A 46,013-nucleotide genomic window follows, 5' to 3' on the forward strand; every position below is an offset into this window, starting at 1 on the left:
GAAATTCGGTGTGGCCGGGATGGCGGAAGCCGGCCCGGCCACACCGAATTTCTCGCGGAACTCGCCGCGCGCGACGGCCGCGTTCCGCAGCCGGTGATGATGCTGTGGTCGCCCGCGCTCGCCGTGGTGCCCGTGACGATCCACCTGTCTTTGCGCGATGCGCTGGCGCAATTGTCGTCCGAGCTGATCGTCTCGACGGTGCGCATCGTCGCGGCCGAGCTGCGCGCGCATTTTGGCATCGCAAGACCGCGCGTCGCGATCTCCGGTCTCAATCCGCATGCCGGCGAGGACGGCTCGCTCGGCCATGAGGAGCAGACAATCGTGGCGCCCGCGATCAGGCTGCTGCGCGGCGAAGGCATCGATGCCCGCGGCCCGCTGCCCGCCGACACCATGTTCCACGACGCCGCGCGAAAAACCTATGACTGCGCGGTCTGCATGTATCACGATCAGGCGCTGATCCCCATCAAGACGCTGGCCTTCGACGAAGCCGTCAACGTCACGCTCGGGCTGCCCTTCATCCGGACCTCGCCGGATCACGGCACCGCCTTCGACATCGCCGGCACCGGAAAGGCCAATCCCGCGAGCCTCGTCGCCGCGCTGGAGCTAGCCAGCCGTATGGCCGGCACAAAACCCGCATGAGCGCGATCGACGACCTCCCGCCGCTGCGCGAGATCATCCGTCAGCATGCTTTGTCGGCGCGCAAATCGCTGGGCCAGAATTTTCTGCTCGATCTCAATCTGACCGCGCGCATCGCGCGCGCGGCGGCTCCGCTCGAAGACGCGACCATCATCGAGATCGGACCCGGTCCGGGCGGCCTGACCCGCGCGCTGCTCGCACTGGGCGCGGGGCGCGTCATCGCCATCGAGCATGACGAGCGCGCGATCCCGGCGTTGCAGGATATTTCCGCGCGCTATCCGGGTCGGCTGGACATCGTGCATGGCGACGCCATGACGTTTGATCCGCGCCCGCTGCTCGGCGGCGCACGCGCAAAAATCGTCGCCAACCTGCCCTACAACATCGGAACGCAGCTCCTGATCGGCTGGCTCACTCTCGAGCCCTGGCCGCCCTGGTACGAGATGATGGTGCTGATGTTCCAGCGCGAGGTCGCCGAGCGCATCGTGGCGCGTGAGAATGACGAGGCCTATGGCCGCCTCGGCGTGCTCGCCAATTGGCGTGCCGAGACGAAAATCCTGTTCGACATCTCGCCGTCCGCGTTCGTGCCACCGCCGAAGGTAACATCATCAGTCGTGCGCCTCGTGCCGCGCGCCGCGCCCGAACCTTGCGATCGCCGGCTGCTCGAACAGGTCGCCGCCGCAGCCTTCGGCCAACGCAGAAAGATGCTGCGGCAGAGCCTCAAATCGCTGCAGGCCGATCCGGCGCGATTGGCGCAAGCCGCCGGCGTCGATGCGACGCGGCGCGCCGAGACCATTCCGGTCTCCGGCTTTGTTGCCATGGCGCGTGAATTGGCGGATATACGGCGCGAAGGCTAAAACAAGCCACACGAAGTAATTCCGGAGGAAGAAAAAATGGCGATGATGCGTCGGCAGTCCCTGGTGAAGTTCGATGCGCCGCTGTGCGAGACCATCGTCGACACACCGAAGCCGGTAGGCGCCGAGGTGCTGGTGCGCATCGAGCGCTGTGGCCTCTGCCACTCCGACCTGCACATCCAGGACGGCTATGCCGATCTCGGCGGCGGCAAGAAGCTCGACACCACGCGCGGCATGACGCTGCCCTTCACGCTCGGCCACGAGATCGCCGGCGTCGTGGAAGAGGTAGGCTCCGACATTGAGGCCGGCCTCGTCGGCGCCAAGCGCGCGGTGTTTCCCTGGATCGGCTGCGGCAAATGCCGGGACTGCGCAAATGGCGACGAGAATCTTTGCGCCAAGCAGCGCTTCCTCGGCGTCTCCATCGACGGCGGCTTTGCCACCCATGTGCTGGTGCCCGACGCAAAGTACCTGCTCGAATACGATCCCCTGCCCGTCAATCAGGCCGCGACCCTGATGTGCTCGGGCGTCACCGCCTATGGCGCGCTCAAGCGCCTGGTCGACCGTCCGCGCCAGCGCAATCTGCTGCTGATCGGGCTCGGTGGCGTCGGCATGATGGGCCTGTCGTTCGCGCAGGCCATGTTCAAGCAGCCGATCACGGTCGCCGATCTCAGCCCGGCCGCGCGCGAGACGGCGCTGAAGAACGGCGCTGCCAACGCCTACGATCCGACCGAGCCCGAAGTGATCCGCCGCATCCTGAAGGAGACCGACGGCGGCTTCGACGAGGTCGTCGATTTCGCCGGCAACGAGAAGTCGATGGCCTTCGCAGTCGCGGTCGCCGCCCGCGGCGGCAAGGTCGTGGTGTCGGGCCTGATGGGCGGCCAGTTCACGCTGCCGATGGTGCAATGGATCTACAAGCGCCTCACCGTCGAAGGTTTTATGGTCGGCACGCTCACGGAGGCCCACGAGCTGATGGGCCTCGCGCGCGCCGGCAAGATCAAGCCGACCCCGATGCGCGAGGAGCCGATGGCCGACGTCCAGAAATGGATCGAGGAGCTGCGCGCCGGCAAGGTCGTCGGGCGCATCGTGCTGAAGAACTGAGGCGAGGCTGCATCCGCAGTTTGTAGCCCGGATGGAGCGCAAGCGAAATCCGGGATCATGCCACAAGCGACCTGAGACCCGGATTGCGCTGCGCTCCATCCGGGCTACGTAAACCCAGGCTATTTCAAGCTGACGAACCGCGACGGCCCTGGCACCACGGTCTTCGCGAGGTCCGCGACAAGCGGTGCGGCGTCAGGCAACGCGAGATCGGCGCCACCAGCCGCGAGCAGGCGCATGATCTCCCAATCCTGCCGCGCCAGCACGTTGCGCACCGGCGCGACGCGCTCCGCGTAGAACTGCAGGAACAGCGGCCGCGGCGCCCGATCCGCGGGCCGGCGCCCCTGCACGGCCGCATTGACGTCGATCAGGCCGGCCGCAAGCGCCCTGCGCATAAGCTCGAGGGCCTGCGCGCTGGGAGGATTGGCTCCCTGGTCCCGATAACCGGCACTGGCGATGCAATCGACAAACGACCAGGCTTGCGCGGGTTCGAGCGGCTGTGCCATGGCCGTGCGCCTGTCGATTTCAGCGGTCCACTGCGCGAGCTCGCGCGCGAATGCGTCTTCCCGCTGCTGATGTTCGACCTCGCGCGTGGCATGCTCCCCGGCCCTGATGCGGGATTCGATCATCCCGGGCGCGACACCGGAGAGAGCCGTCAACCCGATCAGCACGAGCGCAAGTCCCGCACGCGGCAGAGATAGGGCCGTCACGCGCCAGCAGAGAACGAGCACGGCGGCCGTCGATAGGGCAGCCCCGGCCAGCCCTGCGAGGGCCAGACGGTCAAACTCCGCCCCCCTCTCGACCAGGAGGTTGTCGAGCCGGAAACGGATCACGTTGAACACGCTCGCGGAGGCGACGAGGAGCTGCAAGACAAGAATGGGCAGACGCATGCCGGTTTGGTCGGCGGAAACCACGTCCCGGTTCAGCCGCGCTCAATGCGCGGCGCCGCCGGCGTCCCTCAGCTTCGACAGTTCGCGGGCTGTCTCCAGGATCATGTCGATCCGCTGCTGGAGACGCAGCTGGAGATCAGGAATGTTGACCTTGTCGGTCACCCGATAGGCATTGCCGATGCGTTCGACATAGCCCTGCTTGATCATCTCCTCCAGCCGCCGCAACACGGTTGCGCGCGGGATCCTCAGGCCCTGCGCAATCGTGGTCGCGCGCACCGGCGAGCACATGGCGGTGCGCAGGAAAAGATAGATGCCGATGGTGCGGAACGTGGCGCTGTCGTTCTGCTTGACGAACTCCGCGCCATAGTCGTCGTTGATACTGCGGATCAGGCCGAGGTAGAGCCGGCTCAGCAGCATGCGCTCGCGCGCCATCTCGATGCGGGCTGGCGGCTGAACGGTGTCGAGAAGAACGAACTCGTCGCCAGCCGCGGTCCAGGTCGATGCTTCGGCGGAAGTGGAGGCGTCGGGATGATTTTGGAGAGGCATGGCCATGCTCCGTCAAAACGACATCATAGCGGGGAGTTTACAACGATTGCGCGAACTCCGCATAGGCAATTCGCGCCACGGGACACGCGGCCGATGGTTCCACTTTGCGTTGCCAGCTGGGCTTGCTTGCTACTTTTGCCCGTACCCTGCGTGACCGCGTGCACTGTTTCCGTAAGGCAGATTAGCGAAATCGTGGCGCGCCATTATGCAGTCACCGATCCACCCTACCTGCTTCAACTTTTGGTTGAGGACCCTTGCAACAACCAACTGGCGGCTTGCTCGGACATCGATGGCCGCCGATACTGTGCGTGCCTCATTTCGATTGATGGGACGGCACGCTATGGAACCGCATGTCGAGCCTTCGGATACATTGACCGTCAAGATAGCCCGAAAGTTTTTTTGGTGGGTTGATATCGTCAAGCGCTATCGGGTCATTCTCGTTGTCGCCGTGGCGGGACTGGCGGCGCGATACTGTGAATCTCTTTCTCCCTGGTTCGTTCTCGTCAACACGGCGTCGCTGGTAGCCGTCGTGCTCTGGCTCTTCCTGAAGCTGAGACGAGACTTTCGTTTCTTTGTCGCGCCCCTTCTGGCCGCAGTCATATTCCTTGGACTGATGCTGTCCGACCAAGGCGTTGAAGCCATGCGTTCGATCATACAGGAGGACACGTTTCCGCAGCTCGGAGACATGTTTCTCCTTGCGGTCTTCATATTCTTTTTCAATTCGACGCTGTTGGGAAAAGCATTCGTGGCGATAAATCCAGAGTCGCAATCAGATTTGACCGGACCGCAAAAATTTCTGTTTACACTTCTGACGATTTTACCGCTGGGAGCCGTGATGTGCGCCTGGTCATTGGCTGGTGACGTGTCCCGCACGCCTCGATTTGGTGGCTATCTCGATCTTCCGGGATATTTTGTCAGCGTGGCGTTCTTCGTCTGCCTGGTCAAACTGAAGGACGGGTTCAAAGCCATCGCGACGCGAGCGCCGCTACCGGACTACTTTCTGCCGGATACCGGGTGGAGTCCTGAAACGAGGTATATCGTTTTCGGGTTTTTATTGTTCTACTTCCCGCTACTTGTCGGGATCATCATGATCGTCGGCATGTATGAAGTTTCCTGGGATGTGATACCCAGCGTACTCGTCGCAGGCTGGCTTGGCTTTCTGGTTGCGCTTGCGCAGGCATTTCAGCTGCTGCAAAAAAGATGGACCTCCGTTCCGATCGTCGCCATTCTACTGATCGTCGCTCTGCTGCTGTCCGTCCTGGATCTCAACGACAATCACGAACTGCCGTTCGCGCGCTCGCGCGACGCGCCGCCAGCGGCGTCGGAGGCCTTCGCCGACTGGCTGAAAAGGTTTGACGCGGTTCATGCGACGGCGGTTGTCGTCGTCAGCGAAGGAGGCGGCGCGCGCGCCGCGTACATGACGGCTGTCGCACTGGAGGCCCTTCGCAGCCGATGCCCGGCCTTCGCGCACCGTCACTTCGCGACCATCGGCGTCTCGGGCGGCAGCCTCGGGGCGGCGCTGTCGAGCGCGAATCCCGCCGGTGTGCCAGCGGACAACAGCTGCGAAGGTATCGAAGGCTTTGACGACCAGAGCTCGGCACCTATTTTCGCGGCCGGCACCGATTTGCTGCGACCGGTCGTCAGAGGACTCCTGATCGCCGATTTGCCGATGCGGCTCTGGCCGAGCAGTTTTTGGCTCACGAACGGTGAAGGCAAGCTGGACGAACTACAGAGGCCCTGGGTCTCGGCCACCGACCGTGCTTCATATCTCGGATGGCGGCTGGACCTGGCGTGGCGATCGATGCGTCCCGATGATGCGACGCGCCTTCGTGACATGATGTTTTCGAAGTCCTGGCCCGGCCCGACGGGAGATCGGCCCGCGCTCATCCTGCTGAGCACGGACGTCACCAGCGGCCGCAGGGTCGCCGTGAGCCATCTCCGCTTCGGGCTGCAAGCCGACGTCACACAAGCAGGTTGTCTTTCGCCACTCGATCTCGAAACGCAATCCGTCGCCGAGCGCAATCGACTGCTGACCATGAGCGATATCGCTCCGGGGCGAGATCCCACGCTGCTTGGCGCTGCGCTCGCCAGTGCGCGATTTCCGATCATCACGCCCGCCGCGACGTTGCCGTGTCCGGGCCCAAAATGGCGTCTGGTCGACGGAGGTTACTTCGAGAACTCCGGCCTCTCGACGGCGTTGGACCTGGTCGAACACATGGCGCGCGGCGCCAAATCAGTGCACAAGGCCGTACGCGTGGTGCTGGTCCGCATCGAGAACGGCGCCGCAACCACGAACTATGACACCGTCGAGGGGTCCAGGCCGAAGCCCCCGTCCCAGTGGCTGGGAGAGATCATGTCTCCGATCCGCGCGTTTATCGGAACGCGCGAAGCACGTGCGGATCAGGCGCGTCTGGCGACGGATCGGGCTGTCGCCGGCCACCGGTACGGCCTGGGCTGCCGCAACGGCGGGCCGGACGGTTGTGTCAAGATTGATCAAATCCGCCTCGAGCTGAGGCCGTGCAAGGTCAAGATCCCGCTCGGGTGGTCACTCTCTCCCGGCGCTCGGGAGGAAATTCGCAAGCAGCTCGGCGTCGAAGGCTCGGAAGGGGATTCCGATTGCGTTCGTTCGGCCGCAGCCGCGAACCTTGCCGAGATCAAGCGATTGACCGCGATGGTAGGAGGAATGCGATAAGGTGTGCGCTGGACGAGGCGGCCAAGCGTAAGGCCTCGCGATGGCGCGGCTTTCTCGACCAAAGCAGTCGTCTCGGCCAACGCCGAGACGCGGCCCGATCCTACTGTGCATGGGGTTGTTTTCTACGCCGGCCTCGATTTCGTAAAAAGAGAAATTTCTTGCATTGCCGGCAAATCGGATGTATGGTTCGCATCGTCCCGCCCACTGAGCCGGCGTATTGCGATTGCCGCGCGGACCGGGACGGTGGGTCGCTGACGCGGTGTGACCGACAGCACAGTTTGTCGCACTGCTTTTCGCCAAGCTCCCTGCTGCTATATTGGCCGTTGTCGGTTTCGGGGGATTCGATGCGCAAGGGGCTGTTGGGCCGCATCGTGACGTGGGCGGCGCTTGCGCTCGCCGCGATCACTTCGTCTGCCCTGCCCGCCGCCGCCGAAAAGCGCGTTGCGCTCGTGGTCGGCAACTCCGCCTACAAGAACATCACCCCGCTCGACAATCCGAGCAAGGACGCTGCGCTGATGGCGGAGACGCTGTCCGCCCTCGGCTTCACGCTGGTCGGCGGACGCGCGCAGCTCGATCTCGACAAGGGCGCGATGGACGGCGCGGTGCAGAGCTTTGGCCGGCAAGTCCAGGGCGCCGACGTCGCGCTGTTCTTCTATGCCGGCCATGGCGTGCAGGTCGCGGGCTCGAACTATCTGGTGCCGGTCGGCGCCAATCCGACGCGCGAGGCCGACGTCGACTTCCAGATGACCGACGTCAATCTGGTGCTGCGGCAGATGCAGGGCTCGGGCACGCGGCTCAACCTCGTGATCCTCGATGCCTGCCGCAACAACCCGTTTGGCGCGCGCGGCCTGCGCGCCTCCGACGGCGGGCTGGCGCAGATGCGCGCGCCCGAGGGCACGCTGATCTCCTATGCCACGCAGCCCGGCAACGTCGCGCAGGACGGCATGGACGGCCACAGCCCCTATACCAAGGCGCTGGCGACCACGATCAAGCAGTCCGGCCTCGACATTTTCCAGACCTTCAACCAGGTCGGGCTCGCGGTGAAGCGGGCGACATCGGGCGCGCAGCAGCCCTGGGTGTCGTCCTCGCCGATCGACGGCACGTTCTATTTCGTGCCGCCGGCAGCACAGGGCACGGGCCCGCAGGTCGCGGCCGTCGCACAGCCTGCTACGGGCCTGCGGCCCGATCCGGATCGCGCCCCCCTGAAGGATCCCGCGCTGCTTAGCGAGCTCAGCGATCGGCTCTACGAGCTCAATTTCGACCCCGAGACGCCTGACGGCCGCAGCGACCTGACGCGCGCGATCACAAAGCTTCAGGAGAAAATCGCGATGGCGCCGACCGGTGAAGCCACCGAGGGCCTCTTGATGCGCATGCGCAAGATGGACGATCTCAAGCCCTGGGGCTCGATCGTCTACGGGCCCGACAACGACAAATGGGGCATGTCCTGGAATCACGCCTCGCGGCGCGCGGCGGTGGCGGATGCGCGCGGCAATTGCGGCAGCGCCAAATGTCCGATCGAGCTCTCCTTCTATGGCGGCCGCTGCGGCGCGTTCGCCATCTCAGACAAGTCCTGGTCGCTGGTTGCGCGCGACACGGTGCAGCGGGCCAAGGAGGTCGCGCTTGACGAGTGCAACAAGGCCGGGAAATCTTGCCGCATTATCGGGGCCGTCTGCGCCGACGGTTCCGGCCGCTGATCGTTGATTGTTGGAATTTCATCGCTGGATATCTTCATGCCCCTTCGTCGCGCTATTGCCGTGTCCTCCCTCGTGCTCTCCACCTGCCTTGCACCGAACCTTGGGTTGGCCCAATCCGGCAGCGCCGGCGGCTCGATCGGCAACGAGGACAAGGCCATGTCCGGCTCGCGCCAGGACCGCTCGGCCGATCCCGCGCCCTCCTCCTCGTCACGCAAAAGCAAGCCAGCCGCAGATGACCGGCGCTCGTCGTCGCGGCAAAGCAGCGGCGGCGGAGGCGGCGGCGGTTTTGACGGCGCATGGGTCGTCGTCAGCATGGGTTGCGGCGGCACCGTGAGCGGTGCAGTCGTCGTCTCCTCGGGCAAGCTGATCGCTGAAGGCGTGACCGGCACCGTCAGCCCGAGCGGGAGCGTAAGCACGTTTGGCCGGGGCGATGGCGTCACCTTCACGAGCTCCGGCCGGCTGTCTGGCCGCACCGGTTCCGGAACCTTCAAGCGATCCGACGGCTGCCCGGGAACCTGGACCGCGACCAAGCAATAATCGCGCGCGAAAATTTTGCAGCTTTCGCGGCGGAACTATCGGAGGGCAGGCCTGATTTAAGCCTCATCCTTTCCGGATTTGGGGCTCATTGCCACCCAAGTCTTTGACGAGATTGGCTCCCGTAACGTGTTGCGTAAGGCGTAACCGGGAGACCAGGATGGGCAACCGCACCGCAAAGTTCATATCCGCACTTTTCGCCAGCCTGCTGGCGGGCGTGCCGCTGTCCGCGGTGTCGCAGAACGCGCCGAGCGCACCGGCCGCATCGAGTTCGGCGCCAAGTGCAGCCAGTGCCGCCGACGATTGCCTTGCGTCGCCGAAGAAGACGGCGCCCGAGGGCCAGCATTGGTACTATCGCATCGAGCGTGGCACCAAGCGGCAGTGCTGGTATTTGCGCGCGGAGGGCGCGAAGACGGTGCAGAGCGCGCAGTCGACAGCTCCTTCGCAGAAGGACGATGCGCCCACCTCGCGCGCGGTGCAGGATGCACGCGCCGAGTGGCCGACGCCGCAAGGCACCGCCGCACCGGACACCACGGCATCGATCGCCGCGCCGACTGCGACCGCATCCCAGCCCGTCGTCAATCCGCGCGCGAGCGCTCCGGCCGGCAGCGCGGACCAGTCCGCGCTCAGCGCGCGCTGGCCCGATGCCACCGCCGCAGCGGCCCCCGCCGCCCAGCCCGCGGCCCCCGCGACTAAAACCGCTGACACGCGCCCTGTGCCAAAGCCCGCGACCGCGCCCGCTGCTACGGCGCCTGTGACGCTGGCAGCGGCCGAAGCGCCGACGGCCGACAAGCCGACCGGCTCGCTGCAGACGCTGCTGCTCGTGATCGGCGGCGCGCTCGCACTCGCCGGCATTCTCGGCAGCGCGGTCTATCGCTTCTCCGGCTCGCGCGTCCGCGTTCAGCCACATGACGGCACGCGCCGCCGCATCAATTGGGACAATTGGGAAGCGCCGGCCGACAACGCCCGCGCGCCGTGGGCCGAAGCAGCTTTGGCCGCTGCCCCGCGCCCGCAACGCCCGCAACCGCAGCCGCTCGATTTCTCCTTCGCGCTCCCCGAACGGAAGCGCGATGTCGCGCCCGTCGCCGAGGTGACCGACACTCACATGCTGGATGAGATCCACCCTGCCGAAAGCGACCTGCTCGCGATGGACAAGATGGAGACGGCGGTGCTCGCGCGCGACGAAGCGCAACCGGAGCCCGAAACTCAGCCGGAGACCGACGTCGAGACGGCCGACGCGCAGACCGAGCCGGAAGAAACCGATGCCGATGCAGTCGACATCGACATCATCACCGAAATCCTGGAACGGCTGGCAAAGGAAGGACCGCGGCTCCGCACGCCCGATCCCGAGCCCGTCAACCTCGAGCCTAGCCTTGAGCCTAGCTTTGCAACTGGCTCTGAAGGTTTCGCACGAAGCCAACCAGTCCAACGCGCCGCTCGCGCTTGAGGCGCTCGGCCTTCAGGATCGATTGCACCTCGGCGAAGGCCTGGTCGACGTCGTGGTTGATCACGATGTAGTCGTACTCGGCCCAGTGGCTCATCTCGTGGCTGGCGCGGCTCATCCGCTTGCGGATGACCTCGTCGGAATCCTGCGCCCGCGAATGCAGCCGCTTCTCGAGATCGGCGGCTGACGGCGGCAGGATGAAGACGCGAACCACGTCGACGCTCGCCTTCTGGTGCAGTTGCTGCGTGCCCTGCCAGTCGATGTCGAACAGCACGTCCTGCCCGGCCGACAGGGCCGCCTCCACCGGCGCACGCGGGGTCCCGTAGAGATTGTCGAACACGGTGGCCCATTCGAGCAGTTCGCCCTGCTCCACCATCGACTCGAACCTGCTCTTGATGACGAAGAAATAGTCGCGCCCTTCGACCTCTCCCGGTCGCATCTGGCGCGTGGTCGCCGACACCGACATCTTCAGGCCGGGCTCCCGCTCGAGCAGCATCCGCGACAGCGTTGTCTTGCCCGCGCCTGAAGGCGACGACAGCACGAACATCAATCCGCGCCGCTCGACCCCGTCAAATCCGTGACCGCCTGCCGTCATCGATCACTCCAGGTTCTGGACCTGCTCGCGGAACTGCTCGACCACGTTCTTCATGGCAAGCCCCGTGTTGGTCAGCTCGATGTCGTTCGACTTCGAGCAGCAGGTGTTGACCTCGCGATGAAACTCCTGCGCCAGGAAATCGAGCTTGCGGCCGATCGGACCACCCTTGCCGATCAGTTCGCGCGCTTGGGCTACGTGCGAGGCGATGCGATCGAGCTCCTCGCGGATATCGGCCTTGGTCGCCATCATCAGCGCTTCCTGGGTGATGCGGTCGGCGTCGAAGCGATCGGAGGCATCGAGCAGCGTTGCGATCTGCTCTGCGAGGCGCGCCCGGATCGCCTCCGGCTTGCGGCCCGGCGAGGCCTCAGCCTGCTTGGCCAGTCCCTCGATCTCGCTGACGCGCTGGGTGAGGATTTGCCCGAGCGAGGTGCCCTCGCGCTTGCGCATCTCGACGAGCTCGGCGAGCGCCGTGTCGAAGGCATCGGCGACGGCGGCGCGCGCCGCCTTGTCCTCGTCCTCGTTGCTCTCGGGCTCGGCCACCTCGATCACACCCTTGATCGACAACAGGCCGTCGATGCTCGGCGCCACCGCGTCGATCTTGCCGGAGAGCTGGGTCGCGACCTTGAGCACGGCGTTGAGCACGTCCTCGTTGATGCGCACGGTCGCGGCCGCATTGGCGCGCTTGACGTTGAGATTGGCGTAGACGGTGCCGCGCGACAGCACTTCGCCGGCGCGCTTCTTGGCGTGGGCCTCGACCTCGTCAAAGCCCTGCGGCAGCCGCACGCGCAGGTCAAAACCCTTGGCGTTGACCGACTTCAACTCCCATTCGAACGTGTAAGGCCCGCTCGCACCGTGGCTTCGGGCAAAGCCGGTCATGGACGACAACGCCATCGGGTGAGCTTCTCCGGACAGATGAGATTCGCGGGGCCATCAGGCCACGTGAAACTTAAGACTATTTTGCAGGAAAGTGGAATCCGCGAAAACCCGCGGGCCGCCACGCATTTCCGGCTCTTGCGGATCTAGAGTGCCGTTCCGATGAAATCGGAACGCAGCTCTAGATTCTTGTTTTTGACGCGTTTTCTTGTCGCGAACCGGTTTCCACTTCGCTGGAAAACGCTCTAGCGCTGGACCACCGGCGGCGTGGTTTGCACGGCGCCCTGGCGGGCCGCCGGCGCGGGTGGATTGGTGGCGGGCCGCGCCGCTGGCGGCTTCTTCTGCTGGGTCGGCTTGGTCGTCGCCGTGGGCGCATTGTCCGCCGGGGCTGCTGCGGCGGGTGCCTGCGCGTCGTCGGCGGGCTCCACGGTGTCGTTCTGGATCTGCTTCTCCATCGCGCGCAGCTTGGCGACGTTCTTCTGGTGCGCGTCGTAGGTTTCCGTAAACGAATGGCCGCCGGTGCCGTCGGCGACGAAATACAGGTCGCGGGTGCGGGCCGGGTTGGCGGCGGCTTCCAGCGAGGCGCGGCCGGGATTGGAGATCGGACCCGGCGGCAGGCCCTCGATCACATAGGTGTTGTATGGCGACGGCTGGGTGATCTCGCTGCGCTTGATCGGACGTCCGAGCGTCCCCTTGCCGCCGACCAGGCCGTAGATGATGGTCGGATCGGACTGCAGCTTGATTTTCTGCTTCAACCGGTTGGTGAAGACGGCGGCGACGCGGCTGCGCTCGTCGGGCTTGCCGGTCTCCTTCTCGACGATCGAGGCGAGCGTGACCAACTGCTCAGGCGACTTGATCGGGATATCCTGGCTGCGGCGCTCCCAGATTTCGGTGAGCACGCGCTTGTGCGTCTGCTGCATGCGCTGGATCACCTGCTCGCGCGTCGTTCCACGCGGGAACTTGTAGGTCTCCGGCAACAGCGTGCCCTCGCGCGGCACTTCACGGACGCTGCCGGTGAAGATGTCGTTGTCGGTCAGCCGCGCCACGATCTGCTCGGAGGTCAGGCCTTCCGGAATCGTGACCGCATGCTGCACCACCTTGCCCTCGACGATGGTGGCGACGACGTCGCGCAAGGATGCATGCTTCTGGAACGAATATTCGCCCGGCTTGAGGTCCGAGCTCGCCTTCAGCGCAAACACGGCGGCGATGAACACCCAGGGATTGACGTCGGTAACGCCTTCCTTGTTCAGGGTGTCGGCGATGTCGCGTTTTCCCGCGCGCGAGGGAATGTTGACGATCTTGTCTTCCTGCAGCGGGCCTGCCGTCTCCAGGATCTGCCGGCCGTAATAATAGGTGGCGCCGGCACCCAGCATCGCAATCAGCAGAATCGTGATGATGGCGTTGCCGACCACGACAAAGGGATTGCGCGCGCGGTCCGACCGCTTCGGCGGCGGGGGCACCTGCTCGGGCTCCAGCGCAGCACGCGGACTCCGGGGCGAAATGGGCGGCCTTTCACTCATCGAAGCAACCTGAATCCTGCCGGTTCAATTGCGGCCTGACAATTACCTGCCCTGCCAAATGCACGCCCACGACTATGACTATCGCCGAATAAGGCAAAACGGTGGATTCGTTGCAAGCGCAAGCTAGTTGGCCAGGCGCCGGACGATCACCGAAGCATTGGTACCGCCAAATCCGAAAGAATTCGACAACGCCACGTTGACCTCGCGCTTCTTGGCCGCGTGCGGCACGAGATCGATCGCCGTTTCGACCGATGGATTGTCCAGGTTGATGGTCGGCGGCACGATGTTATCGCGAATCGCAAGAATCGCGAAAATCGCCTCGATCGCGCCGGCCGCACCCAGCAAGTGCCCGGTCGAGGATTTGGTCGAGGACATCGCGACCTTGGAGGCCGCATTGCCGAGCAGCCGCTCCACCGCGCCGAGCTCGATCTCGTCGCCGAGCGGCGTCGAGGTGCCGTGCGCGTTGATGTAGTCGAGATCGGACGCCGTCAGGCCCGCACGCTTGAGCGCGGCCGACATGCTGCGGAAGCCGCCGTCGCCGTCGGGCGACGGTGAGGTGATGTGATAGGCATCGCCCGACAGGCCGTAGCCGATCACCTCGGCGTAGATCTTGGCGCCGCGGCGCCTGGCGTGATCGAGCTCCTCGAGCACCACGACACCGGCGCCCTCGCCCATCACAAAACCGTCGCGGTCCTTGTCGTAGGGACGCGAGGCCTTCTCGGGCGTCTCGTTGAAACCGGTCGACAGCGCGCGCGCAGCGTTGAAGCCGGCAATGCCGATGCGGCTGATCGGCGATTCCGCGCCGCCCGCCACCATCACGTCGGCATCGCCGAGCGCGATCAGACGAGCCGCGTCACCGATCGCATGCGCGCCGGTCGAACAGGCCGTCACCACCGAATGGTTCGGCCCTTTCAGCCCGTGCTCGATCGAGACGTAGCCGGAGGCAAGATTGATCAGACGGCCCGGAATGAAGAACGGCGAGACGCGACGCGGTCCGCGTTCCTTGAGCAGGATCGCGGTCTCCGCGATGCCGTTGAGGCCGCCGATGCCGGACCCGATCAGGGTGCCGGTCGCGCATTTGTCCTCTTCGCTTTCAGGGTGCCAGTTGGCGTCGTTGAGCGCCTGCGTCGCGGCGCCCATCGCGTAGATGATGAAGTCGTCGACCTTGCGCTGGTCCTTCGGCTCCATCCACTGATCGGCGTTGAATGTATCGTTGGAACCGTCGCCGCGCGGCACGTTGCAGGCGATCTTGGTCTGCAGATCGGAAACGTCGAACGTCTCGATCTTGCGTGCACCGCTCTCGCCATTGAGGATGCGCTTCCAGGTCGGCTCGACGCCGCATGCAAGCGGCGACACCATGCCGAGGCCCGTGACGACAACACGCCTCATACCTCAACTCCGGTTCAAAAATTCGCGGCAGAATAACAAGAAACCGGTGGACCGCGTTCCTGCGGTCCGTCCGGTTTCCATGTTGTGCCGCGAAATGAGAGCCTTAGCTCTTCGCGTTCTTCTCGAGAAACTTCGTGGCGTCGCCGACGGTGAGAATCGTCTCCGCCGCGTCGTCCGGAATCTCGCAACCGAATTCCTCTTCGAACGCCATCACCAGTTCGACGGTGTCCAGACTGTCGGCGCCGAGGTCGTCGATGAAGCTCGCAGCGTCGACAACCTTCTCGGGCTCAACACCAAGGTGTTCGACCACGATCTTCTTAACCCGCTCGCCAATGTCACTCATCGCTTAACCTCGTGTTGTTCCCTTGACCCGACCCCCCGGGACGATACGAGCCGTCGAGGTCGTTAAACTGCCTTTGCGTACGAACTTTGATTTGGCCCCATCCTAGCCGATGCGGGGCCCGGCGAACGACGGCCAAGGCTCCGCACCGCCAATATACAGGGTTTCCAAAACCTGCAATGGCGTTCTTTGCCCATCCGTTGCAGGTCCGGTTATCACACTTCAACTGCCTTGACTACACGCCTCAATTCGCTCCGGAAACGGCTGTTTGCCGCATCCGGCCCGCCCCCGGCGGGACGGTTCAGATCATCGCCATTCCGCCGTTCACGTGAATCGTCTGTCCCGTGACATAGGCTGCTTCGTTCGAGCTCAGATAGACGGCCGCAGCCGCAATATCCTCCGGGGTCCCCAGCCGGGCGGCCGGAACCTTGGTCAGGATCGTCTCGCGCTGCTTGTCGTTGAGCGCATCGGTCATCGGCGTCTTGATGAAGCCGGGCGCGATGCAGTTCGCGGTGACGCCGCGCTTGGCGTATTCGGCACCCAGCGTCTTGATCATGCCGATCAAGCCTGCCTTCGACGCGGTATAGTTGCCCTGCCCCGGGTTACCGGTAACGCCGACCACCGAGGTGATGGCGATGATGCGGCCGAAGCGCTTGCGCATCATCAGTTTTGTCGCGGCGCGCGCCAGGCGGAAGGTCGATGTCAGGTTGACGTTGATGACTTCTTCCCAGTCCTCGTCGCGCAGCTGCACAAAGAGATTGTCGCGGGTGATGCCGGCATTGGCGATGAGGATGTCGACCTGGCCCATCGCGGCTTCGGCTGATGGCACCAGCGCCTCGACCTCATCGGCCTTGGACAGGTTGCAGGGCAGCACGTGCACGCGCTCGCCAAGCTTACCGGCGAGCTCGTCCAGGACTTCCTTGCGCGTGCCGGAAATCGAAACCGTGGCGCCCTGCGCGTGCAAGGCAGACGCGATCGCGCCGCCGATGCCGCCGGTCGCGCCGGTGACGAGCGCCTTCTTGCCAGTCAGATCGAACATTGAAAACTCCTTCAGGCCTTCGAAGCGGCCAATGCATCCTTTGCGGCGGCAATATCGTTCGGACCGCCGACGGCAACACCGACGGCGCCGTCAGCGATGCGCTTGACGAGGCCCGTGAGCACCTTGCCCGCGCCGATCTCCAGGAAGCGCGTCACGCCCTGCCCGGCCATATAGGCAACCGACTCCCGCCAACGCACGGTGCCCGTGACCTGTTCGACCAGACGGCGGCGGATCTCGTCAGGATCATTGATCGCGCTCGCCAGCACGTTCGACACCAGCGGCGATGCGGGCGCCTTGATCGTGACCTTCGCCAGCGCCTCCGCCATCGCGTCGGCGGCCGGCTGCATCAGCTTGCAATGGAACGGTGCGGACACCGGCAGCAGCATCGCGCGCTTGGCGCCCTTGGTCTTGGCGATTTCGACGGCGCGATCAACCGCGTCCTTGTCGCCGGAGACGACCACCTGGCCACCGCCATTGTCATTGGCCGCCTGGCAAACCTGGCCTTGGGCTGCTTCCCGGGCGACGTCCATCGCCGCCTCGTAGTCGAGGCCGAGCAGTGCGGCCATGGCGCCGGCACCGACCGGCACCGCCTTCTGCATCGCAAGGCCGCGGGTGCGTAAGAGGCGCGCGGTATCTGATATGGTCAGGCTGCCGGCCGCAGCCAGCGCCGAATACTCGCCAAGCGAGTGTCCGGCAACGAACGCCGCATCCCGCCCCACGGAAAAACCGGCCTCGGTCTCGAGCACGCGCAGGGTTGCGAGCGAGACCGCCATCAGCGCCGGCTGGGCGTTCTGGGTGAGCTGGAGGGTCTCGGCCGGGCCGTCCCAGATCACAGCCGTCAGCTTCTCACCGAGCGCCGAATCGACCTCATCGAACACCGCACGCGCAGCGGGAAATGCGTCGGCCAGGGCCTTGCCCATGCCGACGGCCTGGGACCCCTGCCCCGGAAATGTGAATGCTGCCGTCATCGGCGCTCCCTGGCTTGGTTGAGCTGAACCGGTCTCGAAACCCGCCAGCCGCTTTTACGCCCGGCGCGAGCCCTGGTTCCACAAAATGCTCTTGAGGGGGCCGTAAGACACTGACCGGGGCCGGGATGTCAAGCCGCGGCCCTTACCTGGATGGGGTTCGGAAGCGGCTGGTGTGGACTAAAACCCGCCCGCCTTTTGGTCGGCACCGACCTGAACTCCCGCCCGCGCGCGACGGGCGCTGCTTGCCAACTGGCCGGGACGGTCGTCCTGGTTCGGCTTGGCGGTCGCAAGCCGCAGCACGGCCAGATAGTTCGGCTGCACCTCCATCCGCCCCGCATGTGTCCTTGAGAGAATGCGGTGCACGCGCGGCAGGTTGTAACAGGGGATGTAGAACAGCAGATGATGCTCGAGATGGTAGTTCACGTAGTAAGGCGCGATGAACAGCCGCTCGAGAAAGTTGGCGTGCGTGGTCCGGGTGTTGCGCAGGGGATCGTGGCTATCAGGCACGACGGCGTGCTCGGCGATGTTGCGGATGCGCGTGATCACCATATGCCAGGTCAGCAGCGGCACCAGCCAGAGCAGCGGATAAGCCCACCACACGCCGGCCGCCGCCAGCGCGGCGAACAGAATCGCGTTGACGACGCATTGCGGTCCGAGCTTCTGCCAGAAATGCACGGCACGTTGCGCCAGCGGCCAATCCTTCGGCCCGAGCGCGTTGAGCAGTTGCGCCTTGCGCTGCTGATAGCCGGTCTGACCGGTGAGATCGCGAATGAATTTGCGGCGATAGCTCAACTGGGTGATCGGGAACGGCGCCGACAGAATGAGGTCGGGATCGTCCTCCTGCTGCGTGCGCGCGTGGTGCTGCAGATGATAGCGGCGATAGGCGCGCGTCTCTGCAAACACCGGGTAGGCGCAGAACCACTGGCTCAAGGTGAGATTGGTGTTCTCGTTCGCTGACAGGCAGCCATGCGCGCCGTCATGCATGAGGATCGCAAGGCCGAGTTGGCGCGAGCCGATGATCCCGACCGCGAGCAGATAGGTCAGCGGATTGGGCCACCACGCCACCAGCGCAATCGCGCCTGCTATCAGCGCCCAGGCATGGACGATCAGGGCGATACCCTTCCAGGTCACGCGCTCGCGCACGGTGACGAGTTCGTCCTCGCTCAGGAAATCGCGGGCTCGCATGCGAAGCGCGGTCATGGCTCAGCTCTCCCCGTCCGATGGCGTTGATGTCGATGCAAGACGAAGCCGCGCGCCGTCAGTGTCGGCTCGGGCCTGGTCACCCAGCACGCGCAGCATCTCGCCGCATAATTGCTCGCCCGACCGGCCCATGGCGTAGCCTTCGAGGATGACGCCGATCGCCACCGCCCAGAACCGCCGCGAGCTCTCGTCGGGCGCGCGCAGGGATCGCCAGCCGTGGCGCTCGACCTGGCTCGCATAGGCGCGCGCGCCTTCGCTGTGCAGCCGCTCGATGGTGCGCTCGACCAGCGGCGCGAGATCGGGCCGTCGCCGTGTCAGCGTGAGGGCCTCGGCGAAGAAGGCCACAGAATCGGTTGCCGTCACGGTTTCCGCAAGCGCGTGGGTGTAGTCACGCGGCGTGTGCGCCTTCAGCGCTGCCTGCTCCGTCGTGCGGGCGAGATAGAGAAGGTCACGGCAGGCGCATTCGACGAACAGCGCCTCCTTGGTGCGGAAGTAATAGGTGATCTGGCTCGGGAACGCGTCGGCCGCGGTCGCGATGTCGGAAATCGAGGTCCCGGCGAGACCCCTCTCCTTGAACATCGGGCTGGCAGCATCGAGCAGCAAGGAACGCATTTTGCGCCCGGCCGAGCGCGTGGCGCGGGCCGCGTGCTTGGGATCGCCGGCCTGCCCTTCCAACGGGACCTGGATCGTCTTGGCCGCCATGGGGCCCTCCCTTGCGCTATTTGTATGTCATACAAACAAATAGCGCAAGATGGTACTTTCCGACCGTTGGCCGGGTCTGGAGCGCCCCGGAGACACCCGGGTCAAAATCCGGCCCCGAAACCTTGCCAACCCAGCCAAAATCCGTATAAGGCGCCCATCCGCAGATCCCGGCCGGGAGCTGAACGGACGGTCTCAGCAAATTCACTCGTTTGATTTTGATGTGGCAGGGCCAGTCGGCCCGTCGTCCCGTGCTTCCGCCTTCTGAGCTTAGTCCGAGTCCTTTCCGAAGGCCTCGAAGGGCTTGACGCCGGGTGATGCGCTAACACTAGGAAAGGACCATCATGCCTCTTTATGAGCATGTCTTCCTCGCGCGCCAGGACGCGAGCCCGCAGCAGGTCGAAGAGCTGACTGCGCAGATGACCGGTATCGTCGAAGGTCTCGGCGGCAAGGTCACCAAGACCGAGAATTGGGGCGTTCGCTCCCTCACCTACCGCATGAACAAGAACCGCAAGGCGCACTTCGTGCTGCTCAATATCGACGCGCCGTCCGCGGCGATCGCCGAGATCGAGCGCCAGGAGCGCATCAGCGAAGACGTGATCCGCTATCTCAGCACCCGCGTCGAGGAGCTCGAGGAAGGCCCGTCGGCGATGATGCGCAAGTCGGATCGCGATCGCGAGCGTGACGATCGCGGCGGCGGCTTCCGCGGCGAGCGTGAGGGCGGCTTCCGCGGCGACCGCGAAGGCGGCTTCCGTGGCGACCGCGGTGATCGCGGCCCGCGCCGTCCCCGCGAAGATGCTGAAACCCCTGCGGACCAGGAGTAAGAACAATGGCTGAAGCTGGCGCCCGCCGTCCGTTTTTCCGTCGTCGCAAGAGCTGCCCGTTCACGGGCGCGAATGCTCCGAAGATCGACTACAAGGATTCCAAGCTGCTGATGCGTTACGTCTCCGAGCGCGGCAAGATCGTGCCGAGCCGCATCACGGCCGTCTCCGCCAAGAAGCAGCGTGAGCTCGCCCGCGCCATCAAGCGCGCGCGCTTCCTGGGCCTCCTGCCCTACGTGATCCGCTGATACGAATCCCGATCGGCGGCGTTTGCGCCGCCGATCGAACTCTCGAACGAACTTGAACTCATAAGGCTTCCGGGTCGTCCGGTCGCCGATGGTTGGGGCTAAAGAGCCTCTAACCGCTCGAAGGGAGCGGGACAGCTGATGATGGTATTTGGACTCATAGCCCTGATCGCCGGCGCTGCGTCGGCCCTGATGTTCGCCTCGATCGTGTCGGGCGCGCTGATCTCGCTCGTCCTGTTCTATCTCGCACCGCTGCCGCTGATGGTGGCTGCGATCGGCTGGGGCCCGCTCGTCGCTAGTTTCGGTGGTATTGCCGCCGCGATCGGCCTGGGTCTGCTGTTCGGCCTGCCCTATTGCATCGCCTTTGCCGTGACCATCGCGCTGCCGGCCTGGTGGCTCGGTCATCTCGTGCTGCTCGGCCGTCCCGTGGACGCGCCGGCCAACGGCAATGCGTCTGCCGAGCCCGCGATCGAATGGTATCCGCTCGGCCGCATCCTGCTCTGGATCGCCGGCTTTGCCACGCTGACGACGATGGCCGCGCTGCTGACGCTCGGCACCGACGCGGACAGCATCATCGGCACCTTGCGTCGCGGCCTCCTGCGCATCCTCAGGGCCAGCGAGTCCCCGATCACCGGCGAGACCGATCAGTTCATCGACGCGCTGGTGAAGATCGCGCCGGCCGCGGCCACGATCGTGTCGATGATGACGCTGACGCTCAATCTCTGGCTCAGCGCCAAGGTGACGGCGACCTCGGGCAAGCTGCGCCGCCCGTGGCCCGACATGATGCGGGCCGAGCTGCCGCCGATGACGCTGGCGGTGCTGTGCGTCGCCATCGCCCTCTGCTTCACCAGCGGCCTCGTCGCGATGGTCGCGCAGATACTCACGACCGCGCTGATGCTGGCCTATGCGTTGACCGGCTTCGCCGTGCTGCACACGCTGACGCTGGCGCTCAAAAGCCGCACGTTCTGGCTCGGCTCGACCTACGCGATGGTCGCCGTGTTCGGCTGGCCGGTGCTGGCGATGGTGATCCTCGGTCTTGCCGATGCCGTGTTCGGCTTCCGCGAACGCTTCTTGCGCAACCGGTCGCAACCGCCGCCGCTGCCGACCCCTTAAGTCCAACTTCGAAAACCAACCAACTCACATCACATCAAAAAGGAGAACGATTATGGAAGTCATTTTGCTGGAACGCGTGTCCAAGCTCGGCCAGATGGGCGAAGTCGTGAAGGTTCGCGACGGCTTTGCCCGCAACTTCCTGCTCAAGCGCGGCAAGGCGCTGCGCGCCACCGCCGACAACCGCGCCAAGTATGACGGCATGAAGGCCGAGCTCGAGGCCCGCAACCTCGCGTCCAAGGGCGAGGCCTCCAAGGTCGCCGAGAAGATCGAGGGCAAGAACATCATCGTGATCCGCCAGGCCTCGGAAGCCGGCCAGCTCTTCGGCTCGGTCACCGTGCGCGACGTGGTCGTTGCGTTCGAAGCCGACGGCGTCTCGCTGTCCCGCCCGCAGGTGCAGCTCGACGCGCCGATCAAGACCATCGGCAAGCACAGCATCACGGTCGCGGTTCACCCCGAGGTCGAGGTCGAGGTCACCGTCACGGTCGCGCGCAGCCAGGACGAGGCCGAGCGCATCAACCGCGGCGAGGACATCTCGACCCGCAACGAGGACCGCGACGCGGCCGCCGAAGCGATTGCGGCTGCCGGCGAGTTCTTCGATCCGGAAGCCCAGCACGACGACGTGCAGCCGGCCCCGGCCGCGGAAGCGACCGAGAAGTAACGCTCTCGTCCATAAGCTAGAGGAAGGCCCGGCCGTTCACGCGGCCGGGCTTTTCGTTGTCGCAGCCACATCCTCGTTCAGCATCGCGATCGAGGCGAGCGCCGTCGCCGTATGCTTCTCGACGCCGTCAGTCACGCAAAACACGTCGGCCGCGACGACCGAGACCTGACGTCCCGGCTTGATCACCCGCGCCCGGCAGATCAGTTTGTCGCCGACCGCGGGCGACAACAGATTGAGCTTGTACTCCGCCGTCAGCGCCGGCTGGCCGCGCGAGGTGGCCGCCGCGATCGTGGTCGCGTTGTCGACCAGGAAGGCGGTGACGCCGCCATGGAAGAAGCCGTGCTGCTGCAACAGATCCGGCCTACGCGCGACGGCGATCGTGCATTCGCCGCGCGCGAGTTTCGACAGCTCCGCGCCGACCAGATTCATAAAACCCTGCCGGCCGACATTGCTGTGAATGCGCTCGGCGATCTCGGTAAAGCCGGGATCGGTGTCCGTGCTCATGATGCCACTCCTTTTTTGGTGTTGGCCGGCACCAGCGCGCGGATGGCGCAGACAATCAGCGTGTCGGCTTCGCTGCGCGGGTCGGTGCGGTCGCGGCCCGACAGATAGGCGCGGCAAAACACCTGCGCCGGCCCGATGATCTGGCTGATGAACATGACAGGTGTCATCGGCAACAGGTCTCCGCGCGCGATCAGCGGCGCGCGCCAGCGCTCGATGGCCTCGCCAAGCCGCGCATTCTGCGCACGCTGGGCATCCCTGACATCGTCGGCCCATTCGTTGCGCGAGATCTCGAACAGATAGCGCGCCTCGCGGCGACTGGTCACGACCCAGCCGAGATGTGCGCGGATCAGGCGGCCGATGCCCTCCTCCGCGCTCGGTGCCGGTTCGAGCGCAGCCAGGATCGCAGCGTGATAGTGGCCGAGCACCTCGATGAAGAGCGCACCCGCGAGCTCCTGCTTCGATGCGAAGACGTGGAAGAAGCTGCCATTGGAGGCACGCGCCCGCTCCCGGATCGCAGCCACGGTGGCACCCTCGAAACCGACGCGATCGAAGATCGCGAGCCCCGCCGCCAGCAGATCGTCACGCACGGTCGCCGACATCGGCACCTCCTGGAGTATTACTCTAGAGCAATACTCTAAACGCAGTCAAGAAGCGAAAAGGCCGCGTTGCCGCGGCCTTCGTTCCCTTGCGGAAGCCTATTGCGAGATCGGCGGGGCCGGCGGGCCGGCTGGAGCCGCGGGCGGGGCCGGAGGCGCAGTGGCGGTGACGGCAGGCGGCGCCTCCTGCGGCTTTGCCGGGGCTGGTTCGGAGCTGCCTGCACTCGTGGCGGGCGTCTCGGCCGGCTTTGCGGCTGCTGGTGCGGCCGGCGTCACCTGCGGGACCGGATCGGGCCGCGTTCCATTGTTGGCCGGCTCGGTCTTGGTCGGTTCGGATTTGGCCGATTGCGACGGCGCAGCCTCTGGCTTGCTGTCGGGCTTGCTGTCCGGCTTGGCAGCAGTGTCGGGCTTGCTCTCCTGCGCCGCCGGCTTCTCGCCGGACGATTTGTCGCCGGAGGACTTTTCGCCGGAGCCGTCGACCTTCGCGGTCTCGCTCTTCGGTTCGGTCTTGGGATCGGTCTTGGGCTCGTCCTTCTTGTCAGCCGACACCGGCTCGGTCGTGGCCGGAGTGTCCTTCACGGTGTCAGGCTTTGCCGTATCGACCTTCGGCGCCTCGTCGGCGTCAGGCTTGCCGCGCTTGCTCATCTTCTTCTTGCGACCGTCGGGCCCACGCTCATTGGCTGCCTGGCCCTCGGCGGGCTTGGCGCCGTCCTTCGCGCCGTCCTCGGCGGGTCGCGCCGCACGCTTCTGACCGGCAGCAGCGCCCTCACCTTCAGGCTTTGCAGCTTCCTGGCCCGGACGTTGGCGGCGCCCGGCGTGCTCGGGTGACTGCTGGGTCGCGCTGGAATTGGCTTCCTTCTCCTTGTCCTTGGCACCCTTGCTCGCGTCCTTGGCATCCTTCGCCTGGTAGCGGGTGTCGGTCGCGCCGTTGGAGACGAGGTAAGAGGACAGCACGCCGGCCATGTCGGAGCTCGTCGTGTAGTGCTGGCGCAGAAAGCCCGGCAGCGAGCCCGGTGCTACCGTCTTCAACAGGCCGCGCGGGCTCTTGTGGCAGGCATTGCAGGTCTGGGCGAAGATCTGGGAGGGGGACTTGCCGGCCTCGAGGTTTTGCGCCTGCGCCAGCGAGGTATCGACCGCGCCGAAGCCGATCAGAAGCAACACCGTTGCGAGGCTGAGCGCTCGGCTCGACATTCCCGTCATCTCCACTGAATTTCCGTTCACGCGGCCCGCGCGTCGGGGCGGCGGCGGGTCACCTTTTAGCCGATTATGCTGTGAATGGAAGCGCGCTCATGACGCAAGCCTGTGATCGGCGGTTTGCGAATATCCGCTTTGAACACAGCGCAATAGCAGGGCCTGAACAGGTTGTCGCACCCGCCGGAACGCACCGCGCACCCGAGTCCGAACCAGCGATGTGTGATTGTGCCGCAACCAGCGCAACGCGCCGGGCCCGCGCCCCGAATTCTAGTGGCGAAGGCCGGAGCCGGAGACTTGGTAGAGGCCGTGCGAGGCCGGAAGGGCAAGCTGCGCCCGGAACCGGGCCATGGTGTCGGCGGAAACCGCTTGGCGGCGGATTTCGGGCCGGGCGGTGTCCTCCATGGCAGCGATCAGCGCCGACAGCCATAGGCGGCTGCCTGCGTCGCTTTGCCATGTCCGGAGTTCCTGCCGCATTGCCGTCTCTGCCCTGTCTCGCCTCTTGGCGGTTTGCCGGGAGCAACCCCCGGCACGCCATGTCTGTTCCTGCCGAAAAGAAACCCAAAGAAAACTGACGTCTGTGATCTGCTTCACATTAGGCCGGTCGTCTTTGTCCTAGACCTCTGCCCATGACCAAGAAGACCCAAACCTCCTTCGATGTGCAGGACGACCTCCGCACCGACTACGCCCTGATCCTCAGCGGCGTCGGCGCTGCCCTGGTTGCGCTGGTCTACCTTCTGCTCATCTGAAATCCGGAGCCGAAGGCCGGCCTGCGATCGTAGCGGCGCGCCTTCAAATGGGTCTGAGCGCCCACATATTAGGTTCACGATATCCGGATTTTTCCGTGGCGCCGCCTGAGCGGGATCAAGGCAGGCGGTGAATTCCGCAAAATTCCGTCAAGCATTGCGCGTGCTGCAAGCGCTAATCATCCACCATTTTAATGAGCGGTTGATAGCGGCGAGCTTTCACTTTCGCTTTGCAGGCAAGCGGCGCTTTATCCCCGCCCCGCATAACGCCACAAAAGTTGCTAAGCACTGCAGACCATGGCCCTGACCGATTCGAACGTCCTGAAACTCGCGCCCGAAGCGGGAACCCCCGCCTACCGGAGCGCGCCGCACAATATCGAAGCGGAACAGAGCCTTTTAGGTGCCATCCTCGTCAATAACGACGCCTTCTACCGCGTCTCGGACTTCCTCGAGCCGAAACACTATTTCGAGCCGCTGCACCAGACCATCTATGAGACCGCTTCCAGCCTGATCCGGATGGGCAAGATCGCGACCCCGGTCACGCTGAAGACGTTCCTGCCCGCCGATACCGACGTCGGCGGCATGACCATCGGGCAATATCTTGCGCGTCTCGCCGCAGAAGCCACCACCATCATCAACGCCCAGGATTATGGGCGCACCATCTACGATCTGTCATTGCGCCGTGATCTCATCGGCATCGGCGAAGACATGGTCAATGTCGCCTATGACGCGCCGGTGGATTTTGCGCCACGGGCGCAGATCGAGGACGCCGAGCGCAAGCTCTACGAGCTCGCCGAATCCGGCCGCTATGACGGCGGCTTCCAAAAATTCTCGCAGGCGCTGACGGTTGCCGTCGATCTCGCAGCCAAGGCGTTCCAGCGCGACGGAAAACTGTCGGGCATTTCAACGGGCCTGCGCGACCTCGACACCAAGATGGGCGGCCTGCAGCATTCCGACCTGATCATCGTCGCCGGACGCCCGGGCATGGGCAAGACCTCGCTTGCGACCAACATCGCCTACAACGTTGCCCAAGCCTATGTTCCCGAATTGCAGGCCGACGGCACCTCGAAAGCGATCAATGGCGGAGTGGTCGGGTTCTTCTCCTGCGAAATGTCGGCCGACCAGCTCGCCACGCGTATCGTCGCCGAGCGCACCGGAATCCCCTCCTCGAGCATCCGCCGCGGCGGCATCTCCGAGGCCGACTTCGAAAAGATCCGCGAAGTCTCGATCGAGCTGCAGTCGCTGCCGTTCTATGTCGACGAGACCGGCGGTCTCTCCATCGCGCAGCTCATGGCCCGCGCGCGGCGGCTGAAGCGGCAAAAGGGCCTCGACCTCATCGTCATCGACTACATCCAGCTTCTGTCCGGCTCCGGCAAGCGCGCCAGCGACAGCCGCGTGCAGGAAATCACCGAGATCACCACGAGCCTGAAGGCGCTCGCCAAGGAGCTCAGCGTTCCCATCATCGCGCTGTCGCAGCTCTCGCGTCAGGTCGAGTCCCGCGACGACAAGCGGCCGCAGCTTTCGGACCTGCGTGAGTCCGGCTCGATCGAGCAGGACGCCGACGTCGTGCTGTTCGTGTTCCGCGAGGAGTACTACCTCGCCATGAAGGAGCCGCGCCCCGGCACCGAAGAGCACACCAAGTGGCAGACCGACATGGAGCGCGCGCTCGGCAAGGCCGAAGTCATCATCGGCAAGCAGCGCCACGGCCCGACCGGCACGGTCGAGCTGCACTTCGACGCCTCGGTCACCCGCTTCGGCGACCTCAGCCACGACGGTCATGTGCCGGATCGCAGCTACTGAGCTCTTTCCAGCGGGTTGAACGCCGCCGTTCCGGCGCGTAAAACGGCCGCATGAACATCGCGTCCGACCCGAAAACCATCCCGCAGGCCGGCCTTTTGTCGGCAGAGGCCAATCAGGCGGCCGCGCTCGCAGCCTATGGCGGCGTGCTCACCATCGATCTCGACGCTGTGATCGCCAACTGGCGCAAGCTGGAGAAGACCGCGGTGCCGGCCGAATGCGCCGCCGTGATCAAGGCCGACGCCTATGGCTGCGGCATTGCGCCGGTCGCACGCGCGCTGAACAAGGCCGGCTGCAAGACCTTCTTCGTCGCCAATATCGAGGAAGCCCGCGCCGCGCGCGCCGCCGTGCCGACGGCGACCATCTACGTGCTCGGCGGCTACTTCCAGAACACCGGCGAGCACTATGCCAAGATCGATTGCCGTCCCGTGATCGGCGACCTCAACGAGCTCGCCGAATGGGACGTGTTCTGCCGCCGCACCGGCTGGTCCGGCGGCGCGGCCATCCACATCGACACCGGCATGAACCGGCTGGGGCTGACGCTGCAGGAGGCGCAGGCGATCATCCCGCGCATCAATGCCGGCGACCACGGCATCACGCTGGTGATGAGCCATCTCGTTGCGGCCGAGCAACTCAACAACACCGTGAACGGAAAGCAGCTCGGCGCCTTCCGCGGCATCGCCAGCGAATTCACGGGCGTGCCGGCCTCGCTCGCCAATTCCTCCGGTGTGTTCCTGGGTGCGACCTTCCAGTTCGACATGGTGCGGCCGGGTGCGGCGCTCTACGGCGTCAATCCGACGCCGGAAGCCGACAATCCGATGCAGCCGGTGGTCGATCTCAAGGTCCGCATCGTCCAGATCCGCAATGTCGAGCGCGGCGAGACCGTCGGCTATGGCGGCACCTGGACCGCGCGCCGCCCGACCAAGCTCGCGATCATCGCCTCGGGCTATGCCGACGGCTATTTTCGCGCGGCCAGCGCCAATGACGGCACGCGCGGCGCGGAGGTCGTCGTCGCCGGCAAGCGCTGCCCGGTCGCCGGCCGCGTCTCGATGGACCTGACCGCGATCGACATCACCGATCTGCCGCCGAATGCCGCGCGCCGCGGCCACATGGTGACGCTGCTCGGCGAAGGCATCACCGTCGACGAGCTCGCGCACCACTTCGGCACCATCGGCTACGAGGTGCTGACGAGCCTCGGCCGCCGCTTCGCGCGCGTCTACAAGGGCGGCAATGCGGAGCCGCTCGATCATCCCGCCATCGTGCCGCCGCCCGCAGCCGCCGAGCCGCAACCACCTTCGCCACCGCCTGCGCCCGTGCCCCCGGCTGCACCGCCGCCGGTGGAGCAGCCCCCGGCCCCGCCGCCGTTGCCGACCGGCTAGAGTCTCGTGCCCCGGACGCAGCACAGTGCGCCGCTCTTGCGGCGTAGTGCGCTGCAGAGCCGGGGCCCATCGTTTACGGCAAGAATGGGTCCCGGTTCTGCGTCGCATCGCTCTCGCGCTGCGCCGCGCCCGGGACACGAGAGACTACTTCTTCATCCCGTCAACCACGTTCCTGCAGGCTGGCGCGAGCGATGCGCATCCCATGAAGGTCGCAACATTCAACATCAACAACATCAATCGCCGCCTGCCCAATTTGCTGCGTTGGCTGCGCGCCGCAAAACCTGACGTCGTCGCACTGCAGGAATTGAAGGCGAGCGACGCCGAATTCCCGATCGCCGCGATCGAGAAAGCCGGTTACGGCGCAGTGTGGCGCGGCCAGAAGACGTGGAACGGCGTCGCCATCCTGGCGCGCAATGCCGAGCCGGTGCTGACACGCACCGAGCTGCCCGGCGACCGCGACGATCACGAGGCGCGCTACATCGAGGCGGCCGTGCGCGGCGTCATCGTCACCAGCATCTATCTGCCGAACGGCAATCCGCAGCCGGGACCGAAATTCGACTACAAGCTGGCCTGGTTCGCGCGGCTGAAACGTCACGCCAACACGTTCATCAAGCAGGACCTGCCCGTCGTGCTCGCCGGCGACTACAACGTCGCGCCGACGCCGCTCGACATCTACCCGACCAAATCATGGGACAAGGATGCGCTGATCCAGCCGAAGAGCCGCGCCGCCTTCGCCTCGCTCGTCGCGCAAGGCTGGTGCGACGCGATCCGCGAGGCGCATCCGGAGGAACGCATCTACACGTTCTGGGATTACAAGCGAAACCGCTGGCCGCGCGATGCGGGCCTGCGGCTCGATCACCTTCTCCTCAGCCCTGCCCTTGCCCCGCGCCTCGCCAAGGCCGGCGTCGACAAGAAAATCCGCGGCGAGGACGGCGCCAGCGATCACGCGCCGGCGTGGGTGGTGTTGAAATAGCGCGAGATCGTAGGGTGGGCAAAAGCGCGCTTGCGCTGTGCCCACCATCTTTCATCGACGCAAGAAGTGGTGGGCACGCTTCGCTCTGCCCACCCTACGGAGCCTTGCAAGCGGCTCCACCTCACCACAAATTCTTGCCGTCGATCATGTTCACCGGCACCGCGTCGAGATCGAAATCGTCGAACAATCGCGCGTTCACGGCAACCTTCGGATTGTCGAAGTCGGGCTTGCCCGTCGACCAGTCCGGCGACTCCGAATAGGTGCCGCAGCCGCACGCCGCGCAGAAGTGATGCTTTACGGTGCGACTGCCCCAGAGGTAGGTTTTGACGTTCTCCGGCGGCGACAGCAGGCGAAACTGGGCCGGCTTGTAGTAGGCCCACAAGGCGCCCCGCTTGGCGCACAGCGAGCAGGTGCAGCGCGTCACGCCCTCAGGCGCCTCGCTGACCTCGAACACCGTTTCCCCGCAATGGCAGCTTCCCTCGATCGGCATGACGCCCACTCCTGAACAATTGGCAGGAGATGGTCATAGCCGAGGCCTGCTGCCAACATGCTGTCAGCAGTGCCGCAGGGGGTGTTTCGGGAGGTTTAGCTCGCCGACAGCCGCCCGGCATTGCCGGCGACATGGGCGCGGTAGTGGTTGAGGATGGCAGGCGGCGTCGTCCCCGACAGCCAGCTCGCAGCGGCCCCGAACACGAAGGCGATCGCTTCGCCGACCGTCAGCCCATCGTCACGGCGCGATTTTTCGACCTCGGCGATATCGCAAGCCTCGGTGCCGAACATCGCGCCGGCGTACCAGGGAAATCCGTTGTCGGAGCCGCCAAGGGCCGCGTGACGGTCGAGCGCGGAAAAGGAATTGTGGTCCAGCATCGCATCCTCAAAGTCTTTGCAGCGAACGCTGCAATCAATACGCCTCAAAATCTAAGGATAAGGCGCTGGGATGGGTTGGATTGCCGGACCGGGCGATACTGGGCCTTAACCAACGCACGTCTCGTGCCCCGGACGCAGCGCAGCGCTTCTTCGGCGGTGCGCTGCTGAGCCGGGGCCCATCGTGCCGCTACATGCCGTGTGGCCGCATGGGCGCAGCAACGCTTGCGCGTTGCAGCGCGTCCGGGACACGATAGGCCGATTCCCGGAGCTCTTCCTCTTGGCCTTCCTCTTCGTCCTCACCGTCGGCCTGATCGCGGGCACGATCTCCGGGATCGTCGGGACCGGCTCGTCGATCATGCTGATGCCGGTGCTGATCTACGCGTTCGGCCCGAAAGAGGCCGTGCCGATCATGGCGGTGGCCGCCGTGATGGCCAACCTGTCGCGCATCCTGGCCTGGTGGCGCGAGGTCGACTGGAAGGCCTGCGCGGCCTATTCGGTCACGGGCATCCCGGCCGCGGCGCTGGGTGCGCGCACCCTGCTCGCGCTGCCGTCGCGCGCGGTCGATCTCGCGATCGGGATTTTTCTCATCGCCATGGTGCCGGTGCGGCACTGGCTCGCGCGCCACAATCTGAAGGCCAATCTCTGGCATCTCGCGATCGGCGGCGCCATCATCGGCTATCTCACCGGCATCGTGGTCTCGACCGGCCCGCTCAGCGTGCCGCTGTTCCTGTTTCACGGCCTGACCAAGGGTGCGTTCCTCGCCACCGAAGCCGCCGCCTCGCTCGGGCTCTACTTCTCGAAATCGGTGACCTTCGAGCGCTTCGGCGCGCTGACGGCCGACGTCTTCGTCAAGGGCCTGATCGCGGGCTCATCGCTGATGTTCGGCGCCTTCATCGCAAAACGCTTCGTGCTGCATCTGAAGCCGGACGCGTTCCGCCTGGTGATGGACGGCATCATGCTGGCGGCGGGCCTGTTCTTGCTGTGGTCTGCGACATCTTCGTGAATCGTCGAACCAGGGCGACTGCCGCTCAGACAGATGTCGCATGCGCCTGCGTCTCGCGATCTCCTGTCTCGTCCTCGCCGTCGGCATGCTGTCCGCCTCGCACGCCGCCCCGCCCTTCGACGGGCTCTGGGCGCGAAGCCAGAAGGATTGCCGCAATGAGGAAGGCCCGGACAGCAAGACGTTCGTCGACCTCGACAATGTCATCAAGGGCAAGCCGGCGCCGATCGTCGATCAGTACGAGAACCATTGCCGGATCGATCGCAAGACTCCGGCCGGCAACGGCCTGGTGCTGACCGCGACGTGTTTCGAGTTCTGGGACGACTACAAGAAGGGCGTCGATGGCCGGAAGGTGACGATCAAGCTCGCACCGGGTGCAAACGGCGCGCTCAATATCGACGGTAAACCCTATCAGCGCTGCGCGATGAAGAAAGACAACGCCGGCCGCTGACGGCGCGGGTTATCACTCGGCCAGTTCAGGCACCCACAATTCCGGCACCAGGGACGGGCTCACCGCGAGCATCCGCGCTCCGCCCGCAACCGCCTGCTCGTCCGCCAGCAGTTCGAGCACGGCATCGAGCGGCTGCGGCCGCTGATAGAAATAGCCCTGCCCGTAGCGCACGCCCATCTCGGTCATCGCACGGGCCTGCTCGCCCCGTTCGATGCCTTCGGCCACCAACGTCAGATCGAGCGTGCCGGCGAGCGAGGCGATGACGCCGACGATCGCCTTGTCCTCGGCACTGTCGGGGATGTCGCTGATGAAGGCCTTGTCGATCTTGACCTTGTCGAGCGGGAAACGCCGCAGATGCGCCAGCGAACTGTAGCCGGTGCCGAAATCGTCGAGCGCAATCGTCGCGCCCATCGCGCGCAGCCGCCGCAGCGTCTCGGAGGCGCTGGCGATGTTGTTGATCAGCGAGCCCTCGGTGATCTCCAGCTCGAGGGATGACGCAGCGACGCCAAGGCGCGCACAGGTCTCCTGCATCTGGTCGGCAAAGGACTGGTCCGCGAGCTCCGACGGCGGCAGGTTGATGGCGATACGGATCTCGGACCGGCCTGCGGCCGCAAGGCGCTTCAGCGCGTGGCAGGCGTCGGTCAGCACGTAATTGGTCAGCCGCGAAGCGTTACCGCTGCGTTCGATCAGCGGCAAAAATTCTGCCGGCGAGATGATGCCATGGTCGGGATGACGCCAGCGGATCAACGCCTCGAGGCTCACGACCTCGTTGGTGACGAGATCGACCTGGCTCTGGTACCAGACCTCGAATTCGCGCTCGGCAAAGCCCGAGGGGATCGCGAGCTCGAGCTCGCGGCGGCGGCGATAGTCGCGCTGCAGCTCCTCGTTGAGAACGGCGATGGTGCCGGGTGCCTTGCTCTTGGCGTGGTAGAGCGCGATGTCGGCAAGCGCCGGCAGGTGCGACAATTCGGGATCGTCGGCGCGGCGCACCGCAAGCCCGATCGAGGCACGCGGCACCACCTGCTTGTCGTGAAGCCGGATCGGCTCGGAAATGGCCTCCAGCAGGCACGCGGCAAAGGCCTGTGCAGCCTGCTCGTCGGCGACGTCGGGGCGGATCACGACGAACTCGTCGCCGCCGAGTCGCGCCACCCAGTCGTCCTCACTCACAGCCCCGCGCAACAGGCCTGCGATGTGCACCAGAAAGCGGTCGCCGGCGTCGTGGCCAAAGGTGTCGTTGATGCCCTTGAAGTCGTCGAGGTCGATGAAGCAGAAGGCGATCAGCGCGTCGGGCGTGCGCGCGGTCCGGCTCAAAATCGTCAGCCGCTCGGTCAAGGACCTGCGATTGGGCAACCCCGTGAGCGGATCGTGCCAGGCGAGATGACGAAGCTGCTCCAGCGCGTCCGAGGTCGTGTGCTGCATGGCGTTGAACGCCTGCGCCAATTGCCCGAATTCGTTGCCTGAGGAAATGTCGGCCTGATAGGCCCGCCCGTCGCGCTTGCTGCGCTGGATCGCGGACATCATCACCGAGAGCGGCTTGCCGATGAAGGTGTTGGCGGAAATCCGCAGCGCGAGGAGCGTGACGAGCGTCGCCAGCAGCCCGGCGACGAACAACCGCGCCAGCGCCTTGCCGGTCTCCGCATAGATCGCACCGTAGGAATAGGCGATCGCGATGCGGCCGGCCTGAACCGTGATGTTGCCGTTGCTGTAGTTGATCGGCCGCGACACTTCGGCGCCGCCAAGTGCAGCCGGCTGCGCCGGCACGCGGGCAACGACGGCGCCGGTATCGTCATAGACGATGGCCGCCAGAATCGCCTCGTCGTGGAGGATCTCGCCGAGCACGGCAGTGACCTGCGCATAGCGCAGCTTCCAGAGCGGCTCTGCGATGAGATGGGCGCGGCTTTCGGCGGCCCGCACGACGCGCGCGTCGAGCTGGCGCATCTGCGACACGAAGCTGGAGACCTCGATGCCGGCGGAGGCGAGCAACTGCACCAGTAGCAGCACCGGCACGGTTGCCCAGATCATCGAACGGATGACCGAGCGCGGCGCCGCGGTAGCAGCGCGCACAGGACGTTCAGTACCGCTCGTGGCCCCGTCCTGCATCATTCGCTCGACGCGCTCGACGGCATGGATGCGATCAATGCAGCAATGGAGAAATCATACTGCCCGCACGCGCCGGCCTTGGCCCTGAAGCGCGCAAAATCGATCTGGTCGAAGGCGCGGGTCTTGATCAGCGTGCTGACCGAGGAGAGATTGTCGCGCGTGATCGCCGACGTCTTGAGCTGCACATGCGGCGAGACCGTGCCGAAATCGCAGCCATCGGCATAGTCGCGGAGCAGCACCATCGACCAGCCGCCGAGCAGGAAGTGGCCGCCGTCGCTCAGAAGCAGCCGTCCCGCCTCGATCTCGCGCAGCGCGGGCTCCGACCAGTTCAGGCCGACGATCTGGAGGTCCTTGCCCGGCTCGAGACCGGCCGCCACGACAGCCTTGATGGCGCCGAGCGCCATCGGATCGTTGCCGGCCCACACGCCCGCGGGACGAATGCCCTTGCGCGCGGCCCAGCTCAGATAGTTGGCCGTGACCACCTCGGCCTCGGATTGCGTCCAGTTGGCGAACAGCATGCGGTCGACCACGACGTCTTGTGCCGCGCCCACTGCAAGGTCGAGCCCGACGTTGCGGGCGATCGAGGCCGGCGTGATCTCGTCGCCGCCGATGCCGAGGATGTGGATCTTGCCGTCCGGGCTCTGCCATTTCTCGGTCCGCGCGGCTGTGATCAGCGCATTGGCCATGCGCGTGCCCGCGGTCTGCAGGTCGGTCGTGATGTCGCCGAGCCACGTCTTCAGCTTTTCGCGCGGCGCACCCAGGCGGGCTGCATCCGCGCCGATCAGCGTGTTCGACAGGAACAGCGTCTTGATCCCGGCGGTCTCAGCCGCTTCGAGGACCGGCACGGCTGCGGATTCCTCGTTCGACAGGATCAGAAAGTCAGGCTTGTCCGCACGGGCGACGACGCCAAGGCCGAGCTCCTGCATGGTGCGGAAATTGCGCTCGGCGACGAGCACCTCGACATTCATGTCGAGCTTGCGGCCGGCGGCCTTCATGGTCTCGGAGACCATGTCCCAATAGACCTCGCCGGTCTTGCCGGGATTGACGAAGACGACATTGAGCCTGGCACCGCCGGCGATCGCCCAATTGGGCGACGCGAGCAGACCGCAGGCGAGCCCTGCGGCAATCAAAACTCTTGGAAACCACGACATTTTTTGGCGCCCACCCCGAATTGTTCCGAGGGTGGACCCGCGTCCGCTAACATTTGGCAAAGCTGAAACGGCCGAGCCGACTCAGGGCTAACAATCGGTGTATCCGTGCTATCAGCAGGCCTGAACAAAACGCGACTCGCCGACATAGCTCCCGATGGCCAAAAGCACCCTCTCCTTCGTCTGCCAAAACTGCGGCGCGGCCTATAACCGCTGGCAGGGCAAGTGCGAGTCCTGCGGCGAGTGGAATACGCTCGCCGAGGAGGACACCAGCGGCAGCGTGCCGGTCTCGATCCGCTCGAAGCGCAAGGGCCGGACGTTCGCGCTGGAGAGCCTCTCCGGCAAGAGCCCGGATGCCCCGCGCCTGTCCTCTGGCATGACCGAGCTCGACCGTGTCACCGGCGGCGGTTTTGTGCGCGGCTCTGTGCTGCTGGTCGGCGGTGATCCCGGCATCGGCAAATCGACGCTGCTGACGCAGGCGACCAGCCTGCTGGCACGTGCGGGCCATCGCATCGTCTACATCTCCGGCGAAGAGGCGATCGCGCAGGTGCGGCTGCGCGCCGAGCGCCTCGGCCTGTCGGATGCGCCGGTGCAGCTCGCGGCCGAAACATCGGTCGAGGACATCATCTCCACACTGTCCGAAGGCGCGGTCCCGCGGCTGATCGTGATCGACTCCATCCAGACCATGTGGACCGACACGGTGGAATCGGCGCCCGGCACGGTGACGCAGGTGCGCGCCTCGGCGCAGGCGCTGATCAGGTTCGCCAAGAAGACCGGTGCGGCCATCATCCTGGTCGGACACGTCACCAAGGACGGCCAGATCGCGGGCCCCCGCGTCGTCGAGCACATGGTGGATGCGGTGATGTCGTTCGAGGGCGAAGGCTCGCAGCAATTCCGCATCCTGCGCGCGGTGAAGAACCGCTTTGGCCCGACCGACGAGATCGGCGTGTTCGAGATGACGGGCCTCGGATTGCGCGAGGTCACCAACCCCTCCGAGCTGTTCTTGTCCGAGCGCGACCTCGGCACCCCCGGCACGGCCGTGTTCGCCGGCATCGAGGGCACGCGGCCGGTGCTGGTGGAGTTGCAGGCGCTGGTGGCGCCGACCTCGCTCGGCACCCCGCGCCGCGCCGTGGTGGGCTGGGACCCGAGCCGGCTGTCGATGGTGCTGGCGGTGCTGGAGGCCCATTGCGGGGTCAAGCTGTCCGGCCACGACGTCTATCTCAACGTCGCCGGCGGCCTGCGCATCCATGAGCCGGCGGCGGATCTGGCCGCCGCCGCCGCGCTGGTCTCATCCTTGGTAAACGCGCCGTTACCGACCGATGCCGTCTATTTCGGCGAGATTTCGCTGTCCGGCGTGGTGCGGCCGGTGGCCCAGACCGCGGCACGGCTGAAGGAGGCGGCAAAGCTCGGCTTCGGCCGCGCCATCCTGCCCGAATCGGCCCGGGGCGAGGCCAGCGGCGACGCCGGGCTGTCGCTGAACGCCGTCAACAGCCTGACCACCCTGGTGGCCGAGATCGCCGCCCGCGGCTCCCGCAGGGGTGATTCCGGCGCCAGGGATGAACGACAGGCCGAAAAAAATGCCACACCGGCGAGAATCCGCCGCGGAGAGGGCTAGGTGGAGGTGACGTTGCCCGCCCCCGCCGCTATACAGCCGGCACAAAAGCAGCATGGGATTTTCGTGGCTCCGGCCTTGCCGGGACCGCCGTCTGCCCGTCAGTTAGGGCGGCGGCCAAACGACCGATTCGCAAAACGCCTTTGAGAGTACGAGCGGACCAGACCAGCCGATGCCGATTACAATCCTCGATTTGATCCTGCTCGGCGTCATGCTCGTATCCGGCCTTTTGGCGCTGGTCCGCGGCTTCATGCGTGAAATCCTGTCGATCGCGGCCTGGGGCGCCGCGGCGATCGTGACGCTGTACTCGTTCTCAAAACTGCTGCCGACGGCCAAGACCTATTTCAACAACGATACGGTCGCGAGCGTCGTGGTGGTTGCCGGCGTGTTCGTGGGCACGCTGATCGTGGTTTCCGTGATCACGGTGCGCATCTCCGACATGATCCTGGACTCCCGGATCGGCGCGCTGGACCGCACGCTGGGGTTCCTGTTCGGCCTCGCGAGGGGCCTCCTGATCGTCGTGGTCGCTTACCAGTTCTTCATCTGGCTGGTTCCAGACAAGCAGCAGCCGGACTGGGTCCGGGGCGCAAAGTCCCGCACCGTGCTCGATTCGACCGGAGAATGGCTCAAGTCGCTCTTGCCTGACGACCCCGAGAACACCATCTTGAAGAGATTCAAGAAAAACAAACCAGATGATGACCAAGCTGATACCGAGCAGCAGCCTGCGGGCGGCAGCGACGGCTACAGTAAACCGGCTCGTGACAGCCTCAAGAAGCTGATCGAGAAACCTGCGGCGCGTTGATTTGAGCCCGAACAGAGGCGAGATGGACGAGATGCAACACCCTGACCGGAACGCCCAGCTTGATCTCAACCTTAAGGGGCCCTCGGGTCCAGCCGCGATCGAGCTTCAGGACGATCTGGAGGGCGACACGCTCCGCGAGGAGTGCGGCGTCTTCGGCATCTACGGCCATCCCGATGCCGCCGCCATCACCGCGCTCGGTCTCCACGCCCTTCAGCACCGGGGCCAGGAAGCCGCCGGCATCGTCTCCTACGACGGCAGCAGATTTCATTCCGAGCGCCGCCTCGGCCTCGTCGGCGACACCTTCTCCCGCCGCGAAGTGATCGACCGCCTGCCCGGCAGCGTCGCCGTCGGCCATGTCCGCTACTCCACGACCGGTGCCACGATCCTGCGCAACGTGCAGCCGCTGTTCGCCGAGCTGAATGCCGGCGGCCTCGCGGTGGCCCACAACGGCAACCTCACCAACGGCCTGACGCTCCGCCGCGAGCTCGTCCGAAACGGCGCGATGATGCAGTCGACCACCGACACCGAGGTGATCCTGCATCTGGTCGCGCAGTCCAAGCGCAGCCGCTTCATCGAACGCTATATCGACGCGCTGCGCGCCATCGAAGGCGCCTATGCGCTGGTCTCGGTGACCAACAAGAAGCTCGTCGGCGCGCGCGATCCGCGCGGCATCCGTCCGCTGGTGCTCGGCGATCTCGACGGCTGCCCGATCCTGACCTCGGAGACCTGTGCGCTCGACATCATCGGCGCGCGCTTCGTCCGCGACATCGAGCCGGGCGAAGTCATCGTGTTCGACGAGAACGGCCTGGACATCCACAAGCCGTTCCCGCCGACGGCCCCGCGCCCCTGCATCTTCGAATACATCTATTTCTCGCGGCCGGATTCCATCGTCCACGGCCGCTCGGTCTACGAGGTGCGCAAGTCCTTCGGCGCGCAGCTCGCACGCGAGAGCCACGTGCCCGTCGACGTCGTGGTGCCGGTGCCGGATTCCGGCGTGCCCGCCGCGGTCGGCTACAGCCAGCATTCCGGCGTGCCGTTCGAGCTCGGCATCATCAGAAACCACTATGTCGGCCGCACCTTCATCCAGCCGACGCAGGCAATCCGCGAATCCGGCGTGCGCATGAAGCACTCGGCCAATCGCGCCGCGATCGAAGGCAAGCGCATCATCCTGATCGACGACTCCTTGGTGCGCGGCACCACCTCGAAGAAGATCGTGCGCATGATGCGCGATGCCGGCGCCAAGGAAGTGCACTTCCGCCTCGCCTCGCCCCCGATCCTCTATCCCGATTATTACGGCATCGACCTGCCCGATCGCGACGGCCTGCTGGCCGCGACGCATTCGCTGGACGAGATGCGGGAGATCATCGGCGCGGATTCACTCGCCTTCCTGTCGATCGACGGCATGTACCGCGCGATGGGCGAACCCGGCCGCGATCCCGCCAATCCAAAATTCTCGGATCACTGCTTTACCGGCGCCTATCCGACCCACCTCACCGACCAGACCCAGGTCGAGCCGCAGCCGCGGCAATTGTCCCTGCTGGCGGAAGCGAGCTGACGGCGCAGCCGTCATCCCGGGGCGATGCGAAGCATCGAACCCGGGATCTCGAGATTCCGGGTTCGGTCCTGCGGACCGCCCCGGAATGACGGTGTGGTGGGGGCTTGTCCCAGCCATCCACGCCTGTAAAACCCCGCCATGACAAAGCCCCTCGCCTCCCGCATCGCTCTCGTCACCGGCGCCTCGCGCGGCATCGGCTACGCCACCGCCATCGCGCTGGCAAAGGCCGGCGCGCATATCGTGGCGGTGGCGCGCACCCAGGGCGGCCTCGAGGAACTCGACGACGAGATCCGAAAAAGCGGCGGCAGCGCGACGCTGGTGCCGCTGAACCTGACAGACTCCGACGGCATCGCGCGGCTGGGTGCCGGCCTGCACGAGCGTTACGGCAAGCTCGATATCCTCGTCGGCAATGCCGGCGTGCTCGGCCCATCCTCGCCGCTCGGCCATATCGAGCTCAAGACCTTCAACGACGTGATGGCGGTCAACGTCTCCGCCAACTTCCAGCTCATCCGCTGCATGGACCCGTTGCTCAGGCAGTCCGACGCCGGCCGCGCCGTGTTCATCACGTCGGGCGCCGCCAACAAGGCGACCGCCTATCTCGGTCCCTACGCAGCGTCGAAGGCGGCGCTGGAGACGCTGGCGCGCGCCTGGGCGCAGGAGACCGCGAGCACGAAACTGCGCATCAATTTGTTCAACCCCGGCCCGATCCGCACCCGCATGCGCGCCACGCTGATGCCGGGCGAAGATCCCTCGACGCTCGACACGCCGGAACAGGTCGCCGAATTCATCGTTCCGATGTGCGCACCTGACTGGACCGAGACGGGCAAGTTCTACGATTACAAGAGCCGGACTTTGATGAGCTTCCGCTCGCCAGCATAGGTGCCTGCATACTAGTCGTGTGACCGTCCGCTCACACGCGCGGATTGCCAAAAATTGCGCCACGCGGCCGACCGAGGGATTAACCGATCCCCTTAACCGCTACGTTTAGCGCATTGCCGCAAGCTTTCAGACAGGCTATCGGAAACACCAGATCGCAACCGATCGCGCCGCAGGTCAAAGGCTCCGTCAAAGAGGGTCGTCCCGGCATCAACGTTTGGAGGAAACACAATGAAGAAGACTCATGCGTGGCGCTATGCTGCGCTCCTGACCTGTGCCGGCCTTGGCTTTGCCACTTCGGCCTCTGCCCAAGACAAGACCATCAAGATCGGCGTGTTGAACGACATGTCGAGCCTCTATGCCGACATCGGCGGCCCGAACTCGGTGGCCGCGGTGAAGATGGCGGTGGAAGATTCCGGTATGGCTGCCAAGGGCTGGAAGATCGAGGTCTTGAGCGGCGATCACCAGAACAAGCCCGACATCGGCGTCAACATCGCTCGCCAATGGATCGATTCCGACAAGGTCGATGCCATCGCGGACACGCCGAGCTCCGGCGTCGCGCTCGCGGTGAGCAACCTCGTCAAGGAAAAGAACTCGGTGCTGCTCAATTCGGGCGCGGCCACCGCCGACCTCACCGGCAAGGCCTGCACGCCCAACACGGTGTCCTTTACCTATGACACCTACATGCTCGCCAACGGCACCGGCAAGGCGCTGACCAAAGCCGGCGGCGACAGCTGGTTCTTCCTGACCGCCGACTACGCCTTCGGCCATGCGCTGGAGCGCGACACCTCCTCCGTCGTCACCGCGACGGGCGGCAAGGTGCTCGGTGGCGTGAAGCATCCGCTCAACACGGCGGACTTCTCCTCGTTCCTGCTGCAGGCGCAATCGTCGAAGGCCAAGATCATCGGCCTCGCCAACGCCGGCGGCGACACCACCAACGCGATCAAGCAGGCCGCCGAGTTCGGCATCGTTGCCGGCGGTCAGAAGCTCGCAGCGCTCCTGCTCTTCATCAACGACGTGCACTCGCTCGGGCTGAAGACCGCGCAGGGCCTGACCTTCACCGAGTCCTTCTACTGGGATCTCAACGACGGAACCCGCGAATGGTCGAAGCGCTTCCAGAAGATCTCGCCGAAGGGCGCGATGCCCTCGATGACGGTTGCGGGACTCTATGCGGAGATCCTGCATTACCTGAAGGCGATGGATGCGCTCGGCAGCAACCCGCATGACGGCGCAAAGGTCGTTGCCAAGATGAAGGAGCTGCCGACCGACGACCCGCTGTTCGGCAAGGGTCCGCTGCGCGCCGACGGCCGCCGCCTGATCCCGGCCTATCTGTTCGAAGTGAAGAAGCCGGAAGAGTCGAAGGGCCCGTGGGACTACTACAAGCTGGTCGCCACCATCGCTCCGGAAGATGCCGCCAAGCCGCTCGAAGCCAGCGACTGTCCGCTGGTGAAGAAGTAAGAAGTTGTAGGGTGGGTTAGCCGCGCGGCTGCGCGAAAGCGCAGTCCGCGAGGCGTAACCCACCTCTTTTCTTTCCGCGTCGGTAGAAGTGGTGGGTTACACCCCGCGAATTGCGCTTCGCGCAATCGCAACCCTACGAGCTGAAAAGATTCACAGCCTCGTAGGGTGGGCAAAGCTTCCGGCATCGCTCGAAGAGCGAGACGGAAGCGTGCCCACCGCGTCTGCTGCGGTCTTGGCGAGATGGTGGGCACGCCGCGCCTTCGCTCTGCGAGCTGCGGCTCCGCTTTGCCCACCCTACGAAACTGACTTTGTTGCCGCCAACGTCCGTATCGCAATCGCCACCGCAACCACCATCAGAAATCGTAGGGTGGGTTAGCCGCGCGGTTGCGCGAAAGCGCAGTCCGCGAGGCGTAACCCACCTCTTTTCTTTCCGCGGCGGCGGAAGTGGTGGGTTACGCCCAGCGATTTTGCGCTTCGCGCAATCGCAAGGCTAACCCACCCTACGAGTCCGCCTTCGTGCTCGCCAAAGTCGCCGCTCACGACGGCCGTTTGCGCTTGTGCGCGAAGGGATTGGCTTTCTCGCGCAGCGTGATGCGCACCGGCGTACCCGGCAGCTCAAAGGTCTCGCGCATCGAGTTGGTGAGATAGCGCAAGTACGACTGCGGCACGGCATCGGCGCGCGAGCAGAACAGCACGAAGCTTGGCGGACGCGCCTTGGTCTGGGTGATGTAGTTCAGCTTCAGCCGGCGACCTGACACGGCGGGCGGCGGGTTGGCCTGGACCGCCTGCTCGAACCAGCGGTTCAGCGCCGAGGTCGGCACGCGCCTGTTCCAGATCGCGTAAGCGTCCTGGATCGCCGTCATCAGGCGGTCGATGCCCTCGCCCATCAGGCCCGAGACCGCAACGATCGGCACGCCCTTCAACTGCGGCAGCCAGTGGTCGGCATCACGCCGCAGATTGGAGATCGCCCCGCCGCCCTTGCTCTCCATCAAATCCCATTTGTTGACGGCAAGCACGACCGCGCGCCCCTCGCGCTCGATCAGATCGGCGATGCGTAGGTCCTGCTCCTCGAACTTGTTCTGCGTGTCCATCATCAGCACGACGACTTCGGCAAAGCGCACCGCGCGAAGCGCGTCCGCCACCGACAGCTTTTCCAGCTTCTCCTCGATGCGCGAGCGGCGGCGCAGGCCGGCGGTGTCGAACACGCGGAATTCGCGGCCCTTCCAATTGATCTCGACCGCGATGGAGTCGCGCGTGGTGCCGGCCTCCGGGCTCGTCAGCAGGCGCTCCTCGCCGAGCAGATGATTGATCAGCGTCGACTTGCCGGCATTGGGCCGGCCGACGATCGCGACCCGGATCGGGCGCTTGGCGGCCTCCTCCTCGGTCTGGGGTTCGTCGTCCTCGACCTCATCGTCCTCGGGCTCCGGCATGATCGCGCGCAGCGCATCGTAGAGCTCGCCCATGCCCTCGCCATGCTCGGCGGAAACCTGGATGGGGTCGCCGAGACCGAGCGCAAAGGACTCCATCGCGCCGGCGTCGCCATGCTTGCCCTCGCTCTTGTTGGCGACCAGCAGCACCGGCTTGTTGGCGCGGCGGGCGAAGTCGGCGAAGGCGCGGTCGGTCGGCGTCAGGCCGGCGCGCGCATCGATCACGAAAAACAGCGCATCCGCCTGCGCGATCGCGGTCTCCGTCTGCTCCTGCATGCGCGCGGTGAGCGAGCCCTTGGCGCCCTCGTCGAGCCCCGCGGTATCGATGATGGTGAATTCGAGATCGCCGAGCCTCGCCTCACCCTCGCGGCGGTCGCGGGTGACGCCCGGCAGGTCATCGACGAGCGCGAGCTTCTGCCCCACCAGCCGGTTGAACAGCGTCGATTTTCCGACATTGGGTCGGCCGATGATGGCGACGGTAAAGGACATCAGTCATTCGTGCGCCGCGGGGGCCGCGCCTGTCAATGCAATGAAAAATATCAGCGCGAGAAGCTGCCGCTCGGCAATGGCGCCGGGAATGCGCCCTGTTGCTGCGTGGACTGGGTCTGCTGCTGCGGCTGGGGGGCCGGATCGGGCGGCGGCGCCGTGGTGCGCCTGCGGACGATCTTCTGCTTCGGCGGCGGCGCGGCCGGTGCCGGCGCGGCGTCGGGCTGGACCTCGCCGTCGGCCTCGCCCGGCGGCGGCTCGGCCGGCGCAACCGCGGCGGTCGCCGGCTGCTTGGACTTCTTGCCCTTGGCCGACTTGGCGTTCGGCGCGGGCGGCGGCGGAACGGCAGCCGCATCCACCGGCGGCGGCTGATCCTGCTGCTGGGCGCCCTTGTAGAGATCCTTCGGCACGCCCTGCTCCAGGCCTGGCACGCCCTCGGGGAAGACCGGCTTGCGGTCACCCGGCAGCTTCTTCTTGGTGTCGAGGAAGTCCATGAGATCGCTGGGATCGAACCCGCCGCTGGAGCAGCCGCCCAGCACGCCCGAGAAGGCGACCAGGACAGCGGCTGCGATCAAACGTGACGTGCGGCGCATCTCGTGTCTCGTCCAGCTCTCTCGGCTCAGCTCTTGGCAACCGCAGGCAGCAAGGCCTGCAGCGCCTCGGCGCGCGTGCGCATGCTCGGCGGCGTCTCGCCGTCCTCGGCGATGGCATCCAGCCATTTGCGGGCCGCGGTCATGTCGCCGTTGCGCCAGGCCGACAGGGCCAGCAATTCACGCGCGGTGTGACGGAAGGTCGAGCCCGAGGCGGTCGACGGCTCCAGCCGCTGCTGGATGTCGGCGTAGCCTGCCGTATCGAGCAGCAGCCCGGCGGCGCGGATCCTGGCCAGTGCCTGCTGCTCGCTGCCGGCGCTGCGGTCGGCGGCGATGTCGTCATACAGCTTGGCTGCGGCCTTGGGATCGCGCGCAAAAAGCTCCGCAGCCGCCCGCAGGCGCGCCAGCGTGCGATAGCCCGACGGCGCCTTGGCGGCGAGCGCGGTGAAGGCGGCCTCGGCCTCGGCGTGCTTGCCCTGGTCGGAGAGCTCGACGGCCTTCTCGAAGGCGGCACCGGCCTCGGCGGCCTTCTGGGCCTCCAGATACTGGTAGCCCCGCCAGCCGCCGACGCCGGCGACGATCAGCACCATCAGGGCGATGAAGTAGATCGAATACTTGTCCCACAGCTTCTTGAGCTGTTCGCGACGTACTTCCTCGTCGACTTCGTCAAATAATTCAGACACTTAAGCTAATCCCATCCCCGGTCGGGCGTGCGCGCTGGAATCTCGCGACAGAAAACCCGTCCCCGCGTGGCGGCGGCGATACCCTAACCATATGGCGGTGGCAAGGCAAAGCGAGGCCAATCAAGGCGTTAACCCTGCCGTTGCGGCCCTATCCCGCCCGGAGTTCCACCTGCTTCTCAGGCGCCAAGCAGCTCCCGCAATTGCCGCTTCAGCACCTTGCCGTTGGCATTGCGGGGGAGCGGCTCGGCCGTCAGCAGCATGGTCTCCGGCACCTTGTAGTCGGACAGCCGCTCGGCGCACCAGGCGCGCAGCGCCTCGACCGCAACCTGCTCGCGCGTCACCACGACCGCGTGCACACGCTCACCCAGCACCGGGCAGGGTTTTGCGACGATCGCGCTCTCGACGACGGCGGGATGGCCGGCCAGCACGGACTCGACCTCGGCGGAATAGATCTTCAGGCCACCGCGGTTGATCATGTCCTTCTGACGGTCGAACACGCGGACGAAATTGTCGGCATCGACCGAGCCGAGATCGCCGGAGTGCCAGAAGCCGGCGGTGAAACTCTCGGCGGTCGCCTTCGGATTGTTCCAGTAGCCCTTGATGACGGAGGCGCTCTGGATCCAGAGCTCGCCGATCTCGCCGCTCGGCAACTCGCGACCATCGGCATCGACGGCGACGATGCGCGCGCCCGGACAGGGCAACCCGACACTGTCGATGTGGGCTGCGGTCAACTCGCCCGGCATGATCGTTGACGGCGACGTGGTCTCGGTCGCGCCATAGCAATTTGCGAGTTTCAGGCCCGGGATTTTTGCATCGAGTTTTTCGATGGTCGCGATCGGCATCGGCGCGCCGCCAAAACCGCCGATGCGCCAGCTCGAGAGGTCAAAACTGTCGAAATCGGGCTGCAGCAGGCAGAGATTATACATCGCCGGCACCATCACGGTGTAAGTGACGCGCTCGCGCGCGGCGAGCCTGAGATAGTCGGCCGCCTTGAACTCCGGCATGATGATCAGCGCACCGGCGCAGCGGACCATGGTCGTGATATTGGCGACGACGCCGGTGACATGGCCGAGCGGCACCGCCGCGATCGAACGATCGGCCTGCGTCAATTGCAGGCAGGACACGAACACCATCGAGGAATGGATGATGTTGCAATGGGCCAGCATCGCGCCCTTGGGCTTGCCCGTCGTTCCCGACGTGTAGAGGATCATCGCAGTATCCTCTTCGCCCACCTCGACCGGCGTCGGCGCGGGCGCGTTGTCGGCCAGCACGGCGAAGCCCGAGAGCGCCGGATCATCGTCGATGGCAACGCGATGCGCGAGATCGGGCACGTCGCGTGCGTCGGGTAGGCGCTCGGCGAGCGTAGCCTCGTGGATCAGGATCCTTGCGCCGCAGTCGGTGAGCACATAGGCGATCTCGGGCTTCTGCTGGCGCGTGCTCAGCAGCACCGTCACGAGCCCTTCATGCGCGGCCGCGAACAGGATCAGCGGGAATTCGACGCGGTTGCCGAGCAGGATGGCGACGCGGTCGCCGCGCTTAAGGCCGAGCTTGCGAAAGCCGGCCGCAATCCGCGCCGCCCGCGCCACCGCCTGCCGCCATGTCAGCCGAACGTTGCCCGCGATCAACGCCTCGCCATCGGGATTGCGCGCGGCGGCCTCTGCGATCATCGCCCAGACGCTTCCCGGCCGCTCGCAAAAGGCCGGCACGACGCGGTCGCCGAACCGCGTCTCCAACCGCATCGGGGGTATCTGGGGCTGCGACCAGTCCATCGGAATGCTCTCGGTGTTTTTGTTATCGTTGTCCGTGCAAGAAATGGCCGATTTTTTGCGCCGATCGGACGCAATTCAACCAAAAGCCGTCATGATTTGGAGCTTTTTACGCCTGATGCGGCGGTTCGTCCCACACCTTGCAATGATGGCAATATACACCT

44 protein-coding genes are annotated in these 46,013 nt (G+C 65.4%); 21 read left to right on the top strand and 23 right to left on the bottom strand.

The features are described from left to right. From pdxA to C2U70_RS07880, 3 genes are all read left to right on the top strand, one after another. The coding region (gene pdxA, locus C2U70_RS07870) for a 4-hydroxythreonine-4-phosphate dehydrogenase PdxA (protein ID WP_140977437.1) at positions 1 to 639 on the top strand (639 nt) is incomplete at its 5' end. Continuing rightward, positions 636 to 1,490, top strand: coding sequence for a 16S rRNA (adenine(1518)-N(6)/adenine(1519)-N(6))-dimethyltransferase RsmA (rsmA, locus tag C2U70_RS07875; protein ID WP_140977438.1), 855 nt, complete (start codon positions 636 to 638; stop codon positions 1,488 to 1,490). The genes pdxA and rsmA, both read left to right, overlap by 4 nt. Before the next feature lie 36 nt (positions 1,491 to 1,526). Further along, positions 1,527 to 2,585, top strand: a complete 1,059-nt coding sequence (locus C2U70_RS07880) for an alcohol dehydrogenase (protein ID WP_140977439.1) — start codon at positions 1,527 to 1,529, stop codon at positions 2,583 to 2,585. A gap of 119 nt (positions 2,586 to 2,704) precedes the next feature. Here the strand turns inward: C2U70_RS07880 and C2U70_RS07885 are convergent, their stop codons facing one another. Both C2U70_RS07885 and C2U70_RS07890 read right to left on the bottom strand, forming a co-directional pair. Continuing rightward, on the bottom strand, positions 2,705 to 3,496 hold the full coding sequence (locus C2U70_RS07885) for a hypothetical protein (protein ID WP_140977440.1): 792 nt from the start codon (positions 3,494 to 3,496) through the stop codon (positions 2,705 to 2,707). A gap of 18 nt (positions 3,497 to 3,514) precedes the next feature. Then, positions 3,515 to 4,018, bottom strand: coding sequence for a helix-turn-helix domain-containing protein (locus tag C2U70_RS07890; RefSeq protein ID WP_140977441.1), 504 nt, complete (start codon positions 4,016 to 4,018; stop codon positions 3,515 to 3,517). Positions 4,019 to 4,358: 340 nt separating this feature from the next. Between C2U70_RS07890 and C2U70_RS07895 the strand changes: the two genes are divergently transcribed. The 4 genes from C2U70_RS07895 to C2U70_RS07910 all read left to right on the top strand — a co-directional run bounded on the left by C2U70_RS07895 (position 4,359) and on the right by C2U70_RS07910 (position 10,385). Then, on the top strand, positions 4,359 to 6,710 hold the full coding sequence (locus C2U70_RS07895; protein WP_140977442.1) for an acyltransferase: 2,352 nt from the start codon (positions 4,359 to 4,361) through the stop codon (positions 6,708 to 6,710). A gap of 344 nt (positions 6,711 to 7,054) precedes the next feature. Further along, positions 7,055 to 8,404 carry a caspase family protein gene (locus tag C2U70_RS07900; protein ID WP_140977443.1) on the top strand — a complete coding sequence of 450 codons (1,350 nt, stop codon included), beginning with the start codon at positions 7,055 to 7,057 and terminating at the stop codon, positions 8,402 to 8,404. 36 nt (positions 8,405 to 8,440) lie between these two features. After that, entirely contained in the window at positions 8,441 to 8,941 is a 501-nt protein-coding gene (locus tag C2U70_RS07905) for a hypothetical protein (protein ID WP_140977444.1), read from the top strand. A 157-nt stretch (positions 8,942 to 9,098) separates the two neighbouring features. After that, positions 9,099 to 10,385 (top strand): hypothetical protein, encoded by a 1,287-nt coding sequence (locus C2U70_RS07910; protein ID WP_186294128.1) that lies wholly within the window; start codon positions 9,099 to 9,101, stop codon positions 10,383 to 10,385. On the opposite strand, the gene gmk is transcribed toward C2U70_RS07910, so the two are convergent. From gmk to C2U70_RS07955, 9 genes are all read right to left on the bottom strand, one after another. Beyond that, positions 10,318 to 10,977, bottom strand: a complete 660-nt coding sequence (gmk, locus tag C2U70_RS07915) for a guanylate kinase (protein ID WP_140977445.1) — start codon at positions 10,975 to 10,977, stop codon at positions 10,318 to 10,320. The two genes, C2U70_RS07910 and gmk, sit on opposite strands and share 68 nt — an antisense overlap. A gap of 3 nt (positions 10,978 to 10,980) precedes the next feature. Then, positions 10,981 to 11,868: a YicC/YloC family endoribonuclease gene (locus tag C2U70_RS07920; RefSeq protein WP_140977446.1), complete on the bottom strand. Its 888-nt coding sequence runs from the start codon at positions 11,866 to 11,868 to the stop codon at positions 10,981 to 10,983. A 227-nt stretch (positions 11,869 to 12,095) separates the two neighbouring features. After that, a complete protein-coding gene (gene mltG, locus C2U70_RS07925) occupies positions 12,096 to 13,370 on the bottom strand; it encodes an endolytic transglycosylase MltG (RefSeq protein ID WP_140977447.1) in 1,275 nt (424 codons plus the stop codon). A gap of 123 nt (positions 13,371 to 13,493) precedes the next feature. Beyond that, a complete protein-coding gene (gene fabF, locus C2U70_RS07930; RefSeq protein ID WP_140977448.1) occupies positions 13,494 to 14,759 on the bottom strand; it encodes a beta-ketoacyl-ACP synthase II in 1,266 nt (421 codons plus the stop codon). A 103-nt stretch (positions 14,760 to 14,862) separates the two neighbouring features. Further along, entirely contained in the window at positions 14,863 to 15,102 is a 240-nt protein-coding gene (locus C2U70_RS07935; protein WP_008130699.1) for an acyl carrier protein, read from the bottom strand. A 298-nt stretch (positions 15,103 to 15,400) separates the two neighbouring features. Next, on the bottom strand, positions 15,401 to 16,138 hold the full coding sequence (gene fabG / locus C2U70_RS07940) for a 3-oxoacyl-[acyl-carrier-protein] reductase (protein WP_140977449.1): 738 nt from the start codon (positions 16,136 to 16,138) through the stop codon (positions 15,401 to 15,403). A gap of 11 nt (positions 16,139 to 16,149) precedes the next feature. Next, complete coding sequence (gene fabD, locus C2U70_RS07945; protein ID WP_140977450.1) at positions 16,150 to 17,106, bottom strand: ACP S-malonyltransferase; 957 nt, start codon at positions 17,104 to 17,106, stop codon at positions 16,150 to 16,152. Positions 17,107 to 17,283: 177 nt separating this feature from the next. Further along, positions 17,284 to 18,306 (bottom strand): fatty acid desaturase family protein, encoded by a 1,023-nt coding sequence (locus tag C2U70_RS07950; protein WP_140977451.1) that lies wholly within the window; start codon positions 18,304 to 18,306, stop codon positions 17,284 to 17,286. Between the two features lie 3 nt (positions 18,307 to 18,309). Then, positions 18,310 to 19,008, bottom strand: a complete 699-nt coding sequence (locus tag C2U70_RS07955) for a TetR/AcrR family transcriptional regulator C-terminal domain-containing protein (RefSeq protein WP_140977452.1) — start codon at positions 19,006 to 19,008, stop codon at positions 18,310 to 18,312. A 341-nt stretch (positions 19,009 to 19,349) separates the two neighbouring features. Between C2U70_RS07955 and rpsF the strand changes: the two genes are divergently transcribed. The 4 genes from rpsF to rplI all read left to right on the top strand — a co-directional run bounded on the left by rpsF (position 19,350) and on the right by rplI (position 21,842). Next, positions 19,350 to 19,829: a 30S ribosomal protein S6 gene (gene rpsF / locus C2U70_RS07960; RefSeq protein ID WP_140977453.1), complete on the top strand. Its 480-nt coding sequence runs from the start codon at positions 19,350 to 19,352 to the stop codon at positions 19,827 to 19,829. A 5-nt stretch (positions 19,830 to 19,834) separates the two neighbouring features. Next, positions 19,835 to 20,074, top strand: a complete 240-nt coding sequence (gene rpsR, locus C2U70_RS07965; protein ID WP_007592020.1) for a 30S ribosomal protein S18 — start codon at positions 19,835 to 19,837, stop codon at positions 20,072 to 20,074. 138 nt (positions 20,075 to 20,212) lie between these two features. Then, complete coding sequence (locus tag C2U70_RS07970; protein WP_140977454.1) at positions 20,213 to 21,184, top strand: DUF2232 domain-containing protein; 972 nt, start codon at positions 20,213 to 20,215, stop codon at positions 21,182 to 21,184. 52 nt (positions 21,185 to 21,236) lie between these two features. Further along, the gene (gene rplI / locus C2U70_RS07975) at positions 21,237 to 21,842 is read left to right on the top strand and encodes a 50S ribosomal protein L9 (RefSeq protein WP_140977455.1); all 606 of its coding nucleotides are present in this window, start codon (positions 21,237 to 21,239) and stop codon (positions 21,840 to 21,842) included. Between the two features lie 36 nt (positions 21,843 to 21,878). Here rplI and C2U70_RS07980 read toward each other — a convergent pair whose 3' ends face one another. The 4 genes from C2U70_RS07980 to C2U70_RS07995 form a co-directional block, all read right to left on the bottom strand. Beyond that, positions 21,879 to 22,346 (bottom strand): PaaI family thioesterase, encoded by a 468-nt coding sequence (locus C2U70_RS07980; RefSeq protein ID WP_140977456.1) that lies wholly within the window; start codon positions 22,344 to 22,346, stop codon positions 21,879 to 21,881. After that, entirely contained in the window at positions 22,343 to 22,945 is a 603-nt protein-coding gene (locus tag C2U70_RS07985; protein ID WP_140977457.1) for a TetR/AcrR family transcriptional regulator, read from the bottom strand. Before C2U70_RS07985 ends, C2U70_RS07980 begins: the two co-directional genes overlap by 4 nt. A gap of 96 nt (positions 22,946 to 23,041) precedes the next feature. After that, the gene (locus C2U70_RS07990; protein ID WP_140977458.1) at positions 23,042 to 24,133 is read right to left on the bottom strand and encodes a hypothetical protein; all 1,092 of its coding nucleotides are present in this window, start codon (positions 24,131 to 24,133) and stop codon (positions 23,042 to 23,044) included. A gap of 270 nt (positions 24,134 to 24,403) precedes the next feature. Continuing rightward, a complete protein-coding gene (locus C2U70_RS07995; protein ID WP_140977459.1) occupies positions 24,404 to 24,610 on the bottom strand; it encodes a transcriptional regulator in 207 nt (68 codons plus the stop codon). Positions 24,611 to 25,176: 566 nt separating this feature from the next. Here C2U70_RS07995 and C2U70_RS08000 point away from each other — a divergent pair. From C2U70_RS08000 to C2U70_RS08010, 3 genes are all read left to right on the top strand, one after another. Continuing rightward, positions 25,177 to 26,679, top strand: coding sequence for a replicative DNA helicase (locus tag C2U70_RS08000; protein WP_140977460.1), 1,503 nt, complete (start codon positions 25,177 to 25,179; stop codon positions 26,677 to 26,679). A gap of 56 nt (positions 26,680 to 26,735) precedes the next feature. Beyond that, complete coding sequence (gene alr / locus C2U70_RS08005) at positions 26,736 to 28,055, top strand: alanine racemase (RefSeq protein WP_246666695.1); 1,320 nt, start codon at positions 26,736 to 26,738, stop codon at positions 28,053 to 28,055. 202 nt (positions 28,056 to 28,257) lie between these two features. Then, entirely contained in the window at positions 28,258 to 29,028 is a 771-nt protein-coding gene (locus C2U70_RS08010) for an exodeoxyribonuclease III (RefSeq protein ID WP_140977462.1), read from the top strand. Between the two features lie 121 nt (positions 29,029 to 29,149). On the opposite strand, the gene C2U70_RS08015 is transcribed toward C2U70_RS08010, so the two are convergent. Both C2U70_RS08015 and C2U70_RS08020 read right to left on the bottom strand, forming a co-directional pair. Beyond that, complete coding sequence (locus C2U70_RS08015) at positions 29,150 to 29,518, bottom strand: GFA family protein (RefSeq protein ID WP_140977463.1); 369 nt, start codon at positions 29,516 to 29,518, stop codon at positions 29,150 to 29,152. 95 nt (positions 29,519 to 29,613) lie between these two features. After that, on the bottom strand, positions 29,614 to 29,895 hold the full coding sequence (locus C2U70_RS08020) for a hypothetical protein (protein ID WP_140977464.1): 282 nt from the start codon (positions 29,893 to 29,895) through the stop codon (positions 29,614 to 29,616). A gap of 277 nt (positions 29,896 to 30,172) precedes the next feature. Here C2U70_RS08020 and C2U70_RS08025 point away from each other — a divergent pair, with 277 nt between their 5' ends. Beyond that, positions 30,173 to 30,898 (top strand): sulfite exporter TauE/SafE family protein, encoded by a 726-nt coding sequence (locus C2U70_RS08025; RefSeq protein ID WP_140977465.1) that lies wholly within the window; start codon positions 30,173 to 30,175, stop codon positions 30,896 to 30,898. A 40-nt stretch (positions 30,899 to 30,938) separates the two neighbouring features. Next, on the top strand, positions 30,939 to 31,346 hold the full coding sequence (locus C2U70_RS08030) for a hypothetical protein (RefSeq protein WP_140977466.1): 408 nt from the start codon (positions 30,939 to 30,941) through the stop codon (positions 31,344 to 31,346). 12 nt (positions 31,347 to 31,358) lie between these two features. Here the strand turns inward: C2U70_RS08030 and C2U70_RS08035 are convergent, their stop codons facing one another. Together C2U70_RS08035 and C2U70_RS08040 are read right to left on the bottom strand one after the other, a co-directional pair. Beyond that, on the bottom strand, positions 31,359 to 33,446 hold the full coding sequence (locus C2U70_RS08035; RefSeq protein ID WP_186294129.1) for a putative bifunctional diguanylate cyclase/phosphodiesterase: 2,088 nt from the start codon (positions 33,444 to 33,446) through the stop codon (positions 31,359 to 31,361). Further along, entirely contained in the window at positions 33,446 to 34,597 is a 1,152-nt protein-coding gene (locus C2U70_RS08040) for an ABC transporter substrate-binding protein (RefSeq protein WP_140977468.1), read from the bottom strand. The genes C2U70_RS08035 and C2U70_RS08040 overlap by 1 nt, the downstream gene beginning before the upstream one ends. A gap of 154 nt (positions 34,598 to 34,751) precedes the next feature. On the opposite strand from C2U70_RS08040, the gene radA reads away from it, so the two are divergent. The 5 genes from radA to C2U70_RS08065 all read left to right on the top strand — a co-directional run bounded on the left by radA (position 34,752) and on the right by C2U70_RS08065 (position 40,897). Further along, on the top strand, positions 34,752 to 36,209 hold the full coding sequence (gene radA / locus C2U70_RS08045; protein ID WP_140977469.1) for a DNA repair protein RadA: 1,458 nt from the start codon (positions 34,752 to 34,754) through the stop codon (positions 36,207 to 36,209). Between the two features lie 169 nt (positions 36,210 to 36,378). Continuing rightward, positions 36,379 to 37,008, top strand: a complete 630-nt coding sequence (locus tag C2U70_RS08050; protein WP_140977470.1) for a CvpA family protein — start codon at positions 36,379 to 36,381, stop codon at positions 37,006 to 37,008. A 31-nt stretch (positions 37,009 to 37,039) separates the two neighbouring features. Further along, positions 37,040 to 38,563 carry an amidophosphoribosyltransferase gene (gene purF, locus C2U70_RS08055; RefSeq protein WP_140977477.1) on the top strand — a complete coding sequence of 508 codons (1,524 nt, stop codon included), beginning with the start codon at positions 37,040 to 37,042 and terminating at the stop codon, positions 38,561 to 38,563. 138 nt (positions 38,564 to 38,701) lie between these two features. After that, entirely contained in the window at positions 38,702 to 39,442 is a 741-nt protein-coding gene (locus tag C2U70_RS08060) for an SDR family NAD(P)-dependent oxidoreductase (protein ID WP_140977471.1), read from the top strand. A gap of 228 nt (positions 39,443 to 39,670) precedes the next feature. Beyond that, positions 39,671 to 40,897 (top strand): ABC transporter substrate-binding protein, encoded by a 1,227-nt coding sequence (locus tag C2U70_RS08065; protein ID WP_140977472.1) that lies wholly within the window; start codon positions 39,671 to 39,673, stop codon positions 40,895 to 40,897. A gap of 536 nt (positions 40,898 to 41,433) precedes the next feature. Here the strand turns inward: C2U70_RS08065 and der are convergent. The 4 genes from der to C2U70_RS08085 all read right to left on the bottom strand — a co-directional run bounded on the left by der (position 41,434) and on the right by C2U70_RS08085 (position 45,852). Continuing rightward, positions 41,434 to 42,813: a ribosome biogenesis GTPase Der gene (gene der, locus C2U70_RS08070; protein ID WP_140977473.1), complete on the bottom strand. Its 1,380-nt coding sequence runs from the start codon at positions 42,811 to 42,813 to the stop codon at positions 41,434 to 41,436. Positions 42,814 to 42,863: 50 nt separating this feature from the next. Further along, positions 42,864 to 43,403 (bottom strand): hypothetical protein, encoded by a 540-nt coding sequence (locus C2U70_RS08075; RefSeq protein ID WP_140977474.1) that lies wholly within the window; start codon positions 43,401 to 43,403, stop codon positions 42,864 to 42,866. A gap of 26 nt (positions 43,404 to 43,429) precedes the next feature. Beyond that, the gene (locus tag C2U70_RS08080; RefSeq protein ID WP_140977475.1) at positions 43,430 to 44,083 is read right to left on the bottom strand and encodes a tetratricopeptide repeat protein; all 654 of its coding nucleotides are present in this window, start codon (positions 44,081 to 44,083) and stop codon (positions 43,430 to 43,432) included. Positions 44,084 to 44,259: 176 nt separating this feature from the next. Then, entirely contained in the window at positions 44,260 to 45,852 is a 1,593-nt protein-coding gene (locus C2U70_RS08085) for a class I adenylate-forming enzyme family protein (protein ID WP_140977476.1), read from the bottom strand. Positions 45,853 to 46,013 lie beyond the last annotated feature (161 nt).

It is taken from the genome of Bradyrhizobium guangdongense, from assembly GCF_006483445.1.
GTDB classification, from domain to species: Bacteria; Pseudomonadota; Alphaproteobacteria; order Rhizobiales; family Xanthobacteraceae; genus Bradyrhizobium; species Bradyrhizobium guangdongense_A.

Bases quoted from the DNA above. Each gene is read 5' to 3' on its own strand.
- rsmA (WP_140977438.1), top strand. From the start codon at position 636: ATGAGCGCGATCGACGACCTCCCGCCGCTGCGCGAGATCATCCGTCAG.
- C2U70_RS07880 (WP_140977439.1), top strand. From the start codon at position 1,527: ATGGCGATGATGCGTCGGCAGTCCCTGGTGAAGTTCGATGCGCCGCTG.
- C2U70_RS07890 (WP_140977441.1), bottom strand. From the start codon at position 4,018: ATGCCTCTCCAAAATCATCCCGACGCCTCCACTTCCGCCGAAGCATCG.
- C2U70_RS07895 (WP_140977442.1), top strand. From the start codon at position 4,359: ATGGAACCGCATGTCGAGCCTTCGGATACATTGACCGTCAAGATAGCC.
- C2U70_RS07900 (WP_140977443.1), top strand. From the start codon at position 7,055: ATGCGCAAGGGGCTGTTGGGCCGCATCGTGACGTGGGCGGCGCTTGCG.
- C2U70_RS07905 (WP_140977444.1), top strand. From the start codon at position 8,441: ATGCCCCTTCGTCGCGCTATTGCCGTGTCCTCCCTCGTGCTCTCCACC.
- C2U70_RS07910 (WP_186294128.1), top strand. From the start codon at position 9,099: ATGGGCAACCGCACCGCAAAGTTCATATCCGCACTTTTCGCCAGCCTG.
- gmk (WP_140977445.1), bottom strand. From the start codon at position 10,977: ATGACGGCAGGCGGTCACGGATTTGACGGGGTCGAGCGGCGCGGATTG.
- C2U70_RS07920 (WP_140977446.1), bottom strand. From the start codon at position 11,868: ATGGCGTTGTCGTCCATGACCGGCTTTGCCCGAAGCCACGGTGCGAGC.
- mltG (WP_140977447.1), bottom strand. From the start codon at position 13,370: ATGAGTGAAAGGCCGCCCATTTCGCCCCGGAGTCCGCGTGCTGCGCTG.
- fabF (WP_140977448.1), bottom strand. From the start codon at position 14,759: ATGAGGCGTGTTGTCGTCACGGGCCTCGGCATGGTGTCGCCGCTTGCA.
- C2U70_RS07935 (WP_008130699.1), bottom strand. From the start codon at position 15,102: ATGAGTGACATTGGCGAGCGGGTTAAGAAGATCGTGGTCGAACACCTT.
- fabG (WP_140977449.1), bottom strand. From the start codon at position 16,138: ATGTTCGATCTGACTGGCAAGAAGGCGCTCGTCACCGGCGCGACCGGC.
- fabD (WP_140977450.1), bottom strand. From the start codon at position 17,106: ATGACGGCAGCATTCACATTTCCGGGGCAGGGGTCCCAGGCCGTCGGC.
- C2U70_RS07950 (WP_140977451.1), bottom strand. From the start codon at position 18,306: ATGACCGCGCTTCGCATGCGAGCCCGCGATTTCCTGAGCGAGGACGAA.
- C2U70_RS07955 (WP_140977452.1), bottom strand. From the start codon at position 19,008: ATGGCGGCCAAGACGATCCAGGTCCCGTTGGAAGGGCAGGCCGGCGAT.
- rpsF (WP_140977453.1), top strand. From the start codon at position 19,350: ATGCCTCTTTATGAGCATGTCTTCCTCGCGCGCCAGGACGCGAGCCCG.
- rpsR (WP_007592020.1), top strand. From the start codon at position 19,835: ATGGCTGAAGCTGGCGCCCGCCGTCCGTTTTTCCGTCGTCGCAAGAGC.
- C2U70_RS07970 (WP_140977454.1), top strand. From the start codon at position 20,213: ATGATGGTATTTGGACTCATAGCCCTGATCGCCGGCGCTGCGTCGGCC.
- rplI (WP_140977455.1), top strand. From the start codon at position 21,237: ATGGAAGTCATTTTGCTGGAACGCGTGTCCAAGCTCGGCCAGATGGGC.
- C2U70_RS07980 (WP_140977456.1), bottom strand. From the start codon at position 22,346: ATGAGCACGGACACCGATCCCGGCTTTACCGAGATCGCCGAGCGCATT.
- C2U70_RS07985 (WP_140977457.1), bottom strand. From the start codon at position 22,945: ATGTCGGCGACCGTGCGTGACGATCTGCTGGCGGCGGGGCTCGCGATC.
- C2U70_RS07990 (WP_140977458.1), bottom strand. From the start codon at position 24,133: ATGTCGAGCCGAGCGCTCAGCCTCGCAACGGTGTTGCTTCTGATCGGC.
- C2U70_RS07995 (WP_140977459.1), bottom strand. From the start codon at position 24,610: ATGCGGCAGGAACTCCGGACATGGCAAAGCGACGCAGGCAGCCGCCTA.
- C2U70_RS08000 (WP_140977460.1), top strand. From the start codon at position 25,177: ATGGCCCTGACCGATTCGAACGTCCTGAAACTCGCGCCCGAAGCGGGA.
- C2U70_RS08010 (WP_140977462.1), top strand. From the start codon at position 28,258: ATGAAGGTCGCAACATTCAACATCAACAACATCAATCGCCGCCTGCCC.
- C2U70_RS08015 (WP_140977463.1), bottom strand. From the start codon at position 29,518: ATGCCGATCGAGGGAAGCTGCCATTGCGGGGAAACGGTGTTCGAGGTC.
- C2U70_RS08020 (WP_140977464.1), bottom strand. From the start codon at position 29,895: ATGCTGGACCACAATTCCTTTTCCGCGCTCGACCGTCACGCGGCCCTT.
- C2U70_RS08030 (WP_140977466.1), top strand. From the start codon at position 30,939: ATGCGCCTGCGTCTCGCGATCTCCTGTCTCGTCCTCGCCGTCGGCATG.
- C2U70_RS08035 (WP_186294129.1), bottom strand. From the start codon at position 33,446: ATGCAGGACGGGGCCACGAGCGGTACTGAACGTCCTGTGCGCGCTGCT.
- C2U70_RS08040 (WP_140977468.1), bottom strand. From the start codon at position 34,597: ATGTCGTGGTTTCCAAGAGTTTTGATTGCCGCAGGGCTCGCCTGCGGT.
- radA (WP_140977469.1), top strand. From the start codon at position 34,752: ATGGCCAAAAGCACCCTCTCCTTCGTCTGCCAAAACTGCGGCGCGGCC.
- C2U70_RS08050 (WP_140977470.1), top strand. From the start codon at position 36,379: ATGCCGATTACAATCCTCGATTTGATCCTGCTCGGCGTCATGCTCGTA.
- purF (WP_140977477.1), top strand. From the start codon at position 37,040: ATGCAACACCCTGACCGGAACGCCCAGCTTGATCTCAACCTTAAGGGG.
- C2U70_RS08060 (WP_140977471.1), top strand. From the start codon at position 38,702: ATGACAAAGCCCCTCGCCTCCCGCATCGCTCTCGTCACCGGCGCCTCG.
- C2U70_RS08065 (WP_140977472.1), top strand. From the start codon at position 39,671: ATGAAGAAGACTCATGCGTGGCGCTATGCTGCGCTCCTGACCTGTGCC.
- der (WP_140977473.1), bottom strand. From the start codon at position 42,813: ATGTCCTTTACCGTCGCCATCATCGGCCGACCCAATGTCGGAAAATCG.
- C2U70_RS08075 (WP_140977474.1), bottom strand. From the start codon at position 43,403: ATGCGCCGCACGTCACGTTTGATCGCAGCCGCTGTCCTGGTCGCCTTC.
- C2U70_RS08085 (WP_140977476.1), bottom strand. From the start codon at position 45,852: ATGGACTGGTCGCAGCCCCAGATACCCCCGATGCGGTTGGAGACGCGG.